Origin of the sequence: Faecalicoccus pleomorphus DSM 20574 (assembly GCF_000420345.1) — a bacterium.
Classification (GTDB): domain Bacteria; phylum Bacillota_I; class Bacilli_A; order Erysipelotrichales; family Erysipelotrichaceae; genus Faecalicoccus; species Faecalicoccus pleomorphus.
In genome coordinates, this window is the sequence record NZ_ATUT01000004.1 from 57,672 (window position 1) to 108,683 (window position 51,012).

The 51,012-nt window shown below is 39.9% G+C and carries 52 protein-coding genes, 2 tRNA genes and 1 other annotated feature (1 of these 55 cut by a window edge); of the genes, 16 read left to right on the forward strand and 38 right to left on the reverse strand.

The features are described from left to right. Both prmC and prfA read right to left on the reverse strand, forming a co-directional pair. A protein-coding gene (gene prmC / locus G413_RS0103285; protein ID WP_022789515.1) for a peptide chain release factor N(5)-glutamine methyltransferase crosses the window boundary here: on the reverse strand, nucleotides 1-627 show its 5' portion. Its footprint begins 225 nt before the window's first position; 627 of the gene's 852 nt are visible here — the first part of the coding sequence; the start codon lies at nucleotides 625-627; its stop codon lies beyond the left edge, outside the window. Next, complete coding sequence (gene prfA / locus G413_RS0103290; RefSeq protein WP_022789516.1) at nucleotides 627-1,703, reverse strand: peptide chain release factor 1; 1,077 nt, start codon at nucleotides 1,701-1,703, stop codon at nucleotides 627-629. Before prfA ends, prmC begins: the two co-directional genes overlap by 1 nt. Nucleotides 1,704-1,787: 84 nt before the next feature. Here prfA and G413_RS10840 point away from each other — a divergent pair, with 84 nt between their 5' ends. Beyond that, nucleotides 1,788-3,275, forward strand: a complete 1,488-nt coding sequence (locus tag G413_RS10840) for a glucosaminidase domain-containing protein (RefSeq protein WP_022789517.1) — start codon at nucleotides 1,788-1,790, stop codon at nucleotides 3,273-3,275. A gap of 26 nt (nucleotides 3,276-3,301) precedes the next feature. Here G413_RS10840 and G413_RS0103300 read toward each other — a convergent pair whose 3' ends face one another. The 4 genes from G413_RS0103300 to trkA all read right to left on the reverse strand — a co-directional run bounded on the left by G413_RS0103300 (nucleotide 3,302) and on the right by trkA (nucleotide 7,272). After that, nucleotides 3,302-3,583 carry a helix-turn-helix domain-containing protein gene (locus G413_RS0103300; protein ID WP_022789518.1) on the reverse strand — a complete coding sequence of 94 codons (282 nt, stop codon included), beginning with the start codon at nucleotides 3,581-3,583 and terminating at the stop codon, nucleotides 3,302-3,304. A 56-nt stretch (nucleotides 3,584-3,639) separates the two neighbouring features. Then, nucleotides 3,640-4,338, reverse strand: a complete 699-nt coding sequence (locus tag G413_RS0103305) for a metallophosphoesterase (RefSeq protein WP_022789519.1) — start codon at nucleotides 4,336-4,338, stop codon at nucleotides 3,640-3,642. 83 nt (nucleotides 4,339-4,421) lie between these two features. Further along, the gene (locus G413_RS0103310) at nucleotides 4,422-5,906 is read right to left on the reverse strand and encodes a TrkH family potassium uptake protein (RefSeq protein WP_027969024.1); all 1,485 of its coding nucleotides are present in this window, start codon (nucleotides 5,904-5,906) and stop codon (nucleotides 4,422-4,424) included. Nucleotides 5,907-5,913: 7 nt separating this feature from the next. Then, nucleotides 5,914-7,272, reverse strand: a complete 1,359-nt coding sequence (gene trkA, locus G413_RS0103315; RefSeq protein ID WP_022789521.1) for a Trk system potassium transporter TrkA — start codon at nucleotides 7,270-7,272, stop codon at nucleotides 5,914-5,916. A 285-nt stretch (nucleotides 7,273-7,557) separates the two neighbouring features. On the opposite strand from trkA, the gene G413_RS0103320 reads away from it, so the two are divergent. The 3 genes from G413_RS0103320 (at nucleotide 7,558) to G413_RS0103330 (ending at nucleotide 9,394) form a co-directional block, all read left to right on the forward strand. Beyond that, complete coding sequence (locus G413_RS0103320) at nucleotides 7,558-7,902, forward strand: acylphosphatase (protein WP_022789522.1); 345 nt, start codon at nucleotides 7,558-7,560, stop codon at nucleotides 7,900-7,902. 66 nt (nucleotides 7,903-7,968) lie between these two features. Further along, nucleotides 7,969-8,044 (forward strand) — tRNA-Arg (locus G413_RS0103325). A 303-nt stretch (nucleotides 8,045-8,347) separates the two neighbouring features. After that, nucleotides 8,348-9,394 carry a Fic family protein gene (locus G413_RS0103330; protein WP_022789523.1) on the forward strand — a complete coding sequence of 349 codons (1,047 nt, stop codon included), beginning with the start codon at nucleotides 8,348-8,350 and terminating at the stop codon, nucleotides 9,392-9,394. 107 nt (nucleotides 9,395-9,501) lie between these two features. Here G413_RS0103330 and G413_RS0103335 read toward each other — a convergent pair whose 3' ends face one another. The 6 genes from G413_RS0103335 to G413_RS0103360 form a co-directional block, all read right to left on the reverse strand. Next, a complete protein-coding gene (locus G413_RS0103335; protein WP_022789524.1) occupies nucleotides 9,502-9,999 on the reverse strand; it encodes a helix-turn-helix domain-containing protein in 498 nt (165 codons plus the stop codon). A 105-nt stretch (nucleotides 10,000-10,104) separates the two neighbouring features. Next, complete coding sequence (locus tag G413_RS0103340) at nucleotides 10,105-10,632, reverse strand: flavodoxin domain-containing protein (protein ID WP_027969025.1); 528 nt, start codon at nucleotides 10,630-10,632, stop codon at nucleotides 10,105-10,107. A gap of 96 nt (nucleotides 10,633-10,728) precedes the next feature. Continuing rightward, nucleotides 10,729-11,031, reverse strand: a complete 303-nt coding sequence (locus tag G413_RS10845) for a hypothetical protein (protein WP_051130148.1) — start codon at nucleotides 11,029-11,031, stop codon at nucleotides 10,729-10,731. A 73-nt stretch (nucleotides 11,032-11,104) separates the two neighbouring features. Next, nucleotides 11,105-11,266: a hypothetical protein gene (locus G413_RS12255; protein ID WP_022789526.1), complete on the reverse strand. Its 162-nt coding sequence runs from the start codon at nucleotides 11,264-11,266 to the stop codon at nucleotides 11,105-11,107. A gap of 399 nt (nucleotides 11,267-11,665) precedes the next feature. Then, nucleotides 11,666-12,319, reverse strand: coding sequence for an HAD family hydrolase (locus tag G413_RS0103355; RefSeq protein WP_022789527.1), 654 nt, complete (start codon nucleotides 12,317-12,319; stop codon nucleotides 11,666-11,668). A gap of 109 nt (nucleotides 12,320-12,428) precedes the next feature. Beyond that, nucleotides 12,429-12,505: transfer RNA gene (locus G413_RS0103360), tRNA-Arg, on the reverse strand. Between the two features lie 90 nt (nucleotides 12,506-12,595). Here G413_RS0103360 and uraA point away from each other — a divergent pair. The 3 genes from uraA to G413_RS0103375 are packed head-to-tail and all read left to right on the forward strand — an operon-like array spanning nucleotide 12,596 to nucleotide 16,524. After that, nucleotides 12,596-13,849, forward strand: coding sequence for a uracil permease (uraA, locus tag G413_RS0103365; protein WP_022789528.1), 1,254 nt, complete (start codon nucleotides 12,596-12,598; stop codon nucleotides 13,847-13,849). Nucleotides 13,850-13,886: 37 nt separating this feature from the next. Beyond that, nucleotides 13,887-15,155, forward strand: a complete 1,269-nt coding sequence (locus G413_RS0103370) for an iron-containing alcohol dehydrogenase (protein WP_022789529.1) — start codon at nucleotides 13,887-13,889, stop codon at nucleotides 15,153-15,155. Further along, a complete protein-coding gene (locus G413_RS0103375; RefSeq protein WP_022789530.1) occupies nucleotides 15,145-16,524 on the forward strand; it encodes an aldehyde dehydrogenase in 1,380 nt (459 codons plus the stop codon). Before G413_RS0103370 ends, G413_RS0103375 begins: the two co-directional genes overlap by 11 nt. A gap of 70 nt (nucleotides 16,525-16,594) precedes the next feature. Here G413_RS0103375 and aroF read toward each other — a convergent pair whose 3' ends face one another. From aroF to G413_RS0103390, 3 genes are all read right to left on the reverse strand, one after another. Next, nucleotides 16,595-17,599 (reverse strand): 3-deoxy-7-phosphoheptulonate synthase, encoded by a 1,005-nt coding sequence (gene aroF / locus G413_RS0103380; RefSeq protein ID WP_022789531.1) that lies wholly within the window; start codon nucleotides 17,597-17,599, stop codon nucleotides 16,595-16,597. A 33-nt stretch (nucleotides 17,600-17,632) separates the two neighbouring features. After that, nucleotides 17,633-17,865, reverse strand: a binding site (T-box leader). Nucleotides 17,866-17,893: 28 nt separating this feature from the next. Next, nucleotides 17,894-20,395 carry a glutamate-cysteine ligase family protein gene (locus tag G413_RS0103385; protein ID WP_022789532.1) on the reverse strand — a complete coding sequence of 834 codons (2,502 nt, stop codon included), beginning with the start codon at nucleotides 20,393-20,395 and terminating at the stop codon, nucleotides 17,894-17,896. Further along, nucleotides 20,379-20,921 carry a DJ-1/PfpI family protein gene (locus tag G413_RS0103390; protein WP_022789533.1) on the reverse strand — a complete coding sequence of 181 codons (543 nt, stop codon included), beginning with the start codon at nucleotides 20,919-20,921 and terminating at the stop codon, nucleotides 20,379-20,381. The genes G413_RS0103385 and G413_RS0103390 overlap by 17 nt, the downstream gene beginning before the upstream one ends. A gap of 112 nt (nucleotides 20,922-21,033) precedes the next feature. On the opposite strand from G413_RS0103390, the gene G413_RS10850 reads away from it, so the two are divergent. The 3 genes from G413_RS10850 to G413_RS0103405 all read left to right on the forward strand — a co-directional run bounded on the left by G413_RS10850 (nucleotide 21,034) and on the right by G413_RS0103405 (nucleotide 22,812). After that, nucleotides 21,034-21,795: an SIS domain-containing protein gene (locus G413_RS10850; RefSeq protein ID WP_022789534.1), complete on the forward strand. Its 762-nt coding sequence runs from the start codon at nucleotides 21,034-21,036 to the stop codon at nucleotides 21,793-21,795. Continuing rightward, nucleotides 21,767-22,333 carry an HdeD family acid-resistance protein gene (locus G413_RS0103400; protein WP_022789535.1) on the forward strand — a complete coding sequence of 189 codons (567 nt, stop codon included), beginning with the start codon at nucleotides 21,767-21,769 and terminating at the stop codon, nucleotides 22,331-22,333. Before G413_RS10850 ends, G413_RS0103400 begins: the two co-directional genes overlap by 29 nt. Before the next feature lie 62 nt (nucleotides 22,334-22,395). Continuing rightward, nucleotides 22,396-22,812 (forward strand): RrF2 family transcriptional regulator, encoded by a 417-nt coding sequence (locus tag G413_RS0103405; protein WP_022789536.1) that lies wholly within the window; start codon nucleotides 22,396-22,398, stop codon nucleotides 22,810-22,812. Nucleotides 22,813-23,227: 415 nt separating this feature from the next. Here the strand turns inward: G413_RS0103405 and G413_RS0103410 are convergent, their stop codons facing one another. Together G413_RS0103410 and namA are read right to left on the reverse strand one after the other, a co-directional pair. Next, nucleotides 23,228-23,890: a hypothetical protein gene (locus G413_RS0103410; protein ID WP_027969027.1), complete on the reverse strand. Its 663-nt coding sequence runs from the start codon at nucleotides 23,888-23,890 to the stop codon at nucleotides 23,228-23,230. 595 nt (nucleotides 23,891-24,485) lie between these two features. Next, nucleotides 24,486-25,523 (reverse strand): NADPH dehydrogenase NamA, encoded by a 1,038-nt coding sequence (gene namA / locus G413_RS0103415; protein WP_022789538.1) that lies wholly within the window; start codon nucleotides 25,521-25,523, stop codon nucleotides 24,486-24,488. A gap of 95 nt (nucleotides 25,524-25,618) precedes the next feature. Here namA and G413_RS11705 point away from each other — a divergent pair, with 95 nt between their 5' ends. From G413_RS11705 to nudC, 3 genes are read left to right on the forward strand one after another with little or no spacing between them, the layout of a single operon-like run. After that, nucleotides 25,619-26,155: a GNAT family N-acetyltransferase gene (locus G413_RS11705; protein ID WP_022789539.1), complete on the forward strand. Its 537-nt coding sequence runs from the start codon at nucleotides 25,619-25,621 to the stop codon at nucleotides 26,153-26,155. A 39-nt stretch (nucleotides 26,156-26,194) separates the two neighbouring features. Further along, a complete protein-coding gene (locus G413_RS0103425; protein ID WP_022789540.1) occupies nucleotides 26,195-27,856 on the forward strand; it encodes a glutamine--tRNA ligase/YqeY domain fusion protein in 1,662 nt (553 codons plus the stop codon). A 38-nt stretch (nucleotides 27,857-27,894) separates the two neighbouring features. Then, complete coding sequence (gene nudC / locus G413_RS0103430) at nucleotides 27,895-28,716, forward strand: NAD(+) diphosphatase (RefSeq protein ID WP_022789541.1); 822 nt, start codon at nucleotides 27,895-27,897, stop codon at nucleotides 28,714-28,716. Nucleotides 28,717-28,768: 52 nt separating this feature from the next. On the opposite strand, the gene G413_RS0103435 is transcribed toward nudC, so the two are convergent. The 5 genes from G413_RS0103435 to uvrB all read right to left on the reverse strand — a co-directional run bounded on the left by G413_RS0103435 (nucleotide 28,769) and on the right by uvrB (nucleotide 35,718). Continuing rightward, nucleotides 28,769-30,811: a sensor histidine kinase gene (locus tag G413_RS0103435; protein WP_022789542.1), complete on the reverse strand. Its 2,043-nt coding sequence runs from the start codon at nucleotides 30,809-30,811 to the stop codon at nucleotides 28,769-28,771. After that, nucleotides 30,808-31,515 carry a response regulator transcription factor gene (locus G413_RS0103440; RefSeq protein WP_022789543.1) on the reverse strand — a complete coding sequence of 236 codons (708 nt, stop codon included), beginning with the start codon at nucleotides 31,513-31,515 and terminating at the stop codon, nucleotides 30,808-30,810. Before G413_RS0103440 ends, G413_RS0103435 begins: the two co-directional genes overlap by 4 nt. A gap of 12 nt (nucleotides 31,516-31,527) precedes the next feature. Further along, nucleotides 31,528-32,115 (reverse strand): TVP38/TMEM64 family protein, encoded by a 588-nt coding sequence (locus G413_RS0103445; protein WP_022789544.1) that lies wholly within the window; start codon nucleotides 32,113-32,115, stop codon nucleotides 31,528-31,530. A 98-nt stretch (nucleotides 32,116-32,213) separates the two neighbouring features. Beyond that, a complete protein-coding gene (locus tag G413_RS0103450) occupies nucleotides 32,214-33,653 on the reverse strand; it encodes a helix-turn-helix domain-containing protein (RefSeq protein WP_022789545.1) in 1,440 nt (479 codons plus the stop codon). A 97-nt stretch (nucleotides 33,654-33,750) separates the two neighbouring features. After that, on the reverse strand, nucleotides 33,751-35,718 hold the full coding sequence (gene uvrB / locus G413_RS0103455; protein ID WP_022789546.1) for an excinuclease ABC subunit UvrB: 1,968 nt from the start codon (nucleotides 35,716-35,718) through the stop codon (nucleotides 33,751-33,753). A gap of 138 nt (nucleotides 35,719-35,856) precedes the next feature. On the opposite strand from uvrB, the gene G413_RS10860 reads away from it, so the two are divergent. Together G413_RS10860 and G413_RS0103465 are read left to right on the forward strand one after the other, a co-directional pair. Continuing rightward, entirely contained in the window at nucleotides 35,857-36,573 is a 717-nt protein-coding gene (locus tag G413_RS10860; RefSeq protein WP_162138394.1) for a DUF975 family protein, read from the forward strand. A gap of 89 nt (nucleotides 36,574-36,662) precedes the next feature. Beyond that, entirely contained in the window at nucleotides 36,663-36,881 is a 219-nt protein-coding gene (locus tag G413_RS0103465) for a hypothetical protein (protein WP_022789548.1), read from the forward strand. A gap of 31 nt (nucleotides 36,882-36,912) precedes the next feature. Here G413_RS0103465 and G413_RS0103470 read toward each other — a convergent pair whose 3' ends face one another. Next, the gene (locus G413_RS0103470) at nucleotides 36,913-37,890 is read right to left on the reverse strand and encodes an asparaginase (protein WP_022789549.1); all 978 of its coding nucleotides are present in this window, start codon (nucleotides 37,888-37,890) and stop codon (nucleotides 36,913-36,915) included. Between the two features lie 89 nt (nucleotides 37,891-37,979). Here G413_RS0103470 and G413_RS10865 point away from each other — a divergent pair, with 89 nt between their 5' ends. Further along, the gene (locus G413_RS10865; RefSeq protein ID WP_022789550.1) at nucleotides 37,980-38,747 is read left to right on the forward strand and encodes a biotin--[acetyl-CoA-carboxylase] ligase; all 768 of its coding nucleotides are present in this window, start codon (nucleotides 37,980-37,982) and stop codon (nucleotides 38,745-38,747) included. Here the strand turns inward: G413_RS10865 and G413_RS10870 are convergent. The 15 genes from G413_RS10870 to G413_RS0103550 form a co-directional block, all read right to left on the reverse strand. After that, nucleotides 38,711-39,406 (reverse strand): lysophospholipid acyltransferase family protein, encoded by a 696-nt coding sequence (locus G413_RS10870; RefSeq protein ID WP_022789551.1) that lies wholly within the window; start codon nucleotides 39,404-39,406, stop codon nucleotides 38,711-38,713. The genes G413_RS10865 and G413_RS10870 overlap by 37 nt on opposite strands. Then, nucleotides 39,397-39,723, reverse strand: coding sequence for a holo-ACP synthase (locus G413_RS11710; RefSeq protein WP_051130149.1), 327 nt, complete (start codon nucleotides 39,721-39,723; stop codon nucleotides 39,397-39,399). The genes G413_RS10870 and G413_RS11710 overlap by 10 nt, the downstream gene beginning before the upstream one ends. Beyond that, nucleotides 39,723-40,154, reverse strand: coding sequence for a 3-hydroxyacyl-ACP dehydratase FabZ (fabZ, locus tag G413_RS0103490; RefSeq protein ID WP_022789553.1), 432 nt, complete (start codon nucleotides 40,152-40,154; stop codon nucleotides 39,723-39,725). Before fabZ ends, G413_RS11710 begins: the two co-directional genes overlap by 1 nt. Nucleotides 40,155-40,156: 2 nt before the next feature. Continuing rightward, a complete protein-coding gene (fabF, locus tag G413_RS0103495; protein WP_022789554.1) occupies nucleotides 40,157-41,392 on the reverse strand; it encodes a beta-ketoacyl-ACP synthase II in 1,236 nt (411 codons plus the stop codon). 9 nt (nucleotides 41,393-41,401) lie between these two features. After that, nucleotides 41,402-42,145, reverse strand: coding sequence for a 3-oxoacyl-[acyl-carrier-protein] reductase (gene fabG, locus G413_RS0103500; protein WP_022789555.1), 744 nt, complete (start codon nucleotides 42,143-42,145; stop codon nucleotides 41,402-41,404). After that, nucleotides 42,133-43,068 carry an ACP S-malonyltransferase gene (gene fabD / locus G413_RS0103505; RefSeq protein WP_022789556.1) on the reverse strand — a complete coding sequence of 312 codons (936 nt, stop codon included), beginning with the start codon at nucleotides 43,066-43,068 and terminating at the stop codon, nucleotides 42,133-42,135. Before fabD ends, fabG begins: the two co-directional genes overlap by 13 nt. A 3-nt stretch (nucleotides 43,069-43,071) precedes the next feature. Beyond that, nucleotides 43,072-44,133, reverse strand: a complete 1,062-nt coding sequence (locus G413_RS0103510; RefSeq protein ID WP_022789557.1) for an NAD(P)H-dependent flavin oxidoreductase — start codon at nucleotides 44,131-44,133, stop codon at nucleotides 43,072-43,074. Continuing rightward, nucleotides 44,127-45,074: a nitronate monooxygenase gene (locus tag G413_RS0103515; RefSeq protein WP_022789558.1), complete on the reverse strand. Its 948-nt coding sequence runs from the start codon at nucleotides 45,072-45,074 to the stop codon at nucleotides 44,127-44,129. Before G413_RS0103515 ends, G413_RS0103510 begins: the two co-directional genes overlap by 7 nt. Further along, nucleotides 45,071-46,048 (reverse strand): beta-ketoacyl-ACP synthase III, encoded by a 978-nt coding sequence (locus G413_RS0103520; protein WP_022789559.1) that lies wholly within the window; start codon nucleotides 46,046-46,048, stop codon nucleotides 45,071-45,073. The genes G413_RS0103515 and G413_RS0103520 overlap by 4 nt, the downstream gene beginning before the upstream one ends. Beyond that, complete coding sequence (locus tag G413_RS0103525; RefSeq protein WP_022789560.1) at nucleotides 46,030-46,965, reverse strand: acetyl-CoA carboxylase carboxyltransferase subunit alpha; 936 nt, start codon at nucleotides 46,963-46,965, stop codon at nucleotides 46,030-46,032. The genes G413_RS0103520 and G413_RS0103525 overlap by 19 nt, the downstream gene beginning before the upstream one ends. Continuing rightward, nucleotides 46,962-47,834: an acetyl-CoA carboxylase, carboxyltransferase subunit beta gene (gene accD / locus G413_RS0103530; protein WP_022789561.1), complete on the reverse strand. Its 873-nt coding sequence runs from the start codon at nucleotides 47,832-47,834 to the stop codon at nucleotides 46,962-46,964. The genes G413_RS0103525 and accD overlap by 4 nt, the downstream gene beginning before the upstream one ends. Continuing rightward, the gene (gene accC / locus G413_RS0103535) at nucleotides 47,818-49,185 is read right to left on the reverse strand and encodes an acetyl-CoA carboxylase biotin carboxylase subunit (RefSeq protein WP_022789562.1); all 1,368 of its coding nucleotides are present in this window, start codon (nucleotides 49,183-49,185) and stop codon (nucleotides 47,818-47,820) included. The genes accD and accC overlap by 17 nt, the downstream gene beginning before the upstream one ends. After that, a complete protein-coding gene (gene accB, locus G413_RS0103540; RefSeq protein ID WP_022789563.1) occupies nucleotides 49,182-49,613 on the reverse strand; it encodes an acetyl-CoA carboxylase biotin carboxyl carrier protein in 432 nt (143 codons plus the stop codon). The genes accC and accB overlap by 4 nt, the downstream gene beginning before the upstream one ends. Nucleotides 49,614-49,673: 60 nt before the next feature. Beyond that, on the reverse strand, nucleotides 49,674-49,901 hold the full coding sequence (locus tag G413_RS0103545; protein WP_022789564.1) for an acyl carrier protein: 228 nt from the start codon (nucleotides 49,899-49,901) through the stop codon (nucleotides 49,674-49,676). Nucleotides 49,902-50,090: 189 nt separating this feature from the next. Next, nucleotides 50,091-50,924 carry an Rpn family recombination-promoting nuclease/putative transposase gene (locus G413_RS0103550; RefSeq protein ID WP_022789565.1) on the reverse strand — a complete coding sequence of 278 codons (834 nt, stop codon included), beginning with the start codon at nucleotides 50,922-50,924 and terminating at the stop codon, nucleotides 50,091-50,093. Nucleotides 50,925-51,012 lie beyond the last annotated feature (88 nt).

Below are 51,012 nucleotides of genomic sequence, written 5' to 3' on the forward strand. Positions count from 1 at the left end.
ATGTGGTTCATAATCGACAACGCTATGTTCCATTTTTTCATCCGAAGGAATATAGGGTGGATTGCACACACAAATATCACAATGCAGATTTCTTTCAATAAAAGGATCTAACATATTCCCAATAATAAAATTCACATGCGCACCTAGTTTTTCATTGTTCTTTAAGGCAACCTGCACCGCCTTTTCTGAAATATCACTGGCAATCACATCAAGTTTAGGTTCTTCCAGATTTAATGTGATTCCTATCGCTCCGGAACCTGTGGCCACATCAAACACATTGACATGTTCTCTGTTTCCAAAATGTTCATCATATAAACTCAGCACTAAACCAACCAATTCTTCTGTTTCCGGACGAGGAATCAAAACATCTTCATTTACGATAAAATCGTAACCATAAAAGGATTCATAGCCTAGTACATAGCTTAATGGTTTCCCTTTTTCCATGTCATGGATGCCTTCCAGATAATCAACACGAATTTCATCGTCGATTTCTTCATCCATGTCCATATAGAGGTTGATACCCTTTTGTCGGCATAGCTCTACCATAAAAAGTTGTGCTGCCTGTTCGCCCTGCCCGGCTTTATACAATCGCTCTTTTCCTTCATGGATATAATCGCGATAACGCATTAGCTCTTTTCTCCTGCCAGCTTAGCCTGTTGATCGGCCAACTGTAAAGCATTCATCAAATCATCCAAACGACCATCCATGATACGATCCAACTGGTTGACAGTATAACCGATGCGATGATCAGTCACACGATTTTGCGGATAGTTATAGGTACGAATTTTTTCGGCACGATCTCCGGTACCAATCTTGGTACGACGTTCCGCATCGTTTTTCTCATCCAGTTCTCTTTGATGTTCTTCATAGACACGGGCACGGATCGTCATCAAGGCTGTGGCACGGTTTTCATGTTGCGAACGTCCATCCTGACATTTTACGATAATTCCTGTCGGCTTATGAATGATACGTACAGCACTGTCTGTCTTATTGATGTGCTGTCCTCCGGCACCGGAAGCACGCATCGTTTCGATTTCCAGATCATTCATATCAATGTCAAAATCTTCCTCTTCGATTTCCGGCATACACAATACTGTAGCTGTTGAGGTATGGATACGCCCCTGTGCTTCTGTCTTTGGTACACGTTGTACACGATGGGATCCGGATTCGAATTTTAGCGTTCCGTAAGCACCATCGCCATTAACCTTAAAAGAAATCAATGAATATCCTCCGGCTTCACTGTCTTCTGCTTCAATAACTTCGATCTTCCAACCTTTGGATTCACAATATTTTGAATACATACGGAATAAATCACCCGCAAAGATATTTCCTTCATCGCCTCCGGCAGCTCCTCGTATTTCAAGGATACAGTTATGTGAATCATTAGGATCTTTTGGTACCAACAACAGTTCTAATTTATCCAAATATTCCTGCATCAAAGGTTCCAGTCTTTCAATCTCGGCCTGTCCCAATTCTCTTAACTCTTTATCTTCTTCCTTAGACAGTTCTTTGGCATCTGCATATTCGCTCTCTGCCTGCTTATATTCCTGATACGTTTCTACAATGGGTGTCAGTTCGTTTTGTTCACGGCCCAGTTTAGCCATAGTCTTTCGATCGGATACGACATCCGGTTTCATCATTTCTTCATTGATTTCATTATATCGCTCAACAATCGAATCTAATCTTTCTTCCATTTTTGCCATATTTCCAACATCCTTTCAACCCATTCAGTGTAACATAGAACCCCATGAAATGACAGTTTTATATGCTTATAATACACTGTTACTATGGCACGAAAAAGAAGAACCTATGCATATAAAAGACGAAGAAAAAGAAAAGTACATAAACTGCGATTGTTTCTTATGGGATTTGTACTTATGGCAATCTTAGGATTTCTGACATTAAAATTCACCGAAAATGGTGTTTTTACCGTTATTTCTGTCAATGAAAATGGAACCTTAGAAGAAGGTGTGTACAAACATTTTTGGCTTGCCCAGCTTAAAATGAACAGTCTGGATACGCAAGATGCCTATATCCAAAGAGAGGATGGAAAAGTCGTTGCGTTATCAAAAGGAATCGTCAATTTAAATACGAAAAGCGCTAATGAAAATACTTTATACACTATAGATGGAACCGATGAACAAGGTTATACCAATGGCAGCTATGGTGCCGATGCCTTGTATTTAGATACCTCTATGGACGGAACGCAAGTTTTAATGCAGATTAGCGGTGTTAAGGGATGGGTGTCGGTAGAAGACATACAGCTTTACTTATTGAATGATACACTTTATTTATCCCATTATACGGTACAGGAAGATTCTTTGATCCATACGATATCGACAGATCTGCTGCAAGGTGTCGTGAATTCCTTGTCGATTGGACCCGCTCCGGACTTTATGAAAGAAGACACTACGTATTATTCGTATGATGGAAACTACTTCTATACCGATCTTTCCGTCATGCGGGAAGATATTCTGGTCCAGGACCATGAAAATGCTGTAAATGAAAATGCTTATTTTAATTTCTATCAATATGTACCACATCGTTCGACTACACAACTGACAAACGCCAACTATAATGCATATTTAAAAGAAATGGGTATCACACAAACAGCCGACACCTATCCTTGTGCCGATAATGAAAGTGTTCTTTACAATCTGGGATCGACTTTTATCGATGTACAAAATCAGACCGGAGTCAATGCTTCCATGATGTTTTCGGTGGCTTTAAATGAAAGTGGTTATGGTCAAAGTGAATATGCTTTGACCAACTATAATTTATTTGGTCATGCGGCTTATGATGAAAATCCGGACAGTGCCACAACCTACAAATCCTTGGAAGACTGTATCTATCAACATGCCTATGGATTCATTCAGAATGGATATGCCAATCCTGATGACAGTCGTTATCATGGCTCATGGTTTGGCAATAAGGCAAGCGGCATCAATGTGCAATATGCCAGTGATCCATACTGGGGTGAAAAAGCAGCTCATTTTTATTATCAATTAGATACAAGAAGCAATCAAAAAGATCAAAAAAGCATTACCATTCATACAGAACTAGCCCAAAACGATATTCCTGTATATACCGATACAAAAGAAAGTTCCATCTTGTACACCATCCCGGCAAAGGAAATTGCCAGCTTTGTCATTGAAAAACAAGAGGATGACTGGTACACCATTGCCAGTGAAGCACCAGTATCCGATCAGAAAATCGATGTCAGCGCATCGTATCGCAGCAGTGTCGGTTATATCAAAATCAAAGATTTACACTAAAAAACCAAGGCGACCCTTGGTTTTTCTTATGCGTAATAAAATTGAATCTGTTTCTCTTTGATATGAATCGATGGATAATCCGGTGCATACACACCAACCACAAAAGCATCCAAAGGCTTTCCCATCAATTTCGATAAAGCATACAAATTATCCAAGGTTGGCAAATTGGTTCCATCCAACCATCGATACACAGTTTGTACACAGCTTAAAGATAAATAATTTTGAATATCCTTGCAGGTATATCCTTTTTCGTCCATGATGCGTCGAATCTGTTTTCCTGTTTCCTTTTTATCAATATTTAAAAGCATGCTTATCACCTCTGGTTTCACACTAGCATATATTTCGTCATTATGTATGGCATAAATTAATAATAACAAACTTCCATCGTATCTAAGCATAAACAAGCTAACTTGCTTCTTTCATCCTGCATAGCACAGCCACAATCTATATCGATATAATGTGCTGTTTTTAAATCCCCTGTATCTGAATACACTTGCAGGTCTGGATGATAGTTTAACACAATGGTATGACCGGCAATGATTGTTTTGTTACGAAAAAAAGGACCGTTAGGATCCATGCGATCCCATACAAAATGTAAAGGATCCATCACATCCTCTCGATACAATATATTTTTCCGTTTTGCCTTTCCGGGTGCTGTATGACATAAATAAAAGGTTCGATCATTGACCTTGAAATCTGTATAGGCAAAAGGAAGCTTTTGCAGCGACTTCAGGATAAAGCTTTGTTCCTGCGCATCGGCTTTATTATAAGCCGCCATAGTAGGCGCCCCACCATTTAAGATCCAATTTAAAACATGGATATCGTTAGGGATCCTTCCATGATATTTCTCTAAAAGCTCTAACATCATATACTCATGATTTCCCATCAAAAGATGCACATTCTCTCTTTGGAGAACATCTTTCAATATAAAATATCCATCCGGCCCTCGATCAATCACATCCCCTAAGATCATCAAGCTATTTTGATCTAAATCGATATTTTCCAATAAAGCATCATATTTTTCACGTAAGCCGTGAATATCACTGCATACATAGACAGCCATTCTATATCCCCCTTTTGATCCTTATCCCCTCAAGGATCTTATAGCTTTATCATTATACCAAAAAAGGCGGGTCTCCCCGTCTTTTAGTCCATTTTATTGAATTTTTTTCGGCGACACATATCCGGTAATTTAAATAACGGAAACAGAAAAATCAGAACGGGATAAATCTCCAATCGTCCCACCAGCATTGCGAAGCTGAGTACCAATTTAGAAAAATCCGAATACATCGCAAAGTTTCCCATCGGCCCCGCCAATCCAAAGGCTGGACCGACATTACCGATACAGGTAAAGACCGAACTCACTGTTGTCTCAAAATCCAAGTTATCTAAAGAAACTAAAAAAATACATGCGAACAAAATCAACATAAAGCATCCAAAGTAAGCCATGATCTGCGATACTACACTATCATCGACGACTTTTCCATCCATGGTGATAGCTTCCACCTTTTGCGGATGTACCAGTCTTTGAATATCCAAACGAATCTTTTTTAAAATAATCACAAAACGAGAGACTTTAATACCACCGGCTGTCGATCCGGCACAGGCCCCCAATACCATCAGAAGTAACAAAATTCCCTTTGAGAACATAGGCCAGAGGTTGAAATCGGTCGTCGCATAACCGGTTGTCGAAATGATCGTAGCCACTTGAAAAGAAGCATAGCGTAAGCCTTCCAGGATGCCTCCATACATATGTGATATATTCAAGGTAATCAAGATGATACAGCTGAACACCACAAATAAGTACATACGTAATTCTTCATTTTTAAAAATCTGTTTGAAATTCTTTAAAAAGAGAAAATAATACAAGTTAAAGTTTACACCAAACAACAACATAAAAACCGTAATGACGACTTCAAAATAAACATTGTTGTAGGCGCCGACGCTTAAAGAAGAAATACTGAAACCTCCGGTACCGGCAGTTCCAAATGTATAACAAAGTGTATCAAATAAAGGCATACCTCCTGCCAATAAAAAAACAATACACAACAAAGTTAGTCCCATATACATCACATATAAGATCATAGCGCTTTGTTGGATGCGTGGCACCAGTTTGCCAATCACAGGACCGGGCGCTTCGGCGCGCATAATATGCATGGATCGATCATTTGATTTTGGGAAAAACGCTAAGATAAATACCAAGATTCCCATACCGCCGATCCAATGTGTAAAACTGCGCCAGAACAGAATTCCTTTTGATAATTCCTCAACAGAAGGTACGATAGACGATCCGGTTGTGGTAAAACCGGAAACCGCTTCAAAGAAACAATCTACAAAGCTGGGAATCTCCTGTGATATAAAATAAGGAAGACAACCAAATAAACTGGCGGTGATCCAACAAAGACCCACGGCAATCATACCATCTCTTGCGAAATAATCTTTACGATCCAGACGAATTCGAGATAGAGCAAATCCAACCAAAAGACAAATCGCAATAGTAATCAAAAAGTCATAAACGACTTTTTCTTTATACAACAACGAACAAATCAGTGGCAATACCATCAACAGGCCAAGACAGATCAATACATATCCATTCATATTAGCAATCAAGCGCCAATTGACTTTCTTCATTTTTCGTTTAAGCCAATACATCGTTGATATCCCTCAATCCGGCAATTTTACTGATTAAAATCAATGTATCACCAATTTCCACATATGAATCACCTTGTGCAATTTGCGGTTTTCCTTTTCGTGTGATGTAAGCCACCAGCATTTCTTTTTTTAAGGTCAGATCTTTTAAAGGAACTCCGATAAACTTACAGTTCTTTCGCACCCTAAATTCCAACACTTCCACTTGATCATCTACGATTTTGATCAACGATTCGATATTGGAGCCTACACTATTCTGCATAGCGCGAACATACTGGCAAATTTGGTTAGCAGTAATATTTTTAGGTGTGATTGCATTTTCCAAACCAAGCTTCTCTAATAAAAAGCCCAAAGATACACGATTGACTTTTGGCAATACGTTTTGTACACCTAAGCTGGAAGCAAACATAGAAATAATGACATTTTCTTCATCGTTATCCGTTAGTGCAATAAACCCATCCATGTCTTCTAAATTTTCGGATCGTAAAAGTTCATGATCGGTTCCATCGCCGTGAATAACGGTGATAGATGGAAATTTTTCGACCAGCTGCAGACAGACATCTTTGTTCATTTCCACCACTTTGACTTCAATACCCAGATGAAGCAAAAGACGTATCAAATAAAAACTGATTCGTCCCCCACCGACGATCATGACTTCTTCAACCTTTTTATCTTTTAACAACTTGATTTCTTTAAAGAATTGTTCCAGCTCACGCATAGAACCAGTCAATGAAACTTTATCATTTTCCTGAATGATCGTTTGCCCATCCGGTATGATGATCTGTGAACCTCTTTGTACGACGCAAAACAAAACATTGGATTTGTATCGAGAACTTATTTCCATCAGATTCTTTCCGATCAAAGCACTTCCTTCACGAATTTTGATCTCCGTTAGCTCCACTCGTCCTTTGGCAAAAGAGGTTGCCTTGATCGTACTGGAAAAGCGCAACGAGCGAACAATCTCCAAGGCAGCTGCCATTTCCGGATTGATCTGCATCGACAAGCCCAGATCTTCTTTCATCATATTCAAACCTGCGACATACTCCGGATTTCGAATTCGTGCAATCGTATTTTTCGTTCCCAGCTTCTTTGCCAGCATACAACAGATGATATTGATTTCATCCTGGCTTGTTACGGCAATCAACAATTCGCACTCTTTTACACCGGCTTCCACCAAAACATCCACACTGGCACCATTGCCCAAGACACCGATAATATCTAATCGATTGATTGTATCTTCCAATACTTTCTGTTTATTTTCGATGATTGTGACATCGTGTCCTTCCTGATTCAACTGACAAGCCAGTGCAAAACCAACTTTTCCGTCACCCACAATTGCAATTTTCATATCTATCTCCTTGCGAATCAAACAGTATATCCATTGTAGTCGTCTTGTCTGAATGAATCAAGGAAAGACTGCGTAAAATTAAGATTTTATAAAGAAGTTGTTCATTATTCATAGACATATGAATATCATTCTTTAAATATCGGCTTTATGAAAAACTTTTCTTTATGTTTTCTTAATGATCAAGCTATAAATTGAAAAATAAATGTTTATAACTTACAGAATGTAAAATAACAACAACTGGCTTTTTTTGATGAAATTGATTACGATTAAAATAGAGGTATAACCATGAACTTTTTCAAAAAACTACAAAAACAATTCAACTCCCCACAAAGAAAAAAGCTTCCTTCTTTTTCAGATGGCTCTATTCTGCGTTATAGGATTCGCTTTGAAGGCATCGTACAAGGTGTGGGGTTTCGCTATGAAGTTTATCAGATTGCCACTCAATTAAAATTGACAGGATGGGTTCGAAATGAAATGGATGGAAGTGTACTTTGTGAAGTGCAAGGCACAAAAGAAAAAATAGAGTACCTGATCAATCATTTGTATCAAGTACCCCGTTTTCAAATTGATTCTGTATCAGAAAAGGAAATTCCATTAAAGAATGAATCATCCTTTCATATGGCTAACTGATCTTATAGACTTGTTTTTTGTTTATTATGAAATATCATGGTATAATCAGTAAGCAATTTATATTCTGTCCTCGTAGCATAACGGATAATGCAATCGCCTCCTAAGCGGTAGATTGATGGTTCGAATCCATTCGAGGACGCCAGAAATTATCGCTGCCAACCATTATTTATTGGTTTGCAGCGTTTTTATTTGCTTCTGTCAGCCTAACGGCTTGAAAAATAGAGATTATGCACAGAAAGCACCTGCCTAAAGAAACTGGACAAACTAAGAAGAGTGGTAGTTTTATCACCTGTTCATGAAAACTTATAATAAGAAGGTGGTAATTTGCCCTTATAATTGCATAAATCCCTTAAATTTTATTGAAAATAAGGGGACTTTCCCCCAAAAGTTTGATTTCCCCTTATTTTATGCTAATATTTAAGGGAATCAAGGAGATTATAAGGGAATGCGTATATTTAATTATTCCAAAATTCAAGAACAAAAGTGGGACTCAGATATTCTGGGTCTGATTGCGGCAATCTACAAAGAAGCCGGAAAACAGGAGCTATATTTAAAGCAGAGACCAGATGAATTGGAGAAGCTAGTGGAGATTGCAAAAATACAGAGCACTGAAGCATCTAATGCCATTGAGGGTATCAGAACTACAAACACCCGTATCCGACAATTAGTAGAAGAGAAGACAACACCAAGAAATCGAGACGAGCAGGAAATTGCAGGTTATCGAGATGTACTGAACCTCATCCATGAGAACTTTGATGCCATCCCTGTCACACAAAATTACATCCTACAGCTCCACAAGATTCTATACAACCACATGAACAATCCCATGGCAGGCAGAACCAAAAACGTGCAGAACTATATCAGCGCTACCTATCCTGATGGTCATGTGGAAACCTTGTTCACGCCTTTGTCCCCTTATGAAACGCCAGAAGCACTAGACAGCATTTGCAAGGAGTATAATCGTGTCATTGGAAATATGGAAATGGAACCACTGATTATCATTCCTGTGTTCATCCACGACTTTCTCTGTATTCACCCTTTCAATGATGGAAATGGCAGAATGAGCCGTCTTCTGACCACGCTTTTGCTCTATCGCTGTGGTTTTTATGTAGGTAAATATATCTCGTTAGAGGCTAAAATCGCAAAAAATAAGGATCTCTATTACAATGTCCTAGGTCAGGTACAGACCGGGTGGCATGAAGGTACTGAAGATATTGTTCCTTTTATCAAGTATTTGCTGGGAATCATTCTTTCTGCTTATAAAGACTTTGAAGATCGCTTTGACTTGGTAGAAACCAAACTATCTGCCCTGGAAACTGTGCATCGGGCTACAATGAAAAAAATCGGTCGTTTTACCAAACAGGACATCCGTGAACTTTGCCCTTCTCTCAGTATCAGCTCTATTGAAGGAGCTTTACGGAAATTAGTCGCTGCCGGAGAATTAAAACGAGAGGGCGCTGGAAAAAACATTTGCTATTACAGATTAAAATAATTATTAGTGACTTAGGTGTGTTCCTTTAATCGGATACTGAAGAAATAAAACGTGTAAGATGAGCTATTTGCTCTTTCTTTACACGTTTTATATTGTATTCTCTGAACTTAATCTCTACTGGTAATACGCTCTTTAAACCCTCTTATTTTTAATCCCCATCGTCCTGTAACAATCAAAATTAAAGCTAATGTGGCAAAAGTTACCCCATTGCAGAATCCATAGATGAAATCAATAATATCATTTTGATTCAGATAGTTAGATAAAATATAACTAATGAGCATCAGCACCATGCTAAAGAGAACAAGTATCTGAGTAATTCTTTTCATTTTCTTCTTTTCTTCATTTTCAAATTCAGCAACTTTTAAAGCTGTACTTTCCGTATTATTTGCCATTTCATTTCTTTGACCATCCAACAATTCCTCAAGACTCACATCATAAAAATGAGCTAACTTCATAAGAATATCAATATCCGGTAAACTCTTTCCTTTTTCCCATCTTGATACAGACTTATTGGATACAAATAGAATTTCAGCCAATTGTATCTGTGTTAGTTCTTTTTCATGTCTTAATTTCCTTAAGAAATCACCAATCTTTTTTTGGTTCATGATCTTTCCTCCTAACAAAACCATAAGCTTTACGATGGAGTTTTGAAACGACATGTTACAAGATTTTTTCTCGATGTATGAGAAGTATAGAAAAAGTTCCATTTCTTACATTTCACGAATTATTTTTTCGAGTTCTTGAAAGTTTGTAAAATCTACATTTTTATTATAGGCCTCTTTTATAGCTCTATCGACTGCCGTTAATGTATCTTCTGGTTTATTTTTTATTGCACTATATAAGAGTTTTATCATTGCTCTGTGACCAAAGCTTAACTTACGATAGTCCATTGCCCCTCTAAAATGAAAGATCGTTCTTATACTTTGAAAAATCTCTTTTGAAATTTGATGGCTTATATTCTTTTCTATCTCACTGATATTCTGATCATCGAAAGGATCCGATAAACCAATGGTGACAAGAATCATTGTTGTATGGGATGCATCTTTCATCTTTTTAAACGTCTTGGACAATCCTAAGACAGTACCTGCATATAGACTACCTATATAAATAATCGTATCGTACATATTTATATCTTGAACATTTTCAAAAGAAATCGCTTCGATCTTTGTTCTTTTTGAAAGCTCTTGGGCATATCTTTGGGCGGTCCCATAATGCGTACCATATATGATTATATCCATTGTCATTTTCCCTCTTTAAATGATTCCATTTTCTCTCAATACTTCCTGTTCATTGCCAGATATCCATCCGAATACTCTAAGTTTTCCCTTGATCTCCTACATGAGATAATGAACTTCAAAATCTATATCAACCCGACTCTTGTCCGATTTCTGATAAGATGCTCTCCAAGATACATGCGCCACACTATGATATTCATCAATTGGATATACCTTGATTTTACAAACATGCATACCAATCGTTCCCATTTTACGATATTGCTCATATCCATAGGATAAAGTTTTTTGAAAATCGATGTCATTCTTTCCTGTCATAACACCCATCGGTGATGCAGCAATAAACTCAGGTGCATACAATTCTGTTATCTCATCAGGATTCACATTTCCGCTTAAGGATTGCATAAAAAACTATTCATATTTTTGAAAGAATTTTTCTACCTGCTCTTTTTTCATAGCATTTCCTGATTCCTTTCATCTATTCCTTATTTTCAAACACCAAAATGGCTTTTGCTGAACCTGTAATGGACATCGTTATCAGCTTGTAACCAGTTTGTAACATCTCGTTTGCTTTTTCTTCTACTTTCAAAGCCATATCATCAGCTTTTGGCGAATATTCTATGACTATTGTTTTATACATAGCAGACTCCCTTTTCCCATTTAAAAGACTGACTTTTCACTTTTAGTATACGCATTTAGAACAAGGAACAGGTAAAATTCATGTAATTTTTGCCTAAAGTTTTTTCGTCCAATGAGGAATTTCTTGAAATCATTTAGTAAAATTACATTATATACATAGGATATATCAATTCAATGTACTTATACCGATATTTTCCATTACAAACGATTTATAGACAAAGAAGAATGGGGAATTTTTATTCAACTTAAAGACATAAAAAGATGTTAGATCCTATAAGTCCACATCCTTTCCTAATCTTACTTCACCGATCAGGTTATTATTCTTCGAATACCTGAAATTCCTTAATGTCTTCTAAAATCATTGACTCGACAAATACAAATAAAGCCGCGAAATAAATAATTATAACTGCGGCAGCTCCAATAAATCAGAAACGGTGATATAAGGTTGTTCAGACTCTCTTCCCTGCAACAGCCCTGTTCGATTTACCCAAATTTTATTCCATCCCAATTTTTTAGCGGGAACCATATCCCACCAATAACCTTTTGCGATATGACAATGCTTTTTTTCTTTGATCAAAAATTTTTCTTCCGCTTGTTGAAAAAAGGACAAAGTTGGTTTGTAACATTTTGCATCTTCCGCAACGAAACTATCATCCAGTAAATTCTCCAGTTTTTCCATATGCCACTTCATAAACGCATGTGTACTGTTTGAGAGGACGAGCAGTTCATAGCCTTTTTGTTTTAACTGTCGCAGAGCCGGTAAAACATCTGGGAATGGTTTAAAATCTCTATGAATTTTGATGACATCATCATACTTTTTCGCAAAAATATCCGAATTCATTTCCATATCACAATACGCAAGGACTTCCTTCAGCAATTTTTCATAAGGCATAAAATCATGCCCATACATCAGGCGATCTTCATAACTTGAGAATACATATATTGCTTTTTGACTGGACAATCCATGATTCTGTGCCACATTGCCTATAAAATCATATAAAGGCGATGTATCCAATAATGTTCCATAACAATCAAATGTCAGTGAATCGCGCATGGTATCCTCTCCTTTTATACGAACTTTTTATCTGAATCGATTAAATTTATTATACAGGCTTTTCTGCACAAAAAAACATCCACTATGCTGTAGATGTCCTTGTTTTTTATGGCGCGCCTGACAGGGCTCGAACCTACAACCGCTTGAATCGGAATCAAGTACTCTATCCAATTGAGCTACAGGCGCATTTGCCTATTCATTATACAACAAAATCAGTAGAATTCCACTTCTGTTTTATGGTATATTGGGAAAAGAAAATTTTTAAGAGGAGGATATATGGCCAAAAGAATTATACAAGTTGATGAAAAAGTTCCTGGCAAACTATTGCTGCCACTAAGTATTCAACATATGTTCGCCATGTTTGGTGCCAGTGTGCTTGTTCCGTTTATGTTTGGAATCAATCCAGCGGTTGTTCTATTCATGAATGGTATCGGTACTTTACTATTCATCTTTATCACGAAAGGAAAAGCGCCAGCTTACTTAGGAAGCAGTTTTGCCTTTATCGCACCGGGGAATGCCATTATTGCCAGCATGGGATATGAGTATGCCCTTGGAGGATTTGTTGCGGTTGGTTTTTGTGGTTGTTTGCTTGCCGGTATCATTTATAAATTTGGTACAAAATGGATCGATGTCGTGCTGCCAAGCGCAGCCATGGGGCCTGTTGTCGCATTGATCGGTCTGGAACTTTCTTCCAGTGCTGCCAGTACCGCCGGGTTATTGGATGAAGTCATTCAATTCAACAATGTTCTGGTTTTTGGTGTTACTTTAGGCGTTGCCGTGATCGGAAGTGTCTGCTTTAAGAAGTTTCTAAGTGTCATTCCTATTTTGATTGCCGTCGTTGCCGGCTATATCACAGCTGTTTGTGTAGGAATGATCGACTTTACACCTGTTGTTGAGGCAAGCTTATTTGCCCTGCCTAACTTTTCTTTCCCAAAATTCGATATCAATGCGATCTTAATGATGCTTCCGGTGTTGTTGGTCATTGCCAGCGAACATATCGGACATCAGATTGTTACCGGGAAGATCATCGGACGCGATCTGATCAAAGATCCAGGTTTACACCGTTCCTTGTTTGCCGATAACTTTTCCAGTATGCTTTCTGGTTTAATTGGTTCTGTTCCTACGACAACATATGGAGAAAACATCGGCGTTATGGCCATTACCGGCGTCTATAGTGTCCAAGTCATTGCCGGTGCTGCCATTCTTTCCATCATATGTTCCTTTATCGGACCGTTGGCCGCATTGATTCAGACGATTCCCAACCCGGTCATCGGCGGTATCAGTTTCTTATTGTATGGAATGATTGGTACCAGTGGTCTTCGCATCCTTGTTGACAATAAAGTCGATTATGGAAAGAGTGTAAACATGGTATTGACCAGCGTTGTCTTCGTTGTAGGTTTAAGCGGTGTAACCATCACCATTGGAAGTATCTCCTTATCCGGAATGGTTCTTGCCTGCATTACCGGAATGTTGATGTCATTACTGTTCTACGCATTTGAAAAACTTCATCTTCTCAACGAAGAATCTTAAAAGGTGTCCTACGACATCTTTTTTATTGACACGATGTATGGCTCGTGATAAAACGTGGTTTGGAAACTTTGAATATCAAAGAAAGGAAGATCTTATGAATCCGATCCAGAAATTCTACTGTCGCATATATCAAAACGTACTGCATTTAGCTTTACCGTTTTTACCGTATCGAAAACCGGAAATACTTTCCAGTATCTTTGCTTTACCGGATTTATTTCATGAAAAGAAGATTTCGACTGTCTTATTGATCACCGATAAAAGCATTCGCTCTTTTGGATTAAGCTTTCCTTTGGAACAGGAGCTTAAAAATCAAGATATTGAATGTATCGTTTATGATGACACCGTACCTAATCCTACCAGCGACAATGTCGAAGAAGCACGTAAGCTTTATATCGATCATCACTGTGAAGCCTTGATTGGTTTTGGCGGTGGTTCCTCCATTGACTGTGCCAAAGCGGTAGGCGCCAGAATTGCCCGGCCTAAAAAGAATTTGGCCAAAATGGAAGGCATCTTAAAGGTACTAAAAAGGATTCCTTTACTGGTAGCTATTCCGACAACCGCTGGTACCGGTAGTGAAACCACATTGGCGGCTGTGATCGTAGATTCTAAAACGCGTCATAAGTATCCGATCAATGACTTTCCTTTGATTCCACGCTATGCCGTATTAGACCCGTACTTGACAAAAACACTGCCGCCTTCTTTGACCGCGACAACCGGAATGGATGCCTTAACCCATGCCATAGAGGCTTATATTGGAAATTCGACGACAAAGGAAACAAGGGCGGATGCCAAACGAGCAATCGAGCTTATTTTTATGAATCTTGCCAAAGCGGTACACGACGGAAATGATCTGGATGCCCGAAAAAATATGTTGGAAGCGGCCTTTTTAGCCGGTAATGCGTTTTCACAATCTTATGTTGGTTATGTTCACGCAATTGCACATTCCCTGGGTGGACAATACAATGTGCCCCACGGATATGCCAATGCCGTCATACTGCCAATGATCCTGGAAGCTTATGGCGAACACGCAACCAAAAAGCTGGCTGAACTGGCTATCGTCTCCGGTACCAGCAGAGGCCCTGATCCAGTTGTAAGAGCCAAAGCCTTTATTCAAGCCATCAAAGAAATGAAATCCGTATTCTCGATTCCGGATACTTTCAAAGAGATTCGTGAAGAGGACATTCCTATGCTTGCCAAACAGGCAGCCCATGAGGCAAATCCACTCTATCCGGTTCCTAAGGAAATGAATGCCAAAGAGCTGGAACAGTATTATAGAAAATTGATGGAGGACGGACATGGAAACTAAAGAAATTCAAGCCATGCTACAAAAACAACGTGCCTACTTTCAAAGCGGTGCCACATTACTGGTGGAAAAACGTATTGAAAGTCTGCAGCGATTAAAAAATACCATTTTGGCCAATCAGGATAAAATTGAAGAAGCTCTGCGCAAAGATTTAGGAAAAAGCAATACGGAAAGCTATATGTGTGAAGTGGGTCTTGCGTTAAGCGAATTGACCTATATGATACGACACACCCGAAAATTTGCTCGTGAAAAAAGAGTTCGTACCCCACTATCACAATATGTATCCCGCAGCTTTATCAAGCCTTCTCCTTATGGAGTCGTACTGATTATGTCGCCATGGAATTATCCGTTTATGTTGACAATCGATCCGTTAGCTGATGCGATTGCCGCCGGTAATACTGTCATTTTAAAACCTAGTGCATATTCTCCACACACCAGTGCCATCATCGAAAAGATCATTCGCTTCGCCTTTGATCCGGAATATGTCACCTGCATCACCGGTGGAAGAAAAGAAAACCAGGCTTTACTGGAGCAGAAGTTCGATTATATTTTCTTTACGGGTTCTAAAAATGTCGGTCATACTGTCATGAAAAAGGCAAGCCGATATTTAACACCGGTCACCTTAGAATTAGGTGGAAAAAGTCCCTGTATTGTTGATGACAGTGCAAAAATTGATTTGGCCGCCAAGCGTATCGTCTTTGGAAAATATCTAAACTGCGGCCAAACCTGTGTGGCACCAGACTATATTCTATGTGATGAAAAAGTAAAAGATCATCTGATACAAGCATTGATCCGTGAGATTCAAAGGCAATATGGTTTAAAACCACTGGAAAATGCCCATTATGGAAAAATCATCAATGAGAAACATTTTCATCGTCTTTGCTCTTTGATGGATGAAGAAAAGTGCGTATATGGTGGGCAAACCAATCATCAAACGCTACAGATCACACCCACTGTTTTTGATTCGATCACCTGGAAAGATGCCATCATGCAGGAAGAAATCTTTGGTCCATTGTTGCCGATACTGACGTATCATGACATAAACGAAGCAATCCGCACGATCGAATCGCATCCGCATACTCTGGCTCTGTACATTTTCTCGCAAAATAAGACAAATATTGAAAAAATCAAACAACACTGTCAGTTTGGCGGAGGCTGCATCAATGATACGATCATACATTTAGCTACGACACAGATGGGATTTGGCGGTGTCGGTGATAGCGGCATGGGAAGTTATCATGGTAAAGTCGGATTTGATACTTTCTCGCATAAAAAAAGCATAGTTGATAAAAAGACATGGATCGATCTTCCTATGCGCTATCAACCATACAAAAGCATCTATGATAAAATGATACATTTCTTCTTAAAGTAGGCAAAATTGAAGCGAACCTCCTTTTGTTTGGTGTCCAAACTTTGGGGTTCGCTTCAAATGCCTGCTTTTTTTATCGTACTGCCTCCAGCTTGCGAATATCTTTTAATAAGTTATCATAGCGATCTGGTTTTAAAGACTGTGGCCCATCACAAAGGGCATTTTCCGGATCGTTATGCACCTCTATCATTAAACCATCACATCCGGCTACAACTGCCGCTTTGGCCATTGGTTCTACTAACCACCATTTACCACCGGCATGGCTGGGATCAATAATGACCGGCAAATGGGTCAATCGTTTTAAAACCGGTATCGCCTGAAGATCCAGAGTATTTCGTGTATATGTTTCAAAGGTACGAATGCCTCTTTCACACAGGATGACATTTGGGTTTCCGTTGGCCATGATATATTCGGCAGACATCAGCCATTCTTCATACGTATTGGATAAACCGCGTTTTAAAAGAACCGGTTTTTTAATACGTTGTCCCACTTCTTTTAACAGATCAAAATTCTGCATGTTTCTTGCCCCAATCTGTACCAGATCGACTTTATCATTAAACTCATCGATATGTTTTTCGGACATCAATTCCGTAACGATCGGCAATCCGGTTTCTTCTTTTGCCTCTACCAATAAATCTAAAGCGGTAGATCCCATTCCCTGAAAAGAATATGGCGATGTCCTTGGTTTAAAAGCGCCGCCTCTTAACAGATTGGCACCACTGGCTTTAACTCGTCTGGCAACTTCTAATACTTGTTCTTTAGATTCTACCGAACAAGGTCCGGCAATCAAAGTTAAAGCCTTGCCGCCTACCGGAATACCAGACACATTGATCACAGAGTCTTCCGGATGAAAGGCGCGATTGGCCAGCTTATAAGGCTCGCTGACCTTCATGATTCGCTCAACGCTTTCTTCGACTTCAATGCGTTTTGGATCGACACGTGTTGTATCGCCTACCAAACCCACGATCAAAGTTTCTTCTCCCTGAGAAATATGAGTTTTTAATCCCAGCTTTTCAACTTTGTCTAATACGCGTTTTACTTCATTCTCCTTCGCATTTTGTTTAAATACAATGATCATCGTGTTTCCTCCTATATAAAAAGTCCCTTCCACCATAAGGGCGAAAGGGACGATCGCGTTACCACCTTAGTTCAAAGAAACTTCACAGTTTCTTCCTTATCGAGTACCAACATACTCTAACACTATAACGGGTGTACCCGGAACCACCTACTTATTTCGGCATCCTACTCCAAGACGTATTCCATAAAGATTCCGTTCTTCTTTTCACCAGCCAGAAGTTCTCTAATCCTTCCTCTTTATGTACTCTTTCTTTTCTTTGTATTTCCTATATTTTAAAAAAGGTGCCGCACTTTGTCAACGAAGAAACAATGTCGGAATCGTTTTTTCATTATATTGGGTCGATATGATCCCACCATCGCTACAGCGTGAATATACCCCGGCAAAGTGTCCGTTATATACATACAGACCGCTCATATTGGAATAGTCCTTAAATTCATCAAAATTAACCAGATCAATATTCTTTGTCTTGTATGGTGTAATGTACTTTTGTACGATATAATTCGCATCTAAATGTTGGGATACGACCTGATTCCACTGATCCTGATGAAGATCAATGCCGGCCCATACGCCTTTGGATGCATAGGAGTCTTTCGGCTTGATGATCCAATGATCTTTATCCTGAATCTTCTCTACGACATCCTGTGTCAAATCGTATGTGATCGGACAATGTTTTTCAATAAAAGAAACTTCATCCGGCGAAAAAAACTTCTGCATAACGGGATCCATCAGCACCTGGGTAATTTGTTTATGATGTACCAGCTGTGTCTGAAAGGCTCCGATACAACAAACATCATGATGCAGATATGCCTGAATAAAAGGCTGAACCTGCTCATAGTGCTCCATCACATCCCGCGTAACCGCTCTTCGATAGATGACATCGATGACTTTACCGGTTTTTTGGGAATACAGTTTTCCATCTTTATAGTCTAAATCACGAATATCAACCACTTCGCAGTCATATCCTTTTTGTTGAAATACATCCTCAAAAACATAAAGTTCTGTATAATACGCATTCTCCAAAAAATCACAGATTCCGATTCTTGCCTTTTCACAAACCTTAGAGTCTTCTTTCATCGTCTGGATAAACGCATCGGCCCAGCTTTGTACCAATTCCAGAATTTCATAATCCTCCGGATCATGTTGGAAGATATTATTGAAAGGCAGGAAATCATTTAACCGTTTGTTTTCGTTCATGGCCGATGTTCCATCGGTATTAAACTCGCAGAAATGAAAATCTTTGGTTTGTTCATCATAGAAGATATCTACCCGACAGATCGGAATCGGACTTGTATATGCCGGTTCACACAAGATCAATTCTTCCAATTCACGCGAAAAACCAAACAGTTTACGAATCTGCGCATCGGTTTTATATGCCTGAATCACTTTGGTAAAAATCGAATATGTCGTATCTACGATTTTTTCAAAACGATGTTTATCTTCCTGGGTAAAGATCTTTGGGATATGCAGTGTACGTGTGTACATGTTGCCACCCAAGTTCAACTCGCTTTTTTGAATGGCTTCGGTTATACGCAATGCGCTCTCCTTAGATTCCATCGGATGCATCAAAATAGCTTTCTGATACGTTTCTTCTATCGAAAGATTGGGTATCAAACTTTTTGTATCAACCAATTCCTCCAATGGAAGAAGATAGGATTTTTCTTTTTCCGTCAAACCTTTTTTGGCATCAGAAATCATTTCTTTCAACAAATCGAAAACTGGCTTTCCATACACGATCGCATCATAACAATCCTTACGTAATGCTTCTTTCGCCTGTAAAATCGTTTCGATAGAATTCGTCAAAGAAGAATAAGTATCAATATTTTCTTGTTTATAAAAAAGACCTTTGACTAATGCGCAGTAAGCTTGTGTATAAATAGGCGGCATGCTGTCGGCACTGCGAATTTCTATAAACTGTTTTAAACGCACATCCAAAAACAACATGGAAAGATAATGTGCAATCTCCGTCTTACCATATCCATATATCCCTGCCACCTGGGCACAGGTTTGATCTTTTACATCAATAAAATTTCCATGATCATTCATAACGATCAAAGGCACTTGTTCTAAAAATCGAGCATAGGCATCAAAGCCAAAGTTTTCTTCAAATAACGATGGAAGAATACCGCAGCGTGCAGGATCGGTATGTGACCAGATTGAATCTCGCAACAAGACATCCTCATTTTTCTTTCCGGCATATACAGGTGTATGACTGGATAAAAACGCCAATAGTGGATGTAGGATATTGGCCATACGATATTTGCGAATAAAATCGTTTTCATCCGTATAATCTACACTGACATGGACGGCAGCCGTAGCCTTCATCATCTCCAGTCCTCTGGTTGATACATTTTGAAAATATTGAGCCATCAGTCGATAGCGCTCTTTATCAATCAGGACAACGTCTTCCTGTCCAATCGTAGGAAGGCCACCGCTGTAGATCAGATCGTATCCTCTTGGATGAATATATGCCAGGATCGAAGAAACAGTCTTCAGATAAATTTCCATCATCTCTTGAAGATTGTTCATACATCGGAGTGATATTTCAAGCTGGCATCCCGGCTCCAATGTGATCAGCACATCCTCGGATTCTAGTGCAATCAATAAATCTTGTTCATAATAAGTATGCGGAAAATCTTTTCGCAAAAACTCTAACAATTGTCCAATACCATTTTCTCCATCATAAGGCATAGGACGGCCATCGTTGCGCGAAATCAAAAAATGTTCCACTTCCAAGCCAATCGAACCGGTCTGGTTCGGCTTACAACCTTGTTTAAAGTATTCAGTGAACGGCATCATAATAAATTGACTGCTTTACTTCCTTTGTTTTTTCCTGTCCCAACAGCTTTTCAATAATCGCAAACGCAAATTCAATGCTGGCGGCTGCCGAGATTCCGGTAATCAAATTGCCATCTGTTACCGTATAAGCATATTGATACGTTCCACCAAAATCTTCATTCATACTCTGAAAACAAGTATAATTCTTTCCTTCTAAAAGGCCCAGTTTTCCCAAAATCGTCGGTGCGGCACAGATAGCTGCCAAAACCTTGTCTGCCGCAAAAGTTTTTAACTGTTCACACACCTTCTCATTTTTTTCTATCTTTTGCCAATGTGGACCACCTGGTAACACCAGACAGTCTGCCTGATCAAAATCATAAGAATCAAATGGGATCGCCGGAGAATACGTAACTCCAAAACGACCTGTTACTTCATTGCCTTCTATACAAACCAGATCGACATCGATTCCGGCTCTGCGCAATAACGCAATAGGACCCATGGCTTCTAATTCTTCAAAGCCATTATCCATGACAACACATACTTTCATCGTAATCACCTCAGGTAAAGTATATAACGAAGACTTCTTATAGACAATTTGTTTGAACAGATTTCCATATCCGCAAGAAAATGATACAATAAAGAAAACCGAGGTACTCTGTATGGATTTTGCCAAACGATATTATGAATTTTTAGAACAAACGCTGCGAAATGTGTATCAATCCAATAAAGAGCACATTCAAGAAGCAGCCGATCTTCTTTATCAGACACAATGTAACAACCATACGATTTATACTTTTGGCACAGGTCATTCCCATATGATCGGACAAGACCTTTATGCGCGCGCCGGTGGTTATGCCAAGATCTATCCGATTGATGAAATCGAACTGAGTCTTGCGACACATCCGACAAAAAGCACGCAAATCGAGCGTATGGCTGAATATGCCAATGTGTTGGAGCACTTATATGATGTACGATACGGCGATGTCGTAATCGTAACCAGTAACTCCGGAAGAAATGCCTTAGTAATCGAATATGTTTTACGACTGCGTAAAAAAGGTGTAAAGATCATTGCGATTACCTCGCTGAAACATTCTCAAAACACAGAAAGCCGACATAAAAGTAAAAAACGCTTGTTTGAGCTGGCCGATATCGTTTTAGATAATCAAGCTCCGTTAGGAGATGCCGGCGTAGCCATTGACGAAAACATAACTATGGGACCGGTCAGTACGATCACAGGTTGTTTTTTAAGCCAGTGTATGATAGGAAGCATGGTAGAAAAACTAAAGGAAAATGGTATGGATGCACCTGTATTTCGCTCCAGTAACACAGATGGTGCAGATGCATATAATCAGGCTTTATTTGATACCTACATTTTAAAGAAAGGAAATGAATATGAATCGCTTAATGAATCCCAATTCTAAAGAAGTCAGAATCATGGCCTTGGTTTATATTATTGCCGGAATTCTGCTCTTTATCTTAAATAATGACTTTTTAATGATTGCGGTGCGCATATTTGGTGTAATCTTGATCGCAATTGGTGGCACTTTATTATATACTTATTTCGGAAAACGTCTATCTGTTGACGCCAGCCCCTTGTTTGCCGGACTGCCCAGTGTTCTGATTGGGATCTTGATGATCGCATCTCCGGAATCCATCATTTCGATTCTACCAATCCTGGCTGGAATTCTGTTGATCATCAACTCCATCATCCAACTCCAAAAAGCATTTCTTTTACGAGACTATGGATTTGACAACTGGAAGATTACGGCAGGTATTGCGGTATTTGCTTTAATCGTAGGCGTTATCTTATGGCTTCGTCCATTACAGTCGGTTGCATTCATTTTACAGATCATCGGCTGTGCACTGATTTTTGAAGGTGCCATGTTATTTGGCTTTGATCACACGGTAAGAAAGTACAAAAAACGATTTGAAAAGGAACAGAACGATTTTTTTAACTAAAAATCTGTTCTTTTTCTCCATAGATATTCAAAATTTAGGGAGAGGGGTGTAAAATATAGATTATGAAGATCTCAACTAAAGGAAGATACGCATTGCGTATGTTAATCGATTTAAACCGTTATCAGGGTGATGGATATGTATCCTTAAAAGACGTTGCCCAAAGAGAGAACATCTCAAAGAAATATTTGGAACAGATCGTACCAGTTTTGAATCGTTCTGGTATTCTGTGTGCAAACCGTGGTTATCAAGGCGGATATCGTTTAGCCAGTCCGGCAGATCAGATCAGTGTATATGATGTTTTAAAAGCAACGGAGGGGAGTTTAGCCTGTGTTGCCTGTCTGGAAGAACATGCCATGCCTTGCGAGCGAAGAGAGTTTTGTCCAACTTTACCAGTTTGGAAAAAGTTTGATGAACTTGTTAAAGACTATTTTTCCAAGATTACATTACAAGATATGATTCAACAACAAGGAGAAGAGTAATCTTCTTCTTTTTTACGCAAAAAGAAATCACCCTGCAGACGTACCACAAGGTGATTCATATCAAGATAAATGGGAATCCCAACTACATAGCCGCGAGGAAACCAGTGGACAGTTCGTTCTATTCCTAACCCTTTTCGCGGTTTTCAACATAGGTATGTCTGCACAACATTCATCCAAAATCGTTGATCAAATACACTTTCAAACAAAAAAAATCACAAGGAATATATCCTCTAAAATACAGATCGAATAATATAAGGAACAAAATCAATAAAAGGATTTTAACCTTTACCCTTACAGTCATCAGCTGTACGCTCTCTCAATTGAGCTATATCGATTCATCGTGTTCATCATCTAAATGTAAGATTCCCTATACGGGAGAACGAAGTTTATGGTTTTCATGCAGCAGGAAGCTTTATCAGTTGATCTCTACAAAAGTTGTCGCATTCGATACTTTGATCTTTGTATCCAGTTCATTCAAGATCGTTTCTCTTCTCTCATTCAGTTCGTTAATCTTTTTGCGCACATTTAACGGATCAATCAATTCCGTTGTATTCTCCTGTACATAGACATCAACAACCTTTAAAGGCGTTTCATCTTTTGTCTTTGTATCTTTTCCCAAAATGCTCAAGCGCATAGTTTCTGCCGTATTCTGTAAGCCCTTGTTTTTCTGTTCCATAACTCGTATTTTCTCATTGAGTTCCTCTTCTAATTTCATCATGAGGTTTCCTTCAAAATTAGAATCCGAATCGTAAGCATTACTACAGTTTAAACGACTGCGAAGGGCTAATGCATTCGCAATTGACATCGCTCCATAACTTGTTTCAATTATCGTTTCCGCATTGGAACGCAATATTGCCTGATCGACTTTATCATACCAGTGAATCAAATCAATGATTTGTTGATAAGAAGAACGTGCCTCTTTTTCAAATTCTTTCTGTGTTACTCTTCTTTCCATAACTTTTTCTTCATTATGTTTTTTCGTTTCTGTAAAACTGGCTTTACGAATCTTATCACAAATCTTCTTTACCAAAAGATCTCGTTGATCTAAAGCCTGTGTCACTAACATTTTCTGTTCCATCATCATGACCTCCATTTGTCACGATTATAAACGATTATTTTAACTTTGTCATTGAACGCAAAATTCAATGAAGGCCCTTTACCTAAAGCAGATTTGACCTAGTTCGTCACATTCTTTATACTTTGTCTTAAACAAAGCAAATTAAGTTCAACCTAGCCATTTCACTAATACATATTTTACTTGTATGTTTTAAATCGTATGTTATAATGAACATGTAAAAGGACAGATCAACACGAGTCCTGGATTTATTGAATTCTTATAAGAAGGCTACAATTATCCAGAAGCAGGTAGCCTTTTTATATGTCATTTACTACGATTGATTTCAATCAGAAGTATCACGACTATATGAAGCATCATTAACATTAGATACAATGTTTCAAATGATGTCATAGCGCTCACCTCATTTCGGCCGCTAAAATCAGGCCATCTATGTTAACGAGGTTTAACGCTTCCCCGGTCTAGCGACCAGGACTACCTGTGTTGATCTGTCCAGATTTATTTTAACATATATCCTATATGTAAACTATGAGCCTACAAAAAGACCTTGTTCATCCTAAAAAGATCAACAAGGTCTTGTGTTTTTCAAAGTAAATAATTAATCCAACTGCCCTCTTTGATATGAGTTGTTATAGATCGCAAAGTTTTTATCATGTAGCATCTTTGCCGCATCTACGACCCAATTACTATTACGAATCAGAGCGCGACCAACTTCAATCAAATCTGCCTGATCACTTTGTAGAATATATTCTGCCAAAGCCGGTTCATGAATCAGTCCTACTGCTGTTACCGGAATGGAGACTGCTTCTTTCATTTTTTGTGTATAAGCCACTTGATAGCCCGCAAAAATTGGAATATTTGGTGTCGTATCTAACAAACCACCGGTAGATACATCAATACAGTCGATACCGTCTTCTTCCAGCCATTTTCCAATCTGTTGATACTCTTCAATCGTATTTTGCTGGCCGGTTTGATCATAGGCAGTCAAAGACAAACGCATCCATACCGGGCCACCAAAAGCTTCTTTTACATCCGGAAGCATTTCCTTTACAAATCGATAACGATTTTCTAGAGACCCTCCATATTCATCTTCTCTTTGATTGGTCAGCGGTTCTAAAAATTCATTGATCAAATAGCCATGCGCACCATGCAACTCGATCATATCGAATCCAGCCTGTTTAGCCCGAGCGGCTGCCTGCACAAAAGCCTGCTGTGTTGTTTTAATATCCGTTAACATCATAGCTTCCGGCATGCCGTACTCTTCATTATACGCAATAGCACTTGGCGCCAGCTTCACTTTGGCATCCTGAGCCTTGCGGCCACCATGTCCCAGCTGAATACCAATTTGTGAGCCTAAGGCATGCACCGCATCCACCAAACGTTTTAATCCTGGTATATGATCATCACTCCAGATACCTAAATCTTGATCGGTCAAACGCCCATCCGGCTGTACAGCCGTAGCTTCTACTATGATTAACCCCACTTGTCCGATTGCTCTGGCTCCATAGTGTGCCAAATGAAAATCCGTGACCTTTCCATCTTTATTCTTTACTTCATACATGCACATGGGCGGCATGACAACTCTATTCTTTAAGGACAACCCGGCAATCTGTACCGGTGTTAATAATTTTGACATATCGAAACCTCCTTTGACTTGATTATAGGTTTTCGCAGTTTGACATGCAATTCATGTGCTTTGAACTCCCCTATCAAACATGGTAAAATAAGCCCATGAAGCTATATTTTATAGAAACAAAAAACACCGATCCACGTCTTCGTGCACTCTATCAAAAGGCTTTCCCTGAAAAGGAAAGAATTCCCTTTTATGAACTGGATATTTTGCCCGGAAGTCATTTCTATGGTGTGTATAAAGATCCTCATGCTAATGAATTTGTCGGGCTTTTAGATATACTGGATTATAAACAGATTTGTCAGGTGCGTTATCTTGCCACCGAAGAAAGCTGCCGTGGCCAGGGAATCGGCTCTAAGATCTTGGACTGGATCAAAGAAAACCGAAAAGACTCTGTCATTGTGATCGATGTTGAATCAGATCGTGTACCTTGTGACAATTTAGATCAAAGAATCTCACGTAAACAGTTTTATTATCGCAATGGATTTTGTGCCAGTGAAGATAGCTATCAATGGCATGGCGATGCCTTTGATCTTTTAACCGCAAACGGTACATTGAAAAAAGGCGAATATGTACAGCTTTGGAAAGAACTTTTTGTGCTATTAAAAGAAAGACAATCTGCCCAAAACTACCTTTGATATGATATACTTGGAAAGAATGTGAAAGGATGTTCAACGATGGAAACAAATGAAGGTAAGAATTTTATTGAACGTATCATAGATGAAGACTTAAAAAATGGGACTTACAGTGGTGTTGTCACTCGTTTCCCACCAGAACCAAACGGCTATCTGCATGTAGGCCATGCCAAGAGTATTTTATTAAACTATGGATTGGCCAAAGAGTATGGTGGAAAATTTAACTTACGTTTTGATGATACTAACCCCACAAAAGAAAAAGTCGAATTTGTGGATTCGATCATTAAGGATGTGGAATGGCTAGGCTGTCATTACGATGGTGATGTCAAGTTTGCCAGCAACTATTACCCACAAATGTATGAAGCTGCCATTAAGCTGATCAAAAAAGGAAAAGCCTATGTATGTGATCTCAGCGCGGAAGAAATCCGTGCTTACCGTGGTACATTAACGGAACCGGGTAAAGATTCTCCCTATCGTAACCGCAGCATTGAAGAAAATTTACGTCTGTTTGAAGGCATGAAAAATGGTGAATTTGAAGATGGGTCCAAAGTGCTTCGTGCCAAGATTGATATGGCCAGCCCAAATATCAACATGCGTGATCCGGTTATTTACCGTATTTCACGTCAAACGCATCATAACACCGGCGATGAATGGATCATCTATCCGATGTATGACTTTGCCCATCCAATCGAAGATGCGATCGAGGGTGTTACTCATTCCATTTGTACTTTAGAGTTTGAAGATCACCGTCCTTTGTATGACTGGGTTGTTCGTGAACTGGAATATCCACAGCCACCAAAGCAGATTGAGTTTGCGAAAATGTATTTAACCAATGTGATCACAGGAAAACGTTATATCAAACGTTTGGTCGATGAAGGTATCGTCGATGGCTGGGATGATCCTCGTTTAGTCACAATCGCAGCCTTGCGTCGACGCGGCTTTACACCGGAATCTATTCAAACCTTTATGAATCTGGTCGGTGTAACCAAAGCCAATTCTTCTGTAGATTATCAGTATTTAGAACATTGTTTGCGTGAAGATTTAAAGCCAAAAGCACCGCGCATCATGGCTGTTTTAGATCCTATTAAGTTAGTAATCGACAATTATCCGGAAGGTGAATACGAAATGGTAGAAGGAAGCATCAATATGGATGATCCGGATGCCGGCAAGAAACAAGTGCCTTTTGAAAGAGAGCTTTGGATTGAACGTGAAGACTTTATGGAAGAACCGCCAAAGAAATATTTCCGTCTGTTTGTCGGTAATGAAGTACGTTTGATGAATGCTTACTTTGTTAAGTGTACAGGCTTTGAAAAAGATGAAAACGGAAATATCACTGTAGTTCATGCGACTTATGATCCAGAAACAAAGGTAGGTTCTGGCTTTACCGGACGTAAAGTCAAAGGTACAATTCACTGGGTTCCTGTTCATCACTGCATCGAAGCAACGGCCAGACTCTATGAAAATTTAGTAGATGAAGAAAAAGGCGTTTACAACGAAGACGGTTCTTTAAATCTGAATCCGAATTCTTTACAGGTCGTAGAGCATTGTTACATCGAACCATTTGCCAGAGATGCCAAGAAACAGGATAAGTTCCAGTTTGTACGGAATGGTTATTTCTGTGTTGATGAAAAAGATACAACAGATGATCGTTTGGTATTCAACCGTATCGTATCTTTAAAAAGTTCATTTAAACTACCAAAATAGGCTTGGATTTCCAAGCCTTTTTCAAAAGGAGATTTTATATGATACAAGATATCTCACCCCATACATTTGATAATTCATTTAAACAAATCAAGCCTTCTTCCAAAGACTTTGTTCTTTCATTTCAGGGAAAGAATGCTTTGACAAAAAGTAAAGAAGATTTCATACAGTGCCCTACTTTTCAAAATCTGTCAATAGATACAGAGAATGCGATTTATTTATTTTCCATTGATGATCACCCTTACTTTTTAGTGAGTGATGTACCCGAACAGAATGGTTTTACCTATCAACCATTAAGGCCTGTGACGAAATCACAGCCAGACTATTTTGGCTTTGCCTATGCGACCGGATTTCATCTGTATGACTGGTATAGAAACCGCGTTTATTGCGGCCGCTGCCAAACAAAATTAGAACCGGGAACTACAGAACGATCACTAGTCTGCCCCAACTGCGGTGTTATTGAATATCCCAGGATTTTCCCAGCTGTGATCATTGCCGTAACGCATAAAGATCAAATTTTATTGGCGCAATATCCCCATATGAAAAAACAAGTCTTATTAGCCGGATTTGTGGAAATTGGTGAAACCCTAGAAGAAACTGTAGCCAGAGAAGTATATGAAGAAGTGGGCTTAAAAGTAAAAAACATACGCTATTATAAATCTCAACCCTGGGGGATCGTCAGTGATGTATTAGCTGGTTTTTATTGCGAATTAGACAGTGAAAAAGAGATCCGTCTAGACACCAATGAATTGAAATGTGCCTATTGGATCTCCCGAGATGAACTTCGGTACGGAAAAGAAAACTTAGATGGAAGCCTAACTTCCGAAATGATCTATCAATTCAAAATGGACACTTATCGTTAGACTATCCCTCAAAAAAAGCTTATTTTCATATCGTATGAAAGTAAGCTTTTTTCTATATAGTTTTAAACTGTACAATGGCCTTAAACACATCCCCATCGAGTTGTACTGTAAAGCTGCCATTTTGAATCTCGCAGAAACTCTTGACGATCGCAAGACCTAAGCCGCTGCCTTCTTCATGACGTGACTGATCTGCCCGAACAAACCGCTCTGTGATATCTTGGGGATCAAAATCCAGTGGTGTCTTGGAAATATTTTGAATCGTGATATCAACTTGATCCTGATTCTTCTCTATCGTCACAAAAACACGTGTATTCTCCAATGCATACTTTGCCACATTCGACAATAAATTTTCAAAGATACGCACTGTTTTATTGCCATCCAGAAGACAAATGATAGGCTCCTGTGGTTTACGTATAACGGATGACAATCCCTTTTTCTCTAACATCGTTTCATTTTCCACTACTACTTGTTCCACCAGGGAAACAATATCTACATTCTGTGTTTCTAAATTGATATTTCCGGAATTTGCTTTGGAAACTTCAAAGAGATCTTCAATCAATTTACTTAATCGATCGGTATATTGATTTAGACGAACCAGATATTCTTCTTTATCTTCTGTACTTAACTGTGGATCATTTAACAGCTCAAGATAATTCTTTATTCCCGTTAAAGGCGTTTTTAAATCATGAGATACATTGGTGATTAGTTCTGTTCGTAAGTTTTGTGAACGCACTCTTTCTTTGACAGCTTCTTCAAAGTCTTCCTGTACCGTATCTAGTTTTTCCTGCAGGGATGGCAAAATAGAAGTTTGATATTGCTCATCCACTTTAAAATCACCCTGCGCAATTCGATCTAACCGCACCAACAATTTATCGTATTCTTTGACGATACGTTGTGCCTGATGTAAAAGGAAAATATAGGACACCACACCATAGATCAACACAAACAGCCATCCCCAGAATAAAGCACATAGAAACATCAGGGCTGTATTCAATAAAACACCTTTTAGAATCAAGTTTTTAATTTTTTGATCTAAATCATAATTTGAAAGATCCTTAATTCCTCCATACAGTTCCATAATGCGATTACCCAGCCATGTATCTTCTTTTAAGAAACGTACAAAACCGGAACACAAAGAATACTTGACATAGTAAATATCAATACCGATAAAAAACAAAGATAAAAAGAACAAACTGAAATTGATGACATTGACCCATACTCCGGCAGCCGGAAGCCCATAGCGTACCATGGCCGGTAACAGAATATCGTTAATGGTCACTCCCATAATATAAATACAAATAGAGGCGATCAAAATGGTCAATGTACCAAAAAAGAAGATATTAAATTCCGCTTTCCAGGAAAGAATCGTTTTCAATAACTGTGTCTTTGCCAATGTCTTCCAGGAAACAAGGAATAAATATACGCCGATAATAAAAGCACTTATCACAAAGGCCAACAGAACAAATGGTACCCATACCGAATCATTGTACACAGAGGTATAGACCAGTCCTCCGGCTTTCATTTCTTTGGGAATAAATAAGGTCACTTTTAAATTCGTAGGAGGATTTAATTTCACATCTTGATCTGGATCATTCATCAACTCGGAAACAATACCATTCAAAGTATAAAAATTATAGAGCGATAAAAAACTGAATTCTGTCACATCCATATTTCCGGACTGTTTTAAATTGCCATTTTCATCATAAGTCAGCTCTCCATAGAACAAAGCATTTTTTGAATTGGTATCTTCAGTGAAATGATTACTTAAGACCTGATCTTTCCATTCTATACGATATGCAAAGTTTTCATCATTATCCAAAAGGTACACGGACTCACGAATGGAATTTTGTGATGCATCATCTACACTTTGTTCCAATATCGCATCTGAAGACTCAATGAATCGATACGAAGGATCCATCTGTTGCATCTTTCCCAAGATCAGCCACTCAATCGATTCTTTCAATTCATAATTGACCTCATCAAAATCGGTTACCGAACTAAACTGGATTTGGGGGTACAAGAAGATCACAATAGCCGAACAAACAGCACAAAGCAGCAGGAACCCGCTTAAACATAAGTTTTGTACTCGCTTCATGGTTCCATCCTTTCAATCTTGTAACCAATGCCCCAAACCACTTTGATATAAACCGGCTTTTTTGGATTGGCTTCGATCTTTTCACGCAGCTTTCGGATATGCACCATGATTGTTTCAGTATTGATCGCATCTTCCTGCCATATCGTTTCATAGATTTGCTCAGCGGAATAAACACGTCCCGGATTTTTCATCAAAAGCTCTAAGATGGAAAACTCTTTCGGTGTTAAATGAACGATGCGATTTTCCACTTTGACTTCTTTTGTCAGTGTATTTAATTCCAGATCACCAACCACATAACAATCTTTATTATCGTGATGATTTTCTTTCAAGCTTAAAATCTGTTCATATCTTCTTAACTGTGCACGAACACGGGCAATCAGCTCCAGAGAAGTAAATGGTTTGGTGATATAGTCATCTGCACCGATATTCAACCCATTGATCTTATCGATATCTTCACTTTTCGCACTCAAAAACAGGATGGGAAAATCATACTTTTCACGAACCTTCATCACCATCGTGATCCCATCCATCACCGGCATCATGATATCCACGATGGCCAAATGTACCGGTTCTTTTTCTATGATTTCCAAAGCCTCTTTACCATTAGGCGCGTCCAGCACACGATAACCCTGATTCTTCATATAAATACAGATAGCCTTGCGAATACCTGTCTCATCTTCAACTACTAATACAGTATGTTCCATACATTTCCCCTTCTAAAATAATCCTGCAACCCACTGCAGTAAAAACGTTAAACCTTGACTATATAATAATAACCCGAATGGTTTACACAACAAGATAATCATCATAAACTTTTTATACGACATTTTGGTCAAACCGGCAATCATACATAGAATATCATCTGGAAATCCGGGCACAAAAATCGCAAACGCAAAGAAAATCTCGAATTTCTTACCTTTATCCAGCCATCCGATATATTTCTGAACCGTCTTTTGATCACACACTTTTTCCATGAATGGCCTGCCATATTGTTTGATCAGCCAAAAGGCGATCAAAGATCCTATACATAATCCAATATAATTATAAACAAAACCAAATACACTGCCAAAGCTGACTACACCGATGGCACTAGTAATTCCTCCCGGAATGACCGGAATCACGGTTTGAAAGATCTGCAGGGCCAAAAATAAAAACGGAGCGGCTAAACCGGATTTCGACAATAAAAACTGTAGTTTTTGTGGATCCAACAAATATCCCTGTGTTCCTAAGAAAACTAAAAAGATCACACAGGCAATCGTTCCCGTTATCGTTAAAGTCGATATCCATTTTTGACTGGTGTTCATACAGATTCCTCCATTCATATATAGAATAAAAGAGAAATGTAAACAACCAATGTTCAAAATCCTTAATTTTTTCTAAAGAAAAAGGAATCCGAAGATTCCTAATACTGATTTAACAGTTTTTGGATAAGAATAAGTGCTTCTTCTTTGGGATAATACAGATCTTCATCCATGGATTCAAAATAATCTTTAAATGATGAAAGAAAATTTGGATTCTCCAAAGTCAATACGATCACATTGCCATCACTGCTCATAAACTGAATATATCCCAAGCTGTCAGATAAATACACTTTTAAACCATTGCTCAATTCTCCAAGGTCCTCTCGCAACAATCGCAAATCATAAATGTAAGCATATTTTAAGAACTGTTGTACAACCTTTTTACGATCTACCTTATCTAAAGGACGATAAAAATCCGTTGAAAACTCATCAAACACACCTTTTTCCAAGAATCGCCGAATTCCATTTAAGCTGCAGAAATGAAGCGGATGAATCTGTTCATGGCGATGAATCAGGTTCTGAATATATGTCGTAAAAGCACTGATAAAATATTCTTTTTGAGCCATGTCGTCTAATAAATACTTGCGAATATCAATTTTTTGAATAAACGGTACAAGACAAGGCACCAGCTGAAATAAAATCTCCGAGTCGCTTTTACAGGACATGATCTTCTGATTTAAGGCTAACTGGCTAGTCAGATCCTGAATTGGAACAAGCAGTGGTGTTGTCTTTTCATACAGTGCATCAAAAGTTTGATTCAAATAGTTCACCGTTTCACTATCCTTATACAACAAGCCGTTTTGATAATCTCCGGATAAAGAAAGTGCGTATTGCGAAGTCACGATCATATAAGGAAATGGTGGAAATGCGGAATGTGAAAAATCCGTTCCATAGTAATAGGCCGTTTCATAACGAACACCGCGATTGGCAAACTGCGCATACAATGAAATGATCTGACTGAGCGATTGAAAGTTATGATCATCTCGAATTTCCAAGATACTGTCATATTTAGAAAAAGATAAAATATGACGCAAAACCGTTTTCCCCTTAATCAAAGGAAACATATTAGAAAATCCGGGAAGCTGTGGCGTTCCTAAGAATTTGATCATGCCCTTACCATTTTCATTTTCCTTTGTCACTAAATGATAAATCAAATACTCCAAAGATTGTCGGGTTCCGGAAAAAGGAACTACTTCTTTATCCTGTATTTGAAAATCACTTTTTTGAAAGCCCGGCATTTCAATTTTTAAAGGCTGCGCATGAAAAGAAGACAAAAACGAATACACATTCTTTCTTCGATAATATCTCTCCGGACTGACCAGGGAAATCGAGTAAAGTTCTAAAAGTTCACTTGTTTCATAAGGAGAAAGCTCCAGATATTTTCCCATGCGCTTTACCAGATCTTTCGAAGGGGCATTGCGCTGTCCTTGTATGATCTTATGTAAAGAAGAGCGATCGATGGACAAATACTTTGCCATCTGATATTTATTCACTTTCTTTGTCGTAACATAACTTTCTAACATTTCTGAAAACTCTGACATAAAAAAACCTCTCTAGGTGGCGGCAAACTTATAACTATTTTATTACAACAATCCTTGCCACACTCTATACCAAATGAAAGAGCAAAACATGTTTGCTCTATTGTTCCTTTAATTCAAATAAGATATCTCGAAGCTGCGCAGCTCGTTCGAAATCCAAAGTACGTGCTGCTTCCCGCATTTCTTTCTCGATATTCTCCAACATCACTTCTTTTTGTTTGGCCGGCATTTTCTTTTTCTTTAAATACCGAGCCGCCATCTCTTTGGTTTCCTTGCTTCGAACCACATCATGAATTGGCTTGATGATCGTTTTAGGAACGATGCCATGTTCTTCATTGTAGGCCATTTGAATGCTTCGGCGACGTTTTGTCTCCTCAATGGCATACGCCATGCTTTCGGTGATATGATCTCCATACATGATGACTTTTCCCTGGGCATTTCGAGCCGCACGACCAATGATCTGGATCAATGAACGCTTGCTTCGTAAAAAGCCTTCTTTATCCGCATCCAGTATCGCAATCAAAGAAACTTCCGGAATGTCCAATCCTTCTCTTAACAAGTTAATTCCCACCAGTACATCGTATTTTCCCTGACGAAGATCATGAATGATTTCGGTACGTTCAATGGTCTTCACTTCATGATGCAGCCAGGCAACCTTGAGATCCATTTCTTTTAAGTACGCTGTCAAATCTTCGGCCATGCGCACCGTCAGTGTTGTCACCAAAGCTCTTTCCCCTCTGGCAACTCTCTCTTTGATCTCATCCACCAAGTCATCGATCTGTCCTTCAATCGGACGAACCTCGACTTCAGGATCCAATAAACCGGTTGGACGTATGATCTGTTCGATTACCTCGTTATGCGTCTGTTCCAGTTCCCAATCACCCGGTGTAGCAGAAACAAAGATGGCCTGATCAATCAGTTGTTCAAATTCAGGAAAGCGCAACGGACGGTTATCCAAAGCACTTGGTAAACGGAATCCATATTCCACCAATACTTCTTTACGCGCTCTGTCGCCATTGTACATTCCGCGAATCTGTGGTAAAGACACGTGGCTTTCATCAACGATCAGTAAAAAGTCCTTAGGAAAATAATCAAATAATGTATAAGGTCTTTCTCCCGGTTTTCGACCATCAATATGACGGGAATAGTTTTCGATTCCCGGGCAAACACCAAACTCACGTAACGCTTCTATATCATAACGACAACGCTGTTCCAAACGCTCTTTTTCCAGTGGTTTTCCCGCCTTCTCAAAGTAATCCAGACGTTCCTCCAGCTCCTCTTCAATCGTCTTGGCAGCACGTTCCATGATATCCATGCTGGTGGCATAACCATTTGCCGGATAAATATTGTAAACAGAATATGCCTGTCGTACTTTACCGGTTACGGGATCGACTTCACAAATTCTTTCAACCTCATCATCAAACATCTCAATGCGAATTAAATACGTATCAGTATGTCCCGGTGTGATCTCTATGACATCCCCTCGTACACGAAACGTTCCACGAAGAGGATCACTGTCATTGCGTTTGTATTGTTGCGAAACTAAATCACTCATCAACTCTTTACGAGAGATTTCCTGTCCCACCCGCAAAGTAAAGATCATATCCCGATACTGATCCGGATTACTGGCACCGTAAATAGAGGCCACACTCGCTACAATGATCGTATCTCGTCTGGATAAAACGGAATTAACAGCCGCCATTCGCAGCATATCCAATTCTTCATTGGTCTTGGTATTTTTATCAATATACGTATCCGTTTTCGGCAAATACGCTTCCGGTTGGTAATAATCAAAATAAGAAACAAAATATTCTACACGATTATGCGGAAAGAACTCTTTAAATTCTGAATACAACTGCCCGGCTAATGTTTTATTGTGTGCAAAAACCAATGTTGGCCGATTCACCGCCGCAATCACATTCGAGACAGTGAATGTCTTCCCGGTACCTGTAGCCCCTAAAAGAACCTGATATTTTTTATGCTCGTTTAAACCTTTAACCAATGCTTCGATTGCTTTAGGCTGATCTCCACTTGGTTTATAGTCTGATACTAATTCAAATTTGTCCATATAAGATATTATAAGAAATAAATTATAGCCATTCAAGAACTATGATTGCACAAGTTTCTATACATTCACAAAACAATTTTATTTTTATACAATCTATAGGCAAAGTGTGTTAAAATGAGGATGAAAGAAGGTGAACTTATGTGGACACGCGAAGAGCTAAAACAAAATGCTAAAAATACGTTGCGTGATAAATACTGGACAATCTTAGGTGTTTCTGTGTTAGCCGGTATTCTTCAAGGATCATTTTTTACCATCATTACAGAAATGGTCAATCCAACTCATACTTATTTGACTGTTTTGGGAAATTATGCCATTGATGTAAATGGTTTGATTCGACTTTGGATCATAATCACAATTATATCCTGGCTATATTCCATATTTTTAGGACATACGATTCTTATTGGTGCCTATAAATATTTTATTCTTTCCATAAAGGAGAATCCTTCTACTTCCACTTTATTTGATTTTTTCAAGACCTCCTATTGGAACATTGTCAAAGTCACTTTTTTCTATCAGATAAAGATCGTCTTATGGACTTTATGTTTTATCGTGCCCGGCATTATTAAAGCGTATGAATATTGTATGGTTCCTTATATTCTTGCCGAACATCCGGAGATGGAATCTGCTGCAGTTTTTGAACGATCCCGAATGCTTACGCAAAATAATAAGCTAAATATCTTTGTTTTGGAAATCTCTTTTATCGGATGGCTCTTTTTGGGAATGTTGTGCTGTGGAATCGGCATATTATTTGTCAGTCCATATATTGATATCACCATGACGCATTTATATCTGAAGCTCAAAGAAATTCATGGGATCGATCAACCGGAACTTCCGCCAATTCCTGAAATACTGTAAGTATAATTCTGAATATTATTTGATAAAAAATTTAATCTATAATCAAACAGGAAGAAGGAATCGCCCTGGCAGACAAGGTTATCAAGTATATGAGCCAGGAATGGATCGATCAACTTAATGAAGAATTCGAACAGTTGAGTATCAATGACAGTATTCGAATGGAAAATGCACGAATCAAATGGGCCCGTGAAGAAGGACAAAAAGAATTAATCCAGACCTTACAGAGAATGTCTACCGAAGAACGCAATGAATTTTTGAAAAAGCCACTTGAAGAAATCCAAGACACGTTGAAAACAAAATCACAATAAAAGCAGGATGACCTGCTTTTTTGTTATTCTATTACAATGTCTCAAACCAATACCGAATCTGTTGTTTATCCCTAGTTTTCATTAACGCCAACATCAACAAAATACGCGCTTTATGTGGTGAAAATGTAAAGGCTGGTATCGTATCCCGCTCCGGATCAAAAAAGCTGGAATCAAATACGATGCCCTGCGCAACCCGACTGGAACGAACGATTACGTGCTCTTTAGCTAGTTTATGAAAATGTTCTTTCCATGCCGAACCATAATTACCACTGCCACTTCCAGCTGTTACGATTCCCTCGTATTCTTTTGCCATAAAATCTAAAATTTTTAGATCGGCATCACAATGCCAATATACGATTCCCACCTTAGGAAGTTTTTGAATTTCCATATCCGAAAATGGTGAAGTTAAAGTATGTGGCCTTTGACTCTGGCTTAGAAAATAAACCTGATCATCTCGCATATAACCTAAAGAACCAAAGTGTCCGATTTCAAACGCATCCGTTTTATAGCTGTTGGATTTGCGAATATCTCTTCCTGAATAAATGGTATCGGAAAACACAGCCAAAACTCCGGCGCCTTTTGCTTGATCGCTGGCTGCCAGGGCAACTGCCTGATATAAATTCATCGGTCCATCAGCACTGGCTGCTGTGGCAGGTCGCATTGAACCTGTCAAAACCACCGGCATATGTGTATGAGTCGTCAAATTCAAGAAAAAAGCAGTTTCCTCCAAAGTATCTGTTCCATGTGTTACGACAACACCGTCAACTTGAGGATCTTTATCGCATTGATGAATTAAATTTCTGAGTTCGATCCATCGACTTTCATTCATATCATTACTATCCACATTACAAAGCTGAATCGTTTGAATATGGGCTAAATTCTGAATGGCCGGTACACTGGCCAAAATATCAGACACTTTAAATTTCCCAGCTGCATAATCCGCGGATTTGCCCGCTTCTCCACTTCCCGCAATCGTCCCTCCGGTTGCGATGATCACTATACTTTTCATCTACATCCACTCTTTCATTCCTCGCTACAATATATCATATTTATCTTTTAAATTGTATGGCTTGCTGATGAATATGGTATGATAAAAACATGATTTACTATATTGATCCCTTAAATAAAGAAAGCATTGAAAAAAACTGCCCTTCTTTTTATGATATCCATATTTTTGATATCTTAGACAGTACGAATACATGGCTTCAAGAACATAGCGGACTACCGGAAGGCACCGTGATACTGGCCGATGAACAAACACGGGGAAGAGGACGAAATGGAAGATGTTTTCATTCGCCTAAAGGATCCGGCATTTATTGTTCTTTACTTTTAACACCCCAGGAAAACCTTTTGGATGTACTGGAATGTACAGCAATGGCAGCAGTTGCCTGTATCAAAGCCATTGAAGAACAATATAACTTAGCTTGTTCCATCAAGTGGCTGAATGATATTTTGTTGGATCAAAAAAAACTGGCTGGTATTCTCTGTGAAGGAAAACTGTATCAAAACCACATGGAATATCTGATCATCGGCATTGGCATCAACGTCCATTCTTTTATTCGTCCCAAGGAACTGGAATCTATTGCGGCATCAATTGAAGATTATACAGCCATAAAAAAACCTCGCAACGAACTTATTGCGAAGTTTCTTACTGCTTTTTACTCTTATTATTCTAAATCCGATGATTTTCGATCTTTATATCGTCAACGTTTGGCATTTGTACAAAAAACGATTCAAGTCATCACTCCACAGGAAACCTATAGTGCCATTTTACTGGGTGTCGATGATCGATGCCGTCTAAAGATCCAAAAAGCAGATGGCTCCATCGATTATTTATCTTCCGGAGAAATCTCAATTCGACTTTGAATCCAGTCATGCAGCTGTTGGGCCAGATCTTCCTGGTCCATTTTTTTATATTCTTCTGGGCGAATCGGTTTTCCGTACTCAATGCCTAACTGTTTTGTCTTATCGCCTTTGATATCAAAACTGTACGATTTCTTTAAAGCGATCGGAACGATCGTAGCTTTGGATAAATATGCCGGCAAAAGAGCACCCGCCTTAAAATCGTGCATGGTATCGCCCATAGAACGAGTTCCTTCCGGAAATACTAACAGATTCTTTCCCTGCTTTAGTTCCCTTGCCGCTTCTCTTAACATATGGACATTGCCTTCCCTGGATTCTCTATCAAAATGGATCGTACCAATATTGCAGGCCCAACGACCAAAGATCGGCATCGTTTCATTTTCTTTTTTCGAGATAAAAGCCAAGTGGACAGGTGAACTGGCCAAGATCAAAGCCGGGTCCAGCGTACCCTGATGATTGGATACAAAATAGATGGTTTCCTGCATCGGCACATTTTCAACACCTTGTACCTGCAATCGATAGCCTAAAACCTTAAGGATCAACGTGCTCCATTTTTCTAAACGAATCTGACTTTCTTCCTGCGTTTTGTTCTGGTAAATCTTTGAACTGATCCAGGAAGCTGGTAAAAACGGTAATGCTTTAACGATCTGTGTTATTCGCACACGGATTCCTCCTTACAGGCAATGGCTACAGCCATCGCAAATGGTCCATCATGGGAAATGGACACTTGAATCTGATAGCCCTGATAATGTATCACATCTTTTGGATCGACTTCGATTTCTGAATACGCTACCGGTATCGGCAATGCTTTGACAATGGCTTCTCTGGCCGCAAAGCGTCCGGCTAAAAACTCTTTCTGTCTTTGTCCATGCAGTTCTTGAAACTGGCTGTATTCTTTAGGACTCAACAATCGTTTGGCAATTCCCTGCACATTTTGCATCCTGTCGATCTGGACCAGATCACAGCCAATCGTTGGCATTAGGCCTCCTGCAGAGCACATAAGATTTCACCGGAAGCTGCTTTTTCGCCATCCACTGTTGCTTCGCAGCTGGCAATACAGATACCACCGATCATGCGTTTAAACTGTACGGTCATCTTTAATACATCACCAGGTACGACCGGTCTCGAAAAACGCATCTTATTGATACCGGCAAATAAAGGAAGTTTTCCTTTGTTTGCCGGATCTTTCAACAACAATACCGCACCGGTCTGTGCCATGGCTTCTACGATCAAAACACCCGGCATTACACTATGTTGCGGATAATGGCCTAAAAACTGCATTTCATTGGCGCTTACACATTTGATGCCTACGATCGTTTTGGTTTCTTCATCGATCGATTCAATCTTATCTACCAATAAAAACGGATAACGATGGGGAATGATCTGTTTGATTTCTTCATTTGACAACATGTTTAGTCCTCCCATTTTTTAAAGATCAAAGAGGCATTATGCCCACCAAAACCTAAAGAATTGCTCATAGCATACCTTATATCTTGTTTTCGTGGTGTGTTGGCCACGATATCCAAATCGCATTGTGCATCTGGATTTTGATAGTGGATCGTTGGGGGAATCAGACTATTTTGTAGAGCCTTGATACTGATGATGGCCTCAATGGCACCACTGGCCCCTAATAAATGTCCGGTATTACTTTTCGTGCTGGACATGGCCAATTGATAAGCGTGTTCTTTAAACGCTGCCTTAACGGCTGCCGTTTCCGTTTTATCATTCAATGGAGTGCTGGTTCCATGCGCATTGATATAGTCGATATTTTCCGGAAGGATTTTAGCATCCTTTATCGCCTGCACCATTGCCTGTGCCCCACCGGATCCATCATCCAATGGCGCTGTGATATGATGGGCATCACAGCTGGCACCATAACCTACGATCTCTGCATAAATCTTTGCACCTCTGGCTTTGGCATGTTCCAACTCTTCCAAAACCAATGCACCGGCACCTTCTCCCATCACAAAACCACTGCGATCGGCATCAAAAGGAATACTGGCACGACTTACATCTTCACCGGTATGTAAAGCGCGCATCGACTGGAAACCGGCAATTGCCAATGGTGTGATGGCTGCCTCGCTACCTCCTGTCAACATAACATCCTCATACCCGTCACGAATGCGATGGAAAGCTTCTCCAATCGCATTGCTGGCGGCAGCGCAGGCTGTTACCACACAAGAAGTGGCTCCTTTTAAACCCCAATCAATGGCCACCTGACCGGCTGCCAGATTGGCCAAAGACATAGGAATAAAGAAAGGAGATACACGAGACGGACCACGGCCTTCCAAAGTCTTGGATGCCTGTTCGATCGTATCGATGCCTCCGATTCCAGAACCAATCATACAGCCAAAACGCATCGCATCATCCGGATCTTTTTCAAATCCGGCATCGATCATTGCCTGTTTGGAAACAATACGGGCAAACTGCGTAAAACGATCATTGAACTTCAAATCACGTTTGGAGAAGTAAGCTTCCATATCCAGGTCTTTGACTTCTCCGGCAAGTTTTACTTTATAATCCGATGTATCAAAATGTGTAATCGGGGCAATTCCGCATACACCTTGTTCAATGCTGTTCCATACAGTATTCACACCATTTCCAATTGGGGAAACAGCGCCCAATCCTGTAATCACTACTCTTCGCATAGGACCCTCCTACATGACCATGCCGCCATCGACATGAATGACCTGACCGGTTACATAGCTAAAAGCATCGCTGGCCAGTGCTACACAGACATTCGCTACATCTTCCGGTTTTCCAAATGTTTTTAATGGAATTTGTTCCATCATTTTTGTTTTATCTTTCTCTGCCAGTTTGGCTGTCATATCCGTATCGATAAATCCCGGTGCAATCGCATTGACACGAATCTGTCGTAATGCCAGTTCTCTGGCTGCCGATTTTGTCAGACCGATCACACCGGCTTTACTGGATGCATAGTTTGCCTGTCCGGCATTTCCAATCAAACCCACTACACTGGACATATTGATGATCGAACCAGAACGTTGTTTCATCATGATACGTGATACATGTTTGATACAGTTAAACGTTCCTTCCAGATTGACCGCAATGACTTTATGAAAATCTTCTAAACTCATTCGCATCATCAATCCATCTTTATTGATTCCAGAATTGTTGACCAGCACATCAATACGACCAAACTGCTCCATTGCCTGATCGATCATCGCTTTAACTTGTTCATCATTGGATACATCTGCCTGTATCGTAATCGCCTTAACGCCATAGCTTTCGGCTTCCTTTAGTACCGATTGTGCCGCTTCTTTTGAACCGTTATAGTTAATGATTACATTGTAACCGGCTTGTGCAAATGCCAGGGCAATGGCTTTACCGATTCCTTTTCCGGCCCCTGTGACCAGTGCTGTCTTTTCTACTTGTTCCATGCTTCAACCATTCCTTCCAGATCTTTTACCGTATTGATCGTATAAACCTTTACGCTTCGATCGACTTTCCGTACAAATCCACTTAATGTTTTTCCTGGTCCGATTTCTACAAAGGTATCCACACCATCACGAATCATATTGCGAATCGTCTGTTCAAAGCGTACACTGTGGCAAATCTGTTGTTTCAAGATTTCAATCAGATCTTCGGTAGAGTTTACCGTTTCTTTATCGCCACTGATATTGTGATAGACCGAAAGTTTTGGCAGACTTAACTTGCTTTGTTGTAAGACCCTTTCCAGTTCCAGACTGGCATCCTGCAGTAAAGAACTATGGAAAGCACCACTGACACTTAAAGGCAGTACTCTTCGTGCTCCTTTTTCCATCAACAAAGCTTCTGCCTGCTCCAAGGCTTCCTTTTGTCCGGTTACAACGATCTGTCCCGGGCAGTTATAATTGGCAATTTCTAAAACCAGCCCTTTACTTTGTATCTCCTTACAAACCTCTTCAATCTTTTCTGCCGATAACCCCAAAACAGCCGACATTCCTGTTGTCCCGGCCGGTAAGGCATTAGCCATCAAAATTCCTCTTTGACGAACGATATCAATAGCACTTTGGGCATCCATCGCTCCGGCATAACATAACGCGCTGTATTCACCAAGTGATAAACCGGCGCAAACATCACCCTGAATTCCTTTTGTTTTAATGGCTTCTAAAATCGTTAAAGAAGCTGCCACAATCGAGCTTTGGGCATAGGCTGTATCGTTCAAAGTTTCCTGTGGCCCTTCAAAGCACAGCTTTTTGATATCATAATCACATGTAAAGGAATCCATCAGCTCTCGGCTTTCTGGACAATGATCATAAAAATCCCTGGCCATACCGACAATCTGAGATCCCTGTCCCGCAAACAGAAATGCTGTTGTCATAAGTTATCCTTTCCTGCCTGTTTTCAGGCTTTCCATCAATGTATGTACATCTGTCATTTCATTTATTATTTCCGCACTGGTTCCTGTAAAAAACAAACCATTTTCCTGATCTCCCTGTACCGCACGAATCAAAGCTCGTGTTATACAATACGGTGTATCACCAGGATGACAAGGAATCATACAACCTAAACAATTTGTGATTCTTTGATTTGCCTGTTTCTCTATCTTTTGAACAAAGGCATTGCGAACCGCTCTTCCGGGAAAACCGGCCGGGCTTTTGACATATACGATATCTTCCTTTTTAGCTTGTATGATCATCTGTTTAAAGTTTTCATGGGCATCACATTCTCTAGTAGCGATAAAACGTGTAGCCATTTGTACACCATCCGCTCCCAACTCAATGAAATGTTCAATATCTTCATGAGTGAAAACGCCGCCGGCTACAAAAACCGGAATTTCTTTTTGATATTTTTGACGAAAGACTTCCAGTTCCTGTTGAACATCCTCTAAGATTTCTTCCAGTGACTGAAAAGTGCCTTCCTGTAATTCCTTTAGCTTAAAGCCTAAATGTCCGCCGGCTTTCTGTCCTTCAATGACCACAAAATCCGGTGCTGTGTTATGATGCGAATCCCATCTTCGACAGATCAGGCGACATGCCTTTCCACTGGATACAATAGGCGCCAACAAGACATTACCATCGCTGTATTTGGGCAGATCCAATGGCAATCCGGCGCCGGAAATGATCGCATCAACACCGGCTTCTATAGCTGCCTTGACATAGGTTCCATAATTCTGACTGGCCACCATAATATTGACACCTAACAAACCACGTTCGGTCATCTTAGCTTTCTGAATTTCTCTTTGAAGCGCACGGATGTTGGCCTGAATCGGCTGGGTTTCAAAATCCGGCTCCTGAAAGCCTGGCATAGCGGCAGATATCACACCCATACCGCCTTCTTTTCGAACAGCCAGAGCTAAGTTAGATAAAGAAACGCCGATTCCCATTCCACCTTGAATGATCGGAACTTCCAAGACCTTATCTTTGATCTTTACCGGTTTTAACATTCTAAGGCCTCAATTTTCTGTTTCAGTTCTTCAAACTGTCTTTTTGAATCCTGCATCATCGCTTCAAAAATGAGGGCTAACGGACGAATTTCTTTACACAGACCGGCAACCTGTCCCATCATGACTGAACCGGTTTTCATGTCTCCTTCAAAAACAGCTCTGCGCAAACCACCTAAGGTCAGCTTTTCCATTTCTTCCGGTTTAGCTCCACTTTTTTCCAACTTTAAATACTGACGGCTCATTGAATTCTTTAAAATTCGAACCGGCGTATTTAATGTTCTTCCGGTAACCACGGTATCTGTATCTTTGGCCTTCAAAACCGCATTTTTATAAGCCTCATGAATCGGACATTCCTCACTGGCCAACAAACAAGTTCCTACCTGTACACCAACAGCACCTAAGGATAAAGCGGCATTAAAGCCTCGTCCATCGGCAATACCACCGGCCGCAATGACCGGAATATTGACCGCATCGACAACCTGTGGGATTAATGCCATCGTTGTTTGTTCATTGACATGTCCTCCGGCTTCGGTTCCCTCGGCAATGATGCCATTGGCTCCGGCTCTTTCCATTCGGATTGCCAACGCTACACTGGCTACGACTGGAAAGACTTTGGTTCCACTAGCCTTTAACATTTCCATATATTTTCCGGGATTTCCGGCACCGGTTGTTACGACAGGAACTTTTTTTTCGGCAATCACCTGCATGATCGTATCGGTATCCGGATTCATCAACATCACATTGACTCCAAACGGTTTATCCGTTAATGTCCGAATTTCATCAATACTTTCGGCAACCTGTGCCGCATTCATTGCACCGGTTCCTAAAATACCTAAGGCGCCACTATTGGATACATCGGCTGCAAAGCGAGCTGTCGCAATATTGGCCATAGCTCCCTGAAATATAGGATATTTGATTTGTAACATCTGGTTGATCATCATTGGTGTTTTCCTCCTTCGATATGGATCTTACAGGCGGCCCAGGTAAATCCGGCTCCAAATCCGACCAGTACCAGATCCATGTTTTCTTTGATTTTGTGTTCTTCCCATGCCTGTGCTAACGCAATCGGCACGCTGGCTGCCGAAGTGTTGCCAAACTGATCCAGATTGACAAACATCTTCTCCATTGGGAATTTCATTTTCTTACTGACATATTCTAAAATGCGAATGTTGGCCTGATGCGGGATCATCAAATCCATCTCTTCTACCGGCTGTCCCTGTAACACCCCATAAATCGCATCGGGCATCGCCTGAATCGCAAAGCGGAAGACTTCACGACCATTCATGGATAAATACGGTTTATCCTGTGCTACATTCTCCAAATCCGGCTGTAAAGATCGTCCGGCACAATAGAGCGCATGTTCTTTATCGCCTTTAGAGCGAGCATAGAAATCCATTGTAGAACCATCCTGCGCTCTTTGTATCAAAACCGCACCGGCTCCATCTCCAAACAATACACACGTATTGCGATCGCTCCAATCTAAGATCTTGGATAGAGTTTCGGCCCCAATGACTAACGCATATCCCTTTTGAAGCATCGAAGCTGCACATTGCAGGGCAAACAAGAATCCACTGCAGGCAGCATTGATGTCAAAGGCCATGACCGGTTTATCATTTAACCCTAATGCTTCCTGCACAATACAGGCAACCGAAGGGGTTACGTTATCCGGTGTACAGGTTGCCACGATGATCATGGAAATCTGTGAGGTATTGATTTGCGCATTCTGTATAGCTTTTTGCGCCGCACATATAGCTAAGTCACTGGTATTCTCTGTTTCAGAGATATAGCGAGAAGCAATACCGGTACGAGTTTGGATCCATTCATCACTGGTATCCACTGCTTTTTTTAAAGCTTCATTTTCTATTTTTGAAGAGGCTCTGGCATAGCCACATCCTACTATTTTGACATTTTCCATGCGCCATCTCCTAAACGTCTAAACTTTTCATAGCGTTCATCCACTAAAGTACGCACCTTGGTATGCAGTGTTTCTTCCAGTGCCTGACGAAGCATCTGATCCATCTTTTCGGCTACAGCATGAATATCGGTAGCAGCTCCTCCAAATGGTTCTGGAACAATGGCATCGATGACCTTTCTTTCCAAAAGATCTGCACTTGTCATCTTCATGACATCACAGGCTTCTTTTACACGCGATCCATCCTTCCACAAAATCGAGGCAAAGCCTTCCGGTGAAAGAACCGAATAAACTGCATATTCCAACATAAAGATCTTATCTGCGACACTTAACGCAAGTGCACCGCCACTGCCACCTTCAGAAAGCACGAAACAGATCACAGGCGTTTGTATAGAGGAAAAAGTGTATAAACATTCAGCAATAGCCTGTGCCTGTCCTTTTTCTTCGGCTTCCTTGCCCGGATAGGCACCAGGCGTGTCGACAAATGTGATGACAGGGCGGTGAAACTTCTCCGCCTGTTTCGCCAGGCGAAGAGCCTTGCGGTAGCCCTCGGGTTGTGGCATTCCAAAATGCTGGCGAAGATTTTCCTCCACCGTTTTCCCTTTGGACTGTGCAAGTATCGTAACCGGGATGCCATGGAATCGGGCAATCCCTGCCAACATGGCCGGATCATCTAAGCTCCTTCTATCACCATGCAGCTCCATAAAATCATCAAACAACAATTCTATATAATCCTGGGCTTTCGGGCGGTCAGGACGCCGCGCTAATTCCACATGATCCCAGGGGGTTAATATGGTTTCCTGTTCCAGCTTACGAATTTGTTTCTGGTACTGGTGCCAGGTATCAATATCTTTTTCATCCAATGCCATCTGACGGGCTTTGATCTCACTGATTTGTTTTTGTGCTTCCTTTAAATTCATGATGCACTCCTTCCGGAATGAAATCCCAGCAACATTCCCAATTCCTGCTTCATCTTTTCACGAGGTACGATACGATCGATAAACCCCTTCTCCAAGACAAACTCAGCTGTCTGAAAATTTTCCGGCAGCTTTTCATGGATCGTATCTTCGATAACACGCTTGCCCGCAAACCCAACCAGGGCATAAGGCTCACTTAAAATGATATCGCCTAACATCGCAAAGCTGGCACTGACACCGCCGGTGGTCGGATGGGTCAACACGGTAATGGATAGTAAACCGGCATCGCTGTGTTTCTTTAAAGCAGCTGATGTTTTAGCCATTTGCACCAGCGAAAGAATCCCTTCCTGCATACGCGCTCCTCCACTGGTACAAAAGATAATGACCGGCACTTTCTTTTTGGTGGCCAGTTCAATGGCCCGTGTGATCTTTTCTCCAACAGCAGCGGACATACTTCCCATAAAGAAGTTAGAATCCATGACCGCCAGCACACACGGATGTCCCTGAATCTTTCCGACTCCGGTAATCACGGCTTCCCGCATACCCGTTTGATGTTGCATACGTTCCAGCTTTTCCTGATAGCCGGGGAAATGATCGGGATCAATACTGATCATTTTCGCTTCAGTTTCTTTAAATGTATTCTCATCGACAACCTGACGAATCCGTTCACGAGCCGATATCTTAAAAGGATGATGACAAACTGGACAGACATATTGATCCTGAATCAGATCCATTGTCGCGATAGAAGCATGACAATGCGAACAGGTCATAAAAACATGATCCGGAATCTCTTTGGCCTTGGGCTGTGGTTTTTTACGCCACTGATGAAAGATATCCAGGCGTTTTTTCCGTTCCTTAAATAAACTGTCCATTTTCCTTCAACCTTTCTAATAAGATCGGGGCATAGCCAATATGATGACTGCCTTCGATAAATTCCTTCTGGTATAATGCCAGATAATTAAACTCAATATTTGTTTTTACACCATCGATGATCGTTTCTTCCAAAGCCGCCCGCATCTTTTTGATACACTCTAAACGAGTAGGGGCAAACACGATCAGCTTTAAGATCATCGAATCATAATACGGTGAAATCACGCTGCCATTATAGACAGCCGTATCCACACGAACACCAAAGCCGCCCGGTGTATGCATAAACTGAATAGGGCCGGGATTCGGTGCAAAATCATGAGCTACATCCTCGGCATTGATTCGACATTCCATCGCATAGCCGTTGCAGTGAACATCTTCCTGTTGAATCGTCAGTTTTTGACCGGCGGCCACACGAATCTGCCATTTGATAAGATCGATACCGGTAATGGCTTCCGTTACCGGATGCTCGACCTGAATTCGTGTATTCATCTCCATAAAGTAGAAACGTCCCTGAGAGTCCATCAAAAACTCCATGGTTCCCACAGAATCATAACCAATCGACTTTGCGGCGTTTACGGCACTTTGTAGAAGACGTTGACGATTCTCTTCCTTTAAGATGGAACAAGGTGCTTCCTCAATCATTTTTTGATTTTTTCGCTGGAACGAACAATCTCTTTCATACAGGTGAATCACATGACCATAATGATCGCCTAACAGCTGTACTTCGATATGTTTAGGATTTTGTACATACCGTTCCATATACACTTCATCGTTTTCAAAACAAGCTTTAGCTTCCTGTTTGGCTTCAATAAACGCATTTTCCAGCTGATCTTCCTGATAAACGATACGCATACCACGTCCGCCACCGCCATGTCTGGCCTTGATAATGACCGGATACCCGATGGAATCGGCCATGGATCTAGCCTGTTTTAAGCTGGTCAATGAATCCTCACAGCCTTCAACAACCGGTACGCCGGCTTCCTTCATCCGTTTTCGAGCCTGTGTTTTATCTCCCATCAAATCAATCAAGCGTGGACTGGGACCGACAAAGATCATGTCACATTCCTGAACCAAACGAGCAAATTTGGCATTCTCGCTTAAAAAGCCATAACCGGGATGAATCGCATCACAGCCCGTTGAACAAGCCGCCTGTAAGATCATATGCATATTCAGGTAGCTTTCTTTAGCCATGGCAGGACCGATACAAACCGCCTGATCGGCTAACTGTACCGCCAATGACTCTTTATCGGCACTGGAATACACCACGACGGTTTCAATGCCCATTTCCTTACAGGCACGAAGGATACGAACCGCAATCTCTCCTCGATTGGCGATCAGTAAACGGCGGATCATTCCATCTCTCCTAATACGATCAAGGCTTGATCAAATTCCACCATCGATCCATCTTCTACCAGAATTTCTTTAACGATTCCCTCTTTATCCGACTGAATCTCATTCATGGTCTTCATGGCTTCGACCATACAGATCACATCACCAACATGAACGACATCTCCTACCTGTACATAAGGTTTATCTTTAGGCGATTTTGCCCGATAGAACGTTCCTACCAATGGCGAATTGACCGTAATCTTTTCTTTAGTTTTGACTTTCTCCACCTCTTTTGGCATCGGTGTGTGCACAATTTGTGTCACCGGTGCATTCATAGAAGGTGTAGCCGGTTTTTCCAAACGAATCTTCAGATTCCCTTCTTCCAGTTCCATATGAGAAAGTCCACTAGCTTCAAAGATTTCAATGATTTCTCTGATCTGATTTGTTTCCATATCCATCGCTCCTTACTGAAAATGAGCCAAGTTTGCTTAGCTCATCGATTGTTTATTAACTTACTTCTTTTTTGCTTCAATGATATCCATAACATCCTGAACTGTTTCCAATTTAGCCAGTTCTTCATCTTCAATACGGATATCGAATTCATTTTCCAGTTCCAATGCCAATTCAACAGCGGCCAAAGAATCAATTCCTAAATCATCATTTAGTTTTGCTTCCGGTTTGATCTCTTCTTCATCTACATTGATCGCATCTACCAATACTTTTTTAATTTCTTCAAACATAACTTTTTCCTCCTATTTGTTTTGATATTCAAAACATCTAACGAAGGTATTATAGTTACTTTGACTTTCAAAGTAAATAGTTTGATATTCAAAATTTATGATTTTTTACAAAAATTTTATACTTTTTATTCATCATGAAAAAAAAGGCAGGACAAAGCCTTGCTTTTTATCCTGCCTTTTTTAGTTTGACTATCTGGATTCTAAAATCCTTTTAATATCTTCAATTGGTTTTTGTATTGCATTTGAGATTTCTTCCACTGACATTGTCTGTGATAGAGTTTTAATTACATTACATTCGCCTTGATATATTCCTTGTTCAATCCCCTGATTGATCATTCTTCTTTGATAACTGCCCAGTTCATGAGTGACTTCAACTCTTTCTTCCATGTCTTTTAACTCCTCCTTCTGTCCACACATCTCCGATAACATTTTCATCGTCCCTCTCTTTATGGTCTTGTTTTTGAATTTGGTCATTAAATATTCCCATTTGTCCTGATAACTGTATTTTAGTCCCCATACAAAGAAATTTAAATCCATATTATCAAATTCGATCTCATTCTGAGCACACCCAAACACATGCAGCTTATAGTCGCTGATCCATGGTTTGATCTCTCTGGACAGCTGAACACATTCATACAGGCTCCTGTACTGTTTCCATTCCTCTTTCCCCGTATAGAACACCACACTGATGATCGGTGGCAGTTTTTCTCTGTGTCTGTGATTCTCTTTGAATTTCTTTAAGTACAATTCTGCCTGGTATTCCATCATGCGAAAGACCATGGAAAAGTCCACAACGGACTGACTTTCGATGTGATAAAGGGAAAAGATCTCATCCCCTGTCTGATAGACCTGTACGATATCGCGTATTCTTTCCTTGAAGCTGTCACTGATCGTAGAAAGATTGATCTCTTTTAAATGATGAGAGGAAAGGATCTTCTTTTCCTGGTAGATCACACCATTGATAAAGCTTGCGAATACTTCTTTATCTTCAAATAATTTCTTCGTAATATTGTCTTTGTTCACACTTCATCTCCTTTGTTATATGCTTTTTGAAGATCTTCTGTATTTTATATACGTATAAAAATTCAAAGTTCAGACTTTTTTTGAAAAA

Excerpts from the sequence above, each read along its gene's own strand:
- prfA (WP_022789516.1), bottom strand. The coding sequence starts at position 1,703 with ATGGCAAAAATGGAAGAAAGATTAGATTCGATTGTTGAGCGATATAAT.
- G413_RS10840 (WP_022789517.1), top strand. The coding sequence starts at position 1,788 with ATGGCACGAAAAAGAAGAACCTATGCATATAAAAGACGAAGAAAAAGA.
- G413_RS0103300 (WP_022789518.1), bottom strand. The coding sequence starts at position 3,583 with ATGCTTTTAAATATTGATAAAAAGGAAACAGGAAAACAGATTCGACGC.
- G413_RS0103305 (WP_022789519.1), bottom strand. The coding sequence starts at position 4,338 with ATGGCTGTCTATGTATGCAGTGATATTCACGGCTTACGTGAAAAATAT.
- G413_RS0103310 (WP_027969024.1), bottom strand. The coding sequence starts at position 5,906 with ATGAAGAAAGTCAATTGGCGCTTGATTGCTAATATGAATGGATATGTA.
- trkA (WP_022789521.1), bottom strand. The coding sequence starts at position 7,272 with ATGAAAATTGCAATTGTGGGTGACGGAAAAGTTGGTTTTGCACTGGCT.
- G413_RS0103320 (WP_022789522.1), top strand. The coding sequence starts at position 7,558 with ATGAACTTTTTCAAAAAACTACAAAAACAATTCAACTCCCCACAAAGA.
- G413_RS0103330 (WP_022789523.1), top strand. The coding sequence starts at position 8,348 with ATGCGTATATTTAATTATTCCAAAATTCAAGAACAAAAGTGGGACTCA.
- G413_RS0103335 (WP_022789524.1), bottom strand. The coding sequence starts at position 9,999 with ATGAACCAAAAAAAGATTGGTGATTTCTTAAGGAAATTAAGACATGAA.
- G413_RS0103340 (WP_027969025.1), bottom strand. The coding sequence starts at position 10,632 with ATGGATATAATCATATATGGTACGCATTATGGGACCGCCCAAAGATAT.
- G413_RS10845 (WP_051130148.1), bottom strand. The coding sequence starts at position 11,031 with ATGCAATCCTTAAGCGGAAATGTGAATCCTGATGAGATAACAGAATTG.
- G413_RS12255 (WP_022789526.1), bottom strand. The coding sequence starts at position 11,266 with ATGTATAAAACAATAGTCATAGAATATTCGCCAAAAGCTGATGATATG.
- G413_RS0103355 (WP_022789527.1), bottom strand. The coding sequence starts at position 12,319 with ATGCGCGATTCACTGACATTTGATTGTTATGGAACATTATTGGATACA.
- uraA (WP_022789528.1), top strand. The coding sequence starts at position 12,596 with ATGGCCAAAAGAATTATACAAGTTGATGAAAAAGTTCCTGGCAAACTA.
- G413_RS0103370 (WP_022789529.1), top strand. The coding sequence starts at position 13,887 with ATGGCTCGTGATAAAACGTGGTTTGGAAACTTTGAATATCAAAGAAAG.
- G413_RS0103375 (WP_022789530.1), top strand. The coding sequence starts at position 15,145 with ATGGAAACTAAAGAAATTCAAGCCATGCTACAAAAACAACGTGCCTAC.
- aroF (WP_022789531.1), bottom strand. The coding sequence starts at position 17,599 with ATGATCATTGTATTTAAACAAAATGCGAAGGAGAATGAAGTAAAACGC.
- G413_RS0103385 (WP_022789532.1), bottom strand. The coding sequence starts at position 20,395 with ATGATGCCGTTCACTGAATACTTTAAACAAGGTTGTAAGCCGAACCAG.
- G413_RS0103390 (WP_022789533.1), bottom strand. The coding sequence starts at position 20,921 with ATGAAAGTATGTGTTGTCATGGATAATGGCTTTGAAGAATTAGAAGCC.
- G413_RS10850 (WP_022789534.1), top strand. The coding sequence starts at position 21,034 with ATGGATTTTGCCAAACGATATTATGAATTTTTAGAACAAACGCTGCGA.
- G413_RS0103400 (WP_022789535.1), top strand. The coding sequence starts at position 21,767 with ATGAATCGCTTAATGAATCCCAATTCTAAAGAAGTCAGAATCATGGCC.
- G413_RS0103405 (WP_022789536.1), top strand. The coding sequence starts at position 22,396 with ATGAAGATCTCAACTAAAGGAAGATACGCATTGCGTATGTTAATCGAT.
- G413_RS0103410 (WP_027969027.1), bottom strand. The coding sequence starts at position 23,890 with ATGGAACAGAAAATGTTAGTGACACAGGCTTTAGATCAACGAGATCTT.
- namA (WP_022789538.1), bottom strand. The coding sequence starts at position 25,523 with ATGTCAAAATTATTAACACCGGTACAGATTGCCGGGTTGTCCTTAAAG.
- G413_RS11705 (WP_022789539.1), top strand. The coding sequence starts at position 25,619 with ATGAAGCTATATTTTATAGAAACAAAAAACACCGATCCACGTCTTCGT.
- G413_RS0103425 (WP_022789540.1), top strand. The coding sequence starts at position 26,195 with ATGGAAACAAATGAAGGTAAGAATTTTATTGAACGTATCATAGATGAA.
- nudC (WP_022789541.1), top strand. The coding sequence starts at position 27,895 with ATGATACAAGATATCTCACCCCATACATTTGATAATTCATTTAAACAA.
- G413_RS0103435 (WP_022789542.1), bottom strand. The coding sequence starts at position 30,811 with ATGAAGCGAGTACAAAACTTATGTTTAAGCGGGTTCCTGCTGCTTTGT.
- G413_RS0103440 (WP_022789543.1), bottom strand. The coding sequence starts at position 31,515 with ATGGAACATACTGTATTAGTAGTTGAAGATGAGACAGGTATTCGCAAG.
- G413_RS0103445 (WP_022789544.1), bottom strand. The coding sequence starts at position 32,115 with ATGAACACCAGTCAAAAATGGATATCGACTTTAACGATAACGGGAACG.
- G413_RS0103450 (WP_022789545.1), bottom strand. The coding sequence starts at position 33,653 with ATGTCAGAGTTTTCAGAAATGTTAGAAAGTTATGTTACGACAAAGAAA.
- uvrB (WP_022789546.1), bottom strand. The coding sequence starts at position 35,718 with ATGGACAAATTTGAATTAGTATCAGACTATAAACCAAGTGGAGATCAG.
- G413_RS10860 (WP_162138394.1), top strand. The coding sequence starts at position 35,857 with ATGTGGACACGCGAAGAGCTAAAACAAAATGCTAAAAATACGTTGCGT.
- G413_RS0103465 (WP_022789548.1), top strand. The coding sequence starts at position 36,663 with ATGAGCCAGGAATGGATCGATCAACTTAATGAAGAATTCGAACAGTTG.
- G413_RS0103470 (WP_022789549.1), bottom strand. The coding sequence starts at position 37,890 with ATGAAAAGTATAGTGATCATCGCAACCGGAGGGACGATTGCGGGAAGT.
- G413_RS10865 (WP_022789550.1), top strand. The coding sequence starts at position 37,980 with ATGATTTACTATATTGATCCCTTAAATAAAGAAAGCATTGAAAAAAAC.
- G413_RS11710 (WP_051130149.1), bottom strand. The coding sequence starts at position 39,723 with ATGCCAACGATTGGCTGTGATCTGGTCCAGATCGACAGGATGCAAAAT.
- fabZ (WP_022789553.1), bottom strand. The coding sequence starts at position 40,154 with ATGTTGTCAAATGAAGAAATCAAACAGATCATTCCCCATCGTTATCCG.
- fabF (WP_022789554.1), bottom strand. The coding sequence starts at position 41,392 with ATGCGAAGAGTAGTGATTACAGGATTGGGCGCTGTTTCCCCAATTGGA.
- fabG (WP_022789555.1), bottom strand. The coding sequence starts at position 42,145 with ATGGAACAAGTAGAAAAGACAGCACTGGTCACAGGGGCCGGAAAAGGA.
- fabD (WP_022789556.1), bottom strand. The coding sequence starts at position 43,068 with ATGACAACAGCATTTCTGTTTGCGGGACAGGGATCTCAGATTGTCGGT.
- G413_RS0103510 (WP_022789557.1), bottom strand. The coding sequence starts at position 44,133 with ATGTTAAAACCGGTAAAGATCAAAGATAAGGTCTTGGAAGTTCCGATC.
- G413_RS0103515 (WP_022789558.1), bottom strand. The coding sequence starts at position 45,074 with ATGATGATCAACCAGATGTTACAAATCAAATATCCTATATTTCAGGGA.
- G413_RS0103520 (WP_022789559.1), bottom strand. The coding sequence starts at position 46,048 with ATGGAAAATGTCAAAATAGTAGGATGTGGCTATGCCAGAGCCTCTTCA.
- G413_RS0103525 (WP_022789560.1), bottom strand. The coding sequence starts at position 46,965 with ATGAATTTAAAGGAAGCACAAAAACAAATCAGTGAGATCAAAGCCCGT.
- accD (WP_022789561.1), bottom strand. The coding sequence starts at position 47,834 with ATGGACAGTTTATTTAAGGAACGGAAAAAACGCCTGGATATCTTTCAT.
- accC (WP_022789562.1), bottom strand. The coding sequence starts at position 49,185 with ATGATCCGCCGTTTACTGATCGCCAATCGAGGAGAGATTGCGGTTCGT.
- accB (WP_022789563.1), bottom strand. The coding sequence starts at position 49,613 with ATGGAAACAAATCAGATCAGAGAAATCATTGAAATCTTTGAAGCTAGT.
- G413_RS0103545 (WP_022789564.1), bottom strand. The coding sequence starts at position 49,901 with ATGTTTGAAGAAATTAAAAAAGTATTGGTAGATGCGATCAATGTAGAT.